The following is a 57,671-nucleotide window of genomic DNA, read 5'->3' as shown; positions in this document are numbered from 1 at the left end:
CGCCGGCCCTGGATGTCGTAGAACTGGAATCCGACGTCGTCGGAGAATACCCCGGTTACGGTGGTGTTCTCGAGGTGGACCGTCATGGTCGCACCCGGCTGCAACGCGGCTCTCGTGTGGGATCCGGTTGTCACGACGAGGCGACCGCCCTTGAGGTCGAAACCGCCCCTTTCACCTTGCATCGGCACACGTCCGTGCCGAGCGTTGCCGATTCGCCAGTCAACGACAGAGTTCCGGTCGACATCCTTGGGGATGCGCTCGATGACCTCGACCTCGAAGAGTGGCGTGTTCCCGTGGTTGGTCAGTTCCGCGAGGAACGAGACGGCGGACACGCCGGTACCGGGTGGCCCGGCCACAGCCTGAACGAAGACGCCGGCGGTCGCCGCATATTGCTGTCGGAGCATCCTGCTCTCGAAGTCGACCGCGTCGCGGTACGCGTTCTCGATCGCCGCGCGATCCTTGTCCGACTGGATCCGGTCCCCGCGTTCGGTGCGTGCGACGTGCACCGCGACCCAGACCGCTGCCAGGGTTCCGGTGGCAGCAAGGAACTCCCAAGCAGCCTGCCAGTCCACGAGCCAGGACCGGATCAACTCGAATGCCTGACGAAGCGCTTCCTCCACAAGGAGCCATCATGACAGGAGCGTCGGTGTCGTTGATTTTCGGCGAGAATGTCCAAGACGCGACCCCAGCCCAGCGAGATGGACGCAGATCGGTCGGGTTGCAGGTGTCCCGAGTGGAGGGGCGATCGCGAGAATCGTGCCGACCGACAGGAACGTCGTCCAGAAGGCTGCGTCGCGCGCCAGCAGTTCGCCCTGGCGACAGCGGGACCGGTGATGTGCACCTTCTGACCCGTGGCAGTGCGAGCACCACGACGCCGTACTGCTCGCGCCCGCCGGTGCCAGACGCATGGAATCCGCAGAGGCTATCCGCGTCTTGAGCCGTAGGCTCCCCGCTATGAATCTCAAGCCAGCTGCTGATGTCCAGACCGCTCCGCTTGCCGCGCTCGGCCTGGTCGGCGGCTACCTGGTGGCTCGCGAGTCCGGCATCCGGCCGCTCGGTGGGGTGTTGCTCGGTGCCTGTGGAGCGTATGCGGGCCGCACCTGGCTGGCCAAGCGCGGCCCGCTGATCACCGTCGTGCTGAGCGCGCTCTACCTCGGGGGTTTCGGCGCCTCACACCCGCTGGCCAAGAGAATCGGTGCCTGGCCGGCTGTGCTGGCCGTTTCGGCCGTATCCGCCGGGGCCTCGTACGCGCTCAGCGACGCTCATCGCTCGACGGACTGACCCTCACCTGAGCTGACCCTCGTCAGGAACGAACCCTGGTCGAGCTGACGGTCAGCGGACGGGCGGCCGGAGCGACGATGCCGGCCACGACAACCATCGCCAGCACCGCGACGAAGGCGTGCAGGAGACCGATGTGCTCGCCGAGGAAGGCCAGCGCCGGCGGACCGATCAGGAACGCCGCATAGCCAACAGTCGCGGCTGCGCTGACCCGGGACGCCGCGGTCCGGGGGTCATCGGCGGCAGCCGACATGCCGACCGGTAGTCCGAGTGAGGTGCCAAGACCCCACAATGCGATACCCACCGCAGCGGTCACCGCGCTGGGTCCGAAGATCGTGACCAGCAACCCGACGGCAGCCACCGACGCTGACGTACGCAACGTGGCGACCCGACCGAAGCGGTCGATCAATGCCGCCCCGGTCAGCCGGCCGACGGTCATGGTCACGACGAAGATGCCGAACAGGGCCGCGCCGATGGTCTCACTGACGCCGTAGCCGTCGACCGTGGCGAGGGGCAGCCAGTCCTCGGCCGCTCCTTCGGCGAAGCCCATGCCGAGCACCATCAGGCCGATCAGCAGGGTCCGTGGATCGGCCCAGACCGCAAGTCGCTCGGCGGTGGTCAGCTTCGGCTGTCCCTGGCCTACTCGGCCGATCCCGATCGGCAGCAGCCGTACGGTCGGGATGGCGACAATCGGCACGATCAGCGCGGCCAGGATCAAGTGCAGGCCGACCGGAAGTCCCAGATGTGCGGCAAGCACCCCGAGCGCGGCGCCGGCAAGGGTTCCCAGGCTGTACATCGCATGGAAGGTCGGCATCACGGTGCGTCCGAGTGCACGCTCGTTGGCCGCGCCGGCGACGTTCATCGCCACCTCGCCGCTGCCGAAGCCCAAGCCGAAGAGCACCAGTCCCGCGAACGCGATGGGGGCGGTGCCCAGCATCGTGCCGACGGCGATGACGCTCAGACCAGCGGCCGCGGTGATCAATCCGGTACGGATTACCGGACCGGCACCGAGTCGAGTGATCGCCGGGCCGGCCGAGAGAAGCCCGATGACGGCGCCGCCGGCCATCGCGAAGATCAGCCAGCCCATCGCCGCGGTGGAGGCGTCCAGACTGTCGCGGACGGCCGGCGTGCGGGAGACCCAGGCGGCCAGTGCGAAGCCGCCGGCCGCGAAGAGAGCGAACATGGCGTTCCGCCAGGTGCGGAGGTGCCGGGCATGGGAGCTCAGAGCAGACGTGTCGAGCGGAAGAACAGGAAGATCGATGCGCTCGTGGCGCAGCGCGGACATGATGGAAGAACCTCGTTGCTGAGTGTTGGTGGGGCGTCAGCGTTGACTACTTGTACGATCGTACAGTTTCGTGTACGTATGTACAAGGCTCCACCTGGGGCCGGCTATTCCCGTGATCCGCTGGGGTCGATGCCGATCAGCCGGCTCAGGGCCTGGCGGATCTCGTCGGCGTCGCTCGACTCTCGCGCCAGTCCGCGATAGGTGAAGACGCCCTCGATGAAGGTGTCGACCAGCCGTGCGGTCACCGGATCGAAGAACCGGGCCAGTGCCTGCTGACTGCGGGCGAACCAGGCTTCGACGAAGCACTTGACCGCCGGACGGCGGATCGCGTACGCGTAGAGTTCATAACTCAGCGCCAGATCGCGCGGCTCCTGGAAGTCGTCCAGCATGAAGCCGGTGACCTCGGTGATCGCCTCGGCCACCGTTCGCGCCCGGGCCAGCCGGGTCTCGAACCGTTCGGAGATCTCATCGGCGAAGCGCCCGAAGGCCGCGCCCAGCAGGTCATGCAGATCGGCGAAGTAGTAGGTGGTCGAGCCGAGAGGCACCCCAGCCGCCGCAGCGATCCGGCGATGGGTGGTGCCCGCGACGCCGTACTCGACGATCACCTCGAGGGCCGTGTCGATGAGCAGGTCGCGACGGGATCCGGCTGCCGGAGACATAAGGGTCACGCTAACGCGATCACGGGTAGAGGATCGACGGTGTTGCGGCCGGATCAGCCGCCGAGCTGCGGCAGGAACGCGGCAAGCACGCTGGTGATCAGTGGCGTGAAGACGCTGAGCAGGGTCAGCGGGTTGCGCAGCACGGGCGTGTCGAGATGGAGCAGTACGGTCAGCCGGTCCTTCTCCTTCGTCCAGGTCTCGTCGTGTTCGGGCACATCCGACGGTCGCTGGTCGTCGACCCACTCCGAAGCCGCGCTGCGCCAGGAGGCGATCAGAGGTACGGCGATCGCCAGCCCGACCACCGCGAAAGCCGCCCCGTACAACAGCACGTTGATGGCCGGGAAGTCGGATACGCAGCCTGCCGGCACCGTGTCGGCAGGTGGCTCATAGCCAGGCGCGCACTGCGGGCGCGCGGCGAGGAAGGCGAAGCGCAGCGCGCCGGCGGTCAACACGGCTGCCGCCACTGCGACGGCAAAGGCGCCGAGGCAGGCGACGATGCGTTGCCAGAGCCGGGTCAACTCGCCGAAACCGAGGATCCCAGTGTCTCGTCCCCACGGCCGCAACCGGTAGGGCCGGCAGCGGTCCTGGCACAGCCAGGACAGAGCGACCCACGGAATCGCGGCGACCAGCCCGGTGAACAAAACGGTACGGGTACGGTGCGCGAGCAATGGCACCGGGATGTCGGGATTGCGGCCACCTCCGGTGATGATCATCGTCGCGACCGCGATCACCAGGCCGGTCGGCAAAACCAGGTAGATCGCCAGGCGGTGGCCGGAGACCGGCACCAGTCCGCTGCGTCGAGCGCCGACCAGCGAATACACCCCCGCTGCGAGGCCGAACAGGAAGACGACGATGGCGACGGCAGCGACCGCACGCCAGGTCAGCCAGGCGACTGCGAACGTCTCCCGGTCGGCGTCGCTCAAGGGCGCGCCGAGTCCGGATGCGGTGTCGGCGCCAGCGGACAGGTTCGTCCCCAGATCGAGCAGCACGATGGTGCTGACGAGCAGCACGAGCGTGGCGAGCGAGTACGCCGGCGCCGGTAGCCGTAGCAATCGGGTGCTGACACCGACTCCACCTGCGCGTGACGGGGTTTCCTCCACACGAGGAAGGAGTCTGAGCCGCCGGATGTGATACCGCACCGGTCCGCGGCGGGCGCCGTTCGACACAGCCCAGCGGGACCGCCCTTGCAGGACCACAATGGTCGAGTAGATTCGCGTTCGCTCGCGGTGAGAGCAACGATGTGAGAACGAGAGAGAAGACAACTGATGACGGAACAGGTGACGGGAACCTCGCGGGTCAAGCGCGGGATGGCGGAGATGCTCAAAGGCGGGGTGATCATGGACGTGGTCACCGCCGAGCAGGCCAAGATCGCCGAGGACGCCGGGGCAGTGGCGGTGATGGCGCTTGAGCGGGTCCCGGCTGACATCCGTGCCCAGGGCGGGGTCGCTCGGATGAGCGACCCGGATCTGATCGACGGCATCATCGCCGCCGTGTCGATCCCGGTGATGGCCAAGGCTCGGATCGGGCACTTCGTCGAGGCGCAGGTGCTGCAGTCCTTGGGCGTCGACTACATCGACGAGTCGGAGGTGCTGACCCCGGCCGACTACGCGCATCACATCGACAAGTGGGCGTTCACGGTGCCGTTCGTCTGCGGCGCGACCAACCTCGGTGAGGCGCTGCGCCGGATCACCGAGGGGGCGGCGATGATCCGCTCCAAGGGCGAGGCCGGCACCGGCGACGTCTCCAACGCGACCACCCACATGCGTCAGATCCGCGACGAGATCCGCCGGCTGACCACGCTGCCGGCCGACGAGCTGTACGTGGCCGCCAAGGAGTTGCAGGCCCCGTACGAGCTGGTCCGCGAGGTTGCCACCGCAGGCAAGCTGCCGGTGGTGCTGTTCACTGCCGGCGGCATCGCCACCCCGGCGGACGCGGCGATGATGATGCAGCTGGGCGCCGAGGGCGTCTTTGTCGGGTCCGGCATCTTCAAGTCCGGCAACCCGGCGGAGCGGGCGGCGGCGATCGTCAAGGCGACCACCTTCTACGACGACCCGGATGTGATCGCCAAGGTCTCCCGTGGGCTCGGCGAGGCGATGGTCGGTATCAATGTGGAGGATGTGCCCGAGCCGCACCGGTTGGCCGAGCGCGGCTGGTAGGCGCGAAGGTCCTGGTCAGAGGCAGGATCGATGCGTTCCGGTCTGACCGGTAAGGGCGAGGCGATAGTCGGCACGTGATGCCTCGGTCCGAGCACGTCCGCGACCGCGAAGACGATCTGCTGGTTGTCGGCGGCCTGGTAGAACAGCGACTTAGGTTCTGCGGAACAGCGACTTAGAGCTTGCAGAACAGCGACTTGCGGGGTGTCATAGTGCTGTGACTTCGAACGACATTCTTCCCCGCCATGCACTTCCGTGGGCGAAGGAGCTGGTCGAATCCTTCCCTGTTGTCGTCGTTGAGGGCGCGCGGCAGGTGGGCAAGAGCACGCTCGCCACGATGCTCGTCGAGGGCTCGGAACGCGCAGCGCGCTATCTCACGCTGGACGACGACGTTCTGCGGGCCGCCGCGCAGAACGACCCGCAGGCCTTCGTGAACCAGCTCCCCGACGGGATGCTCGTTATTGACGAGATCCAGCGCGCCCCCGAGTTGCTGCTGCCGATCAAGGCGTCCATTGACCGCCATCGCACCCCGGGCAGGTTCCTGCTCACTGGGTCGGCTGATCTGCTACGGCTCGAGCGGACGCCTGACTCCCTCGCGGGCCGAGCCGTCACACTGCCGCTGCGGACCCTGAGCCAGGGAGAGATCAACGGTCGCCTTGACGACTTCGTGACCCGCTTCGTTGCCGGCGTGGATCCCTTCGACGTCCGCTCGACAGTTTCGCGTGAGGACTACGCGAACCGTCTAGCAGCGGGTGGGTATCCGGAGGTCTTCCGCCGATCACCGCGACTGCGTACGGCCTGGTTCGACGGCTACGTAGACCGCATCGTCCAGCGAGATGCCCGCGATGTCCGACGCCTCGTTGACGGCAACCGCTTAGCAAGTGTCCTCCGTCTGGTCGCGGCGAACCAAGCCGGCGAGCTGGTTCGCGCCCGGCTCTCGCGGGACGCCAATGTCCCCGAGACGACCATGTCCGCTTACCTTGACCTCGTGGAGACGCTCTACCTCGTCGAGAGGATTCGACCGTGGCCAGGAAATCTCACGACTCGCCAGACCGGGAAGGCCAAGGGCATCATCACCGATTCGGCGCTCGCCATGCACCTCTCGGGGGTCACGCCCGCTCGCGCCGCCGCACTCGTCGGCGGTGGCGAACTACTGGGTCATCTGTTGGAGGGTTTCGTGGTCTCCGAGCTGCGCAAGCAGCAGACCTGGAGCGACACCAGGTTCTCTGTCTTCCACTACCGCGAGACGTCGGGTTTGGAGGTGGACGTTCTCCTTGAGCTCGACGACGGTCGGATCCTCGGCCTCGAGGTGAAGGCGAAGCAGACCTACATGCCTGAGCACTTCCGTGGCCTGCGGCGGCTCGCCGATCGACTGGGCGATAGGTTTCTGGGCGGGGTTGTGCTCGGCACCGCGGACCAGGGCGTGCGGTTCGGCGAGAACCTCGTCGGTTTGCCTATCGCCTCTCTATGGGAGCTCTGACTGGATTCGTCGGCGATCTCGTGGTTGCTCGGATGCGGTCAGAGTTACCTGCACGGGAATGCTCATCAGCACTGCGCCGTGGCCTGCGCGGGTGCCGCGGCAGCTATTCTGGCGGCCATGTTCGGCACTTCTCCTGCGGTACGTCGGCTGGCCTGGCACTGGTGACCGCGCGACCAGTCATCGGAGTCCTCGCCCTGCAAGGAGACGTACGTGAGCACGCAGCCATGCTGGTTGCTTGTGGTGCCGAGCCGCGGGCCGTCCGGCGACCCGAGGAGCTGACCGGCCTGGCGGGCATCGTGATCCCGGGCGGGGAGTCGACCACGATCGACAAGCTGTCCCGGATCTTCGAGCTGCGTGACCCGCTGGTCGCCGCGATCCGGGCTGGGCTGCCCGCCTACGGCAGCTGCGCCGGGATGATCATGCTCGCCAACCGGCTGGCGGATGCGCCGCCCGATCAGCAGACCTTCGGCGGCCTGAACGTCACGGTCCGGCGCAATGCCTTCGGCCGGCAGACGGAGTCGTTCGAGGCCGATCTGACCGGCGGCTGGCCGGCGGGCGAGCCTTTCCGGGCAGTCTTCATCCGGGCGCCTGAAGTGGTGGCGTACGGACCCGAGATCGAGGTGCTGGCCACGGTGCCGCGGGCCGACGGCTCCGAGCACGTCGTCGCCGTGCGCCAAGGCAGTCTGCTCGCAACCGCTTTTCATCCCGAGGTCGCCGGCGACGCCCGGATCCATGCCTATTTCGTGGAGTTGGCCTGCAACGTGGCGGCCGCTTGACCGCGGCTGCTAGCTGACAGGTTGGATGAGCCCGGGCAGTCCGGCGATGTCGTCCACGGTGCGAATGCCGAGCGCTCGGACCTGCTCGCTGACATCGACCGGGACCTCGCCACCGGTCTCCTCGTTCAAGACGCCACCCATGAAGATCTGCCCGTCGTAGTCGCGCTCGTGGACGGCATCGGCGATCGCCCGGGCCTGCCGGAGCGCGCCACCGTTGTAGGTCGAGACGATCACCGTGTCCGCGTTCTCGGCCTCGGCGGCGGCGATGACTGCCGCGGGATGCGAGTCACCGGGCAGCAGGATCACCTCAGCGCCAAGGGACATCAAGACTTTGACGAGTACGTCCCGGATCAGGTCGTGGACGTCGAGGCTGGCGACGACGATCCGGACCCCGTCGAGCCGTACGGACGTGTCGCGCATGATCGTGGCGAGCATCGAACGCGAGGTCTGCGCCTTCCACGGCTCGAGGTCGCCGAGACCCTTCGGTGGCCGCAGGTCGATCCGCGCCTCCAGCGTGCGGACGTCCATCCGACGCAGCGCGAGGAGGACATCGTACGCACGCCGGACGTCGACGCCGTCCTCCTCGAGCACGCCGAGCGCCCGTCGGGCCCACTCGTGGGCATACCGAACTCCCTCGTACGCCTGTGCTTCCAGCCGCTCCCAGGCGAAGAGATCTGCGCTCCGGCGGGCTTCACGCTCGATCTCGCGACCCAACTGGTGGACTTCGAGGATGTCGGTGGCATCCGGGATGCGGAGGTTCTCGGTCAACGGGACCGGATTGATGGCGTGGCCGGTCGGCCGTCGTAGCTGGGTGGCGATGTCGACCAGCAGATAGCTGGACAGGACCGCCTCGTTGTGCACCCGGTCCTTGGTGTAGTCCACGGTGTTCCCGTAGATCATCGAACCGACCGCATCCGGCTCGTGCAGCTGAGGCATGGCGAGCGCGATCAATGCCCGGGCGGCCGGCTGTGGAACCAGACCGCCGAAACAGTGGCCGAGCCGGGCGCCGAGCATTCCTTCGATGATGTGCGACTCCAGAGCCGCCCAGCCGAGGTAGTTCGCGTAGTGCTTGAGCTGCATCGCCGGGCCGTCGTCGAGATAGGAGTGCACGACCGCACCGCGATCCCGAGCTGCGGCCATCTGCTGCAGCGCTCCGACGGTCGCGGTGGTCACCTCGACGTCATCGCCGCCACCCGGGATGTCGAAGGTGAAGAACTGGCCGAGGTTGCCGACGGTGGTGACCCCGTGGGCCAGCGCGTGGCGGCAGTTCTCCTCGGATGCCGCCGTACCGATCATGAAGTCGCCCAGGTGCGGCTGGGACAAGGACTGCTCGCCGACCGCCCGCCACTCGTCACTGCTCAGGACGGGTCCGGTCTCCCGTGGGATCGAGTCCCGGCGGGCCTCGGGCAGACTCATCGCCCGGTCGAGACAGAGACCGAACCGATCCAGCACGTGTCCGCTCGCGGCCAGCTCACCGACCACGTGCGCCAGCGCCCGCAGCGTCGCGTCCCAGGTGTTCAGCCCGATGTGGGCGTGATACATGATCTTGCCGGTCGCCACGCATCGACGCTTGTAGTCGTACTCGGAGGCCAGACCCACCGAGCGACAGAACCCAGAAACGCCGATCTCCGTACCCACGGCCACGTCCGTGCCCCGATCAGCCGCCGATGCGGACCTTGGCCTTGTCGTCGGGCAGTTCCACGAAGGTCTGACCGGTGGCCATCTTGAGCGGGGTGCCGTCGGCGAGGGTGAAGCTGAACGGCTCGGCGACGCCGCCCTTCTTCCAGATACCGGTCACGTACTTGCCGCGGTTCGCGTAGTAGAACGTGCCCTTTTTGTTGATGATGTCGTGCAACGGCTCGTCATGCCCACCTCCTCGGAAGATCTTGCCGAAGTGGGAGTTGGCCTTGATCACCAAGACGTTGTCGACCGAGATCCGGGTGCCGTTGGCCATCACGTGCGGACCCCACGGCATGCTCCGCTTGTAGCGCTTGGTCTTGGCGTCGTAGCTGTAGGACATGAAGTAGTCGTCGCCCTTGTACGGCACCTTGATCTTGGTGGCCTTCTTGCCCTTGGTGGTGCTGACTTCGGCAGCCGACGACGCCCAGGGGAAGTATTGCTGCTGTGGGCCCTTGCGGAACCGCTTGGTTTGCTTGCGCAGCACCGCCGGGTGGCAGACCGTCGCTCGGTCGTAGTAGGTCTGGCCCTGGTAGGTGTAGACGCGTGACGGATCGGTCCCGTACGACCCGGTGCCCCGGGTGGCCATGTACGAGAGCATCCCCTCGACGTGCTTGCGGTAGTGCTTGACGTAGTTGATCACCCACCTGGCGGCGCCGGTGTTGCCGATGATGGCGTCCATCGGGCTCAGCAACGGGATGTCCACCGGCCGGATCGAGCGCACCGGCATCACGGTCTCCGCGTCCTTGGAGTGATAGACCGGGACCAGCCGGGTGCCGCTGTGCCCCTGGGCGTCCAGGTAGCCCTCCAACTCGACGAACACGATGTCGGCCTTGTCGATGCCTTGCTGCGGATGCTCGTACTTGTTGTCGGGCACCTTGACCGCGACCGCGGCATGGTGAGCCTTCTCGGGGTCTTTCAGCAGCACCCCGGTCAGCGGCCAGCGTGGCCTGGTGTCGACCTTGGGCGTGGGGGTCGGCGTCGGCGTCGGGGTGCTCGGTGCCGGCGAAGGCGGCGGTGGTGGTTCGGTCGCGGCGGGGGCCTTGCGATGGTTGGCCAATCCGAAGCTCAGTGCGCCGATGCCGGCCACACCGGCACCGCCCAGTCCCAGCAGCGCCGTACGCCGGCTGATCTTCGCCATGAACCCCTCCATCCGGCCGTCGGTCGGCCGTCTCTCGACTTGCGGTCATCGTAGGGCCGTCCACAAGGAACCGCTGGTACGCAGCGCCAAAGCACGCCGCCGATCTCGTGAGAGGCTGCGGAAATGGCTGATTCCACGCAGGCGCCTTGCTGGCCGTCTTCGTCGCCGATCTCGTGGCTCATATCGCCGTCCACCCGCAACTGCCGGACCGAGCCGAGTTGGCTCACATGGTGTCCGTCTCGACCCGGGCGCTCGGGGTGATCGTCCTCCCGCTGATCTTCGTCGCGTTGTCCGCCCTGGGCGTCTGGGACGTGCCTCGGGCACTTCGCGCTTCGACGATCGCGCTGATCGTGTCGCTGATCGCCATCGGCTACCTCGCCGCCAGACGGGTCCCGCTTCGGCTGGGCCAGCGTTTGATCGTCCTCTTCGCCGAGTTCACCCTCGGCATCGCGGTCGTGTTGCTCGAAGTATTGGCTCACCACGGCTGACGGTACGTCCGCAAGTGCAGCGTTGCTGTGGCAGACTAGGCGGCGCTGTTGCAGTTCTTGAGCCGTGGCCCGTGCTACGCCCCTGGGAAGTTGCGTGGGCGTTGGCTAGTCCGTCGTCCGACAGCGGGAGCCTCGCGAAGGTCGGAGTCTCCAGACGGAAGGTGAACAAACATGGCGCAGGGAACTGTGAAGTGGTTCAACGGCGAGAAGGGCTACGGCTTCATCGCAGTCGACGGTGGCGGTGCTGACGTCTTCGTGCATTACAGCGCGATCGACGGCAGCGGCTACCGCAGCCTCGATGAGGGTCAGCGGGTCGAGTTCGAGACCACGCAGGGTCCCAAGGGTCCGCAGGCCGATCGGGTTCGCGCGATCTGAGCTGAGCCGTTCGACCCGACAGGGTCTACGACACCTCGAGCGCCGGTCTGCGGACCGGCGCTCGAGGCGTCTCCGGGCTCTGGCTTTCTCTGGGCTCGGAGTGGGTGCCGAGACCTGGCGTCAGCCGGCTTGCTGGGTCTGAGCGGCCGCAGCGGCGGCACCGATGATGCCGGCGTTGTTGATGTTGGTGGCGAGCACGATCGGCGTGCGTGGCTTGAGATAGTGCAGCCAGAGTTCTGGGTTCTTGGTGATCCCGCCGCCGAGCACGAACAGCTTCGGCCAGACCAGCCCCTCGAGATACTTCAAGTAGTGCTCCGCGTGGCCGGCCCATTCCTCCCAGGTGTGGTTGTTGCGCTTGCGGGCGGAGGCTGCCGCGTACGTCTCGGCGTCGAGTCCGTCGAGCTCGAGATGGCCGAACTCGGAGTTCGGCACCAGTTGGCCGTCGCTGATCATCGCGGTGCCGATACCAGTGCCGAGAGTGACCAGCAGCACCACACCTGAGACACCCTTTGCCGCGCCGAACCGCGCCTCGGCCAGGCCGGCCGCATCGGCGTCGTTGAGGAAGACGCTCGGCCCCGACAGTCGGGATCCGACCAGCTCCGCGAGTGAGGCACCGATCCAATCCGGATGCAGGTTGGCCGCCGTGTGCACGACGCCGTCGAGGACGACACCGGGAAACGCCACGCCGACCGGACCAGCGAAGTCGAAGTGCGCCGCGACGGCTACGACGGTGTCGGCAACCGCGGCCGGCAGCGCCGGACGCGGGGTGTCAAGCCGGAACCGGTCGCTGACCAACGCTCCGGTCTCGAGATCGACCAAGGCTCCCTTGATGCCGGTGCCACCGATATCGATGCCCAGCGCAATATTCGCAGTCTCGTTCACTGTGTCCCTTCCGTGAAACCTCGTCGGTGAAGTCTGGTGCGGGCGAGGGGAATCCCGCCCGGAGGGGAGGCTAAACCACCCAGGAGAATGAATGGAGTGTGGTGGCGCCTCGCGAGAATCCGAGCCGCTTCGGCGGATCGGCGCCCGAGGCTCCCTCCGGTGACAGCACGTTCACCCTGCCGCAGGTCCGCAGGTGCCCCGCTGCGCTTCGCGCAGGAACGCACCCGCTCAGGCAAGACAGGTCGCCCGGCGCCACCACACTTCAGCCGTGCCGGGGAGAAAGTCAGCCTGACCGGGAGTGTCAGGCTGACGGGGAGTGTCAGGCTGATGGGGAGTGTCAGGCTGACCGGGGGAGTCGGGCTGGTTGGGGGTGGTCATGCGCATCGACCCGGATGAGGGGATCGCCCGCGGGCTCGCCTGGGCACTGCTCGCCGCAGCCGAGTGGGACAAGGCGGCGCTGACCAGCGCGCTTGGCCACGCACTCGGTCGCCGGCATCGCTGGATCCCGAAGGTGGTCACCGAGGTGTTGGCGGCCTATCCGCGGGCCCCGATCGATCGGCCTCACGAGCTGACCGGATTCCTGCGGACCGGAACCTCGTTGGTCCACTCTCTCGCCCGAGCCCGCCGACAGGGTCGCGCCGTCCGGCTCCAGCACATTCCGATGGTCACCGGGACGATGGGGCTGCGCCACTGGCCGGTGCCTGAGATCGACGATCTGGGCGGACTCGCCCTGCTCCTGGAACTGCCTTTGGAGCAGTTGATCTGGGCAGCTGACACCCAGGGCCGGCAACGCGCGACGCGGTCTGGACCGCTGCACCTCTACCGGCACACCTGGCGGCCGAGACCCGGGGCAGCGCCCCGGCTGCTCGAATCCCCGACTCCGTTGCTGCGAGCGGTGCTGCGCCGGGTGCTCGATCGCATCCTGGTGTGGGTGCCGGTACATCCGGCAGCGCACGGATTCGTACCCGGTCGCAGCGCGCCCAGCAATGCCCGGGCACATGTTGGCGCGGACGTCGTCATCTGCCTCGACCTGCGTACCTTCTTCACCTCCATCACCGCCGCCCGAGTCAACGGGCTGTTTCGCGTGATGGGCTATCCCGAACCGGTGGCCTGGACGCTCGCGGCCTTGTGCACCCATCAGACTCCGGCCCACGTCCTGGCGGCGATGCCGGCAGGTGGTGACAGCACAGTGCGGCACCGGCAACGTGCTGAATTGCGAGTTCGGCACCTGCCGCAAGGTTCGCCCACCTCGCCGGCGCTGGCGAATCTGGCAGCTCACGGATTGGACCGCCGGCTCGCTGGGCTGGCCGACAGGCTCGGACTCACCTACACCCGCTATGCCGACGACCTGACCTTCTCGGGCAGTTTGGGGAACGGGATCGGCGTACCTCGGCTGGTCGGTGTCATCGGCGAGATCGTCCGCAACGAAGGTTTCGTGCTCAACACCAGCAAGACTCGGGTTCGACACACCGGTGAGCGGCACGAGATCACCGGTCTGGTCACCAACCAGCAGCTGTCGGTGCCGCGGGCGTACCACGACCAACTGCGAGCGGTGCTGCATGACGCGGTCATGCACGGCCCGGCAGTCGCCAACCGAGCTGGACTGCCGAACTTTCGTGACCACCTGGCCGGTCGCGTCGGCTGGGTTGAGTCGGTGAATCCGGTGCGCGGGCGCCGGCTCCGCGCCCAGTTCGACGCCATCGCCTGGCCCGACTGACGAATCCCAATCGATGAGAACTCCGTCTCGGCGGCTGACGGAAACCGTTAGACCTCACCGACGGGACTTGAAGTTCGAGAATCTGCCACACAGGCGGCGGATCCGGCGGGTAAATCGCGTGAGGAAGATGGTGTGTGGCAGATTATCGAAATCTGCACCCGGCTGGCACTGACGCTGTAGCGGCCTTCTTGGGCACCACTAGGATCGAGCCCCGTGAGTCGACCCCGTCCGCTGTCCGGTTTCCCCGAATACACCCCTGAGCAACGCATCATCGAGCAGTACGTGCTGGATCGGCTGCGGGAGACCTTCGAATTGCACGGGTTCGCGTCGATCGAGACCCGGGCGGTCGAGCCGCTGGACCGGCTGGCCAAGCAGGGTGAGATCGACAAGGAGGTCTACGTCGTCCAGCGGCTCCACGCTGCCGAGGACGCCAAGGCCGAACTCGGATTGCACTTCGATCTGACGGTACCGTTCGCACGGTATGTGTTGGAGAACGCCCACCAGCTGCAGTTCCCGTTCCGGCGCTATCAGATCCAGAAGGTCTGGCGCGGGGAGCGACCGCAGGAGGGCCGGTTCCGCGAGTTCACCCAGGCCGACATCGACATCGTCGACAACACCACCCTGGCCGCACACCACGACGTGGAACTGCCGCTGGTCACGTTGCAGGCGCTCGAGCGGTTGCATACGGACCTGGGGCTGCCACCAGTCCTGATGCGGGTCAACAACCGGCGGCTGGCTCAGGGTTTCTATGCCGGGCTTGGCATCACCGACACCGCCGCTGTGCTGCGGCAGGTCGACAAGCTGGACAAGATCGGCCCCGACAAGGTCATCGAGCTGCTGATCGAGCAAGGACTTTCCGATGCCCAGGCCCAGGCGTGCGTCGGCCTTGCGGATATCTCCACAGCCGATGCCTCCTTTGTCGACCAGGTTCGGGCCCTCGGCGTCACAGACCCAGAGCTGGACGAAGGCCTGGCGCTGCTGGCCGCCGTGGTCGAGACAGCCCACCGGCACGTGCCGGGCCGGCTGGTCGCCGACCTCAAGATCGCCCGCGGCCTGGACTACTACACCGGCACTGTGTACGAGACCGAACTGGTCGGCTTCGAGAAGTGGGGCTCGGTGTCCTCCGGCGGCCGGTACGACTCCCTGGCTTCCGACGGAAAGACCACCTACCCGGGCGTCGGGCTCTCGATCGGGGTCACCCGGCTGCTCGCCCCGCTGTTCTCCCGTGGTCTGCTGACCGCCTCACGGCCGGTGCCCACGGTGGTGCTGATCGCAGTGGACAACGAGGAGTCCCGTGACGACGCGATCGCAGTGGCCGAGCGGCTGCGCTCCCGCGGCATCGCAACGGAGGTCGCGCCGAAGGCGGACAAGTACGGCAAGCAGATCCGTTACGCCGACCGCCGTCGGATCCCGTACGTGTGGTTTGGCGTCCCACCGCACAGCGAGGTGAAGGACATCCGCACCGGCGAGCAACTGCCGGTCGATCCGGGGCGTTGGGAGCCCGAGGGCGTCGACTTGAAGCCGACGGTGCGTGGGCCGGCCTGACGAGCGCCAGGCGTGACAGACGGGAGGCTCAGTTGCGCTGATACGGCGTGTCGCGCGCGTGGCAGCGTTTGAGCCGCGGGTTTGTCACTCCGGCGCGCCGCGCTGGCGGGTGTCACAGCCGAACTGGCAGGCTCATGCCGTGACGATGCCGCGGACCGGGCACACGGTGCTCGCCGAAGCTGACAGCGCGGCCTTCGGCTCCTTGCGCCGGTGGCCGAGCTCCCGCAAGGAGCGATATGCCCTTGGCAAGTCGCTGCGCAAGAAGGTTCCCCGATCCTCGCTCGGGCACTGGGAGGTGCGCAGCGACCGGCCCGATCCGGTAGCCCTGATCCAGCAGTCCCATCAGGGTCGGCTCGATTGGCTGATCCCGATCCGGGTGGCGCGGATGGTCGGCTCGCCGTACGGGTTCCTGCGCGGCAGCGCGGTGGTGATGGCCGAGGACGTGGCCAAGTTGCCGGCCACCGGCATCACACCGGTGATCTGCGGCGACGCTCACCTGGGCAACTTCGGTTTCTACGCCTCGCCCGAGGGCGAGTTGGTGATCGACCTCAACGACTTCGACGAGGCTCACCCGGGCAGCTGGGAGTGGGACCTGCGGCGCCTGGTCGCGAGCATCTGGGTGGCGGGCCGGGAAAACGGCAGCAGTGAGCGCCAATGCGCCGACTCGGTCGCCTCCTGTGTGCGGGCGTACCGGGACGAGGTTCGCTATCTCGCCGACCAGCCGCTGCTGATGCGCTCCTACAACCGGCTGGACGTGGAGCGGCTGCGGGAGACCGCGACCGAGAAGTCATTGCGTGCCGAGATAGCTCGATCCGCGAGACGCGCCCGGCAGCGGACCTCTGACCGGGCGCTGCCACGATTCACCCGCGAGCACGCCGGGCTGCGGCAGATCGTCGAGGAGCCGCCGTTGATCACCCACATCATGCGCTCGGAGGAAGAGGCGATCGGGATCGCCTTGGACGACTATCTGGGCACCCTCGCCACCCACTGGCAGCGGGTGGTCGGCGGCTACACGATCGTCGACATCGCCCACAAGGTGGTCGGCGTCGGGAGCGTCGGCCTACGCGCGTACGTGGTGCTGTTGCAGGGCAGCAGTCCCGACGACATGGTGTTCCTGCAACTGAAACAGGCTCGCCGGTCGGTGCTGGCGCCGTATGTGCACGGCGAGTCCGCCTGGCACGCCCACCAGGGCCAGCGCGTGGTGGAGTATCAGCAGGCGCTGCAGACCGTCAGCGACCCGCTGCTCGGTTGGACCACGGTGGGGGAGCATCAGTACTACGTCCGCCAGTTCCGCAACATGAAGGGCACCATCGCACTCGATGCCATCGACGCGGCCGCGCTCACCGACTATGCCGGCATAGTCGGTCATCTGCTCGCCAAGGGCCACGCCCGGACCAGCGGTGCGTCGATGATCGCCGGCTACTTCGGCAAGGGAGACGACATCGAACGGGCGATGTGCCGGTTTGCTGCCGCGTACGCCGACCAGACCGAGGCCGACCATGCCGCGTTCGTAGCCGCCGTCAAAGCGGGTCGGCTGCCGATCGAGCCGGGCGCGCTGGACAGCCGCGGATCGGCATTTCGTCCCTGAGCCGGCGGGAGCCCGTAGGATCGACCAGCCGTACGCGACCGCGTATCGGCAGCGTCCGAGGAGGAATCGTTCCGTGATCCGCACCCACGGCGCCGGCACCCTGCGTGCCGCCGACGCCGGTCAGTCCGTTGTCCTTGCCGGCTGGGTAGCCCGCCGCCGAGATCACGGTGGGGTGGCGTTCGTGGATCTGCGGGACGCCACAGGTGTCGCTCAGGTGGTGATCCGCGACGAGATCCTGGCGGCCGGGGGCGCGCACGACCTGCGCAACGAGTACTGCATCGCGGTCAACGGCGTGGTCGAGCTGCGGCCCGAGGGCAACGCCAACCCGGACCTGCCGACCGGTGAGATCGAGGTCGCGGCCACCTCGATCGAGGTGCTGAACCCCTCCGCGCCGCTGCCGTTCCAGATCGACGAGCGGGTCACGGTCGGCGAGGAAGCCCGGCTGAAGTATCGCTATCTGGACCTGCGTCGACCCGCCCCCGCCGCGGCGATCCGGCTGCGCAGCAAGGTCAACCAGGCGGCTCGTTCGGTGCTGCTTGACCGGGACTTCATCGAGATCGAGACGCCGACGCTGACTCGGTCCACGCCTGAGGGTGCGCGTGATTTCCTGGTGCCGGCCCGGCTGAAGCCGGGCAGCTGGTATGCGCTGCCGCAGAGCCCGCAGCTGTTCAAGCAGCTGCTGATGGTGGCGGGGATGGAGCGCTACTTCCAGATCGCCCGCTGCTACCGCGACGAGGACTTCCGCGCCGACCGGCAGCCGGAGTTCACCCAGCTCGACATCGAGATGAGCTTCGTCGACCAGGACGACATCATCGAGCTCGGCGAGGCGTTGGCCACCGCCATCTGGGCGCTGATCGGCTATCAGGTGACGACCCCGTTCTCGCGGATCACCTATGCCGACGCGATGGAGCGCTATGGCACCGACAAGCCGGACCTGCGGTTCGAGACCGAGATCACCGACCTGACCGGCTTCTTTGCCGAGACGCAGTTCCGGGTGTTCCAGGCCGACTATGTGGGAGCGGTCGTGATGCCTGGTGGTGCCTCGCAACCGCGGCGGACCTTCGACGCGTGGCAGGAGTTCGCCAAGCAACGCGGGCACCGAGGTCTGGCGTATGTCACGTACGCCGAGGACGGCACCCTCGGCGGCCCGGTGGCCAAGAACATCTCCGAGACCGAGCGCGCTGGGCTCGCCGCCGCCGTCAGCGCCCAGCCCGGCGACTGCGTGTTCTTCGCCGCCGGGGCACGGCGGGGAGCTCAGGCGCTGCTGGGCGCGACCCGGCTGGAGATCGGTCGCCGCTGCGGGCTGATCGACCAGAGCCAGTGGTCGTTCGTCTGGGTGGTCGACGCGCCACTGTTCGAGCCGGCCAGCGAGGCGGTCGCCGCCGGTGACGTGGCGGTCGGCTCGGGTGCCTGGACCGCGGTGCACCATGCGTTCACCTCACCGAAGCCGGAGTCGCTGGACACCTTCGACACCGATCCGGGCTCGGCCTTGGCGTACGCGTACGACCTGGTCTGCAACGGCAACGAGATCGGCGGGGGCTCGATCCGTATCCACCGCCGCGACATCCAGGAGCGGGTGTTCGCGGTGATGGGGCTGTCCGCGGAGGAGGCGCAGAGCAAGTTCGGCTTCCTGCTGGACGCCTTCCAGTTCGGGGCGCCGCCGCACGGTGGCATCGCCTTCGGCTGGGACCGGATCTGTGCGCTGCTCTCGGGCAGCGACTCGATCCGCGACGTGATCGCGTTCCCGAAGTCGGGCGGTGGCGTGGACCCGCTGACCGACGCACCGGCCCCGATCACTGCCGCGCAGCGCAAGGAGGCCGGTGTGGACGCCAAACCGGCGTCCTGACTTTGGTGCCTTGAGGTGCCAGTGCAGTTCGGGCAGACTCGGGGATCGGACTCCAGGCGTCTCCAGTCCAGTCATCCCGGCCCCTGTCGAATACCTCCGGAATCGCCTCGGCTGACCAGATCTTCGTCGACTGACCGGCGCTCGACTATCGTTCGGGTATGTCGGACCTGGTCGCGGAGCATAGAACTCGGTCATCGGACTGGCGGTCGCGACCGGTGACCTGGCTGGTCGGGACCGGGTTCGCGCTCGCCGTGCTGTCCCTCGTCGGGGTGGGCCTGCTTGTCGTGCGGGCCGATCGAGCGGGTCAGCCGGCCTTCGCCTTCCTGCAGTGGAATCTCTTCCTCGCCTGGATTCCGTTCGTGCTCGCGACCTGTCTTGCGGCTGTGCATCATCGGCGCGGTCCCCGCCCGCTGCTGTGGGCGCTCGGTGGAGCTTGGCTGCTGTTCCTGCCCAATGCGCCGTACATCCTCACCGACTTCATCCATCTCGGACGTCGGGACGGCGCGCCGTTGTGGTTCGATGCCGCGCTGATCGGCACCTTCGCCGCCACCGGGCTGATCCTCGGGTTGGCCTCGCTGCTGATCGTGCATCACGTCGTGGAGGCGCGGTCCGGGCGCGTGGTCGGCTGGGTCGTGGCGGTGGGATCCCTGGTGCTCAGCGCACTCGGCGTCTATCTGGGGCGCTTTCCCCGCTTCAACTCCTGGGACGTGATCACCGATCCGAACGGACTGATCGCGGTGGTGCTGGAGCGGCTCGCCGATCCGCTCGGCAACCCGTTCCTACTGCGGTTCGGCCTGTTGATGTCGGTCCTGCTGCTCGGCTGCTATCTGGTCGCCTGGGTGCTGGGGCGTGGAATCCTCGGGCCGCTCAACGGCCGCGTCACCCGCTGAGGGATCACACCCGACTTGCGCGGCGCATGAGCAGGCGACGGCCGATCACGTTCGGCAGCACGACCCACAAGCCCGCGGTGATCACCAGTTGCGCCCAGTTGAGGATGGTCATCGGGCCAGGTACGAGGTGCCCGGCCGCCCCCAGTGGGGTAAGCCAGTCCGCGGTGCCACGGGGGGCAAGGAAGCCGAGCAAGACGGTGACACTGATCGGCACGACGATGGTGCTCAGCGCGGCGAGGAAGAGTCGGGGAACCAGCAATCCGGCGGCGCAGCCGACGCCGACCGGGATGAGTTGCACCAGCACACTGCCGATGGCCGTCGGCACCGCGCCGGCCCAGGGATCGGCCAGCGGCTGAGACCCTTGGGCAACCATCACCGCGACGCCGGAGATCACGGCGACATACACGCCCATGACCAGGCCGTAGATGCCGGCAGCGATCCAACGGGTACGCAGCGGCTCGGCCGTCCGCGATCGGTAGTCGCCGTCTCGGTCCCGCAGGTCGAAGGTCAGCACCGCGGCAGCGAACGGCGTCAGCACCGAGACGGTGAGCTGGGCGAACGGCGTCACATCGGCGAAGGTTCGCATCTCAGCGGACAGGAAGAACGCCAGTCCGAACGCGGCACCGGCACCGACCAACACGGTCGCGATCACCAACGCGATCCGGGTCTCGCTGGCGAACAGTGCTCGCAGGCCGTCGCCGACGGTGCTTGTGGTCTTCACGTGCAACAGCTTTCTCTAGTCCCGGGAACGTGCTGACGCTATCCCGGTTGCTGACGGAAAACGGCCTGTCGCACCCCGAGTCGGGCGCGACACGCCGGGGTCTTGCCAATGAGAGTCAAATTCCCATCACGAAGAAATGTCGTGGTCGTGCATGAGCCTATGCTGGCCCCGCCATGAGTGAGGATCTGTTCGGTGGGCTGGTCGGCGCACCTGCGACACAGCCGACGACGGGCGGCAGCTTGGCCGACGCGCGCCGCGGAGATGACGCCGAGGACGATCTGAGCGGCCTGCCACTGGCGGTCCGGATGCGGCCGCGCACCCTGGACGAGATCGTCGGGCAGCAACATCTGCTGGCCCCCGGCTCGCCGCTCCGCAGGCTGGCTGCCGGGGAGCCGATGTCGGTGTTCCTGTGGGGACCACCGGGCGTCGGCAAGACCACCATCGCCGCGGTCGTCTCCCGCCAGACCGACTCCAAGTTCGTCGAGATCTCTGCGGTCACCGCTGGCGTGAAGGAGGTCCGGGCGGTCCTCGACCAGTCCCGACGCGACCTGCGGGTCGGCCGGCAGACCGTGCTGTTCGTCGACGAGGTGCACCGCTTCTCCAAGACCCAGCAGGACGTGCTGCTGCCGGCGGTGGAGAACCGGCTGGTCACCTTGATCGCGGCGACCACGGAGAACCCGAGCTTCTCGGTCATCTCGCCGCTGCTGTCCCGCTCGCTGCTGCTCACCCTCAAGCCGCTCACCGACGACGACATCTCCCGGCTGCTCGATCGTGCCCTGGTCGACCGGCGCGGTCTGCGCGACGCGTTCACTCTGACTGACCAGGCCAGGGCGACCATCCTGCGGCTGGCCGGCGGCGATGCCCGGCGCGCGCTCACCTATCTGGAGGAGTCGGCGGCGGGTGCGGCGGCCGTGGACTCCGCCGAGATCACCACCGACATCGTGGAGCAGGCCGTCGACAAGGCGGCCATCCGCTATGACCGCGACGGCGACCAGCACTACGACGTGATCAGCGCCTTCATCAAGTCCATCCGCGGCTCCGACGTGCAGGCTTCCCTGCACTATCTGGCCCGGATGATCGCGGCGGGGGAGGATCCACGCTTCATCGCCCGCCGGCTGGTGATCCTGGCCAGCGAGGACATCGGGCTGGCCGATCCGACCGCCCTGCTGACGGCGGTCGCCGCCGCTGATGCGGTCGCGTTCATCGGGATGCCGGAGGGCCGGATCAACCTCGCTCAGGCGGTGATCGCGCTGGCGTTGGCACCCAAGTCGAATGCGGTGATCACCGCGATCGACGCCGCCCTGTCCGATGTGCATGCCGGGAAGATCGGACTCGTGCCGCCGCATCTGCGGGACGCGCACTATTCCGGCGCGAAGGCGTACGGCCACGGCAAGGGCTACCAGTACGCGCACGACCATCCGCATGGCATCGCTCGGCAGACGTATCTGCCGGAGGAGCTGGCGGAGGCCCGCTACTACCAGCCCACCGACCACGGTGGCGAGGCTGCGCTGGCGACCCGGCTGGCACGAATAGAGCAACTGCTCGGGCGGGGCAAGGGGTAGGGTTCTCTATCGGTCCGCACTCTGGTCCGCTCCCGCACGCAAAGGAATCTCCCCATGACCCTTGGAGGCATCGCCGGCCTGATCGCCGCCATCGCCTTCGTCGCGCTGGTGGGGATGCTGGCCATCCCGTTGTGGAAGCTGGGCCGGGTGCTGGAGGAGCTCCGGTCCCAGGTCCATGATCTCGGCGAGGAGTCGGTCCCGATCCTGACCGAGCTGCAGGACACCGTGCGCACCACCAACAGCGAGATCGGCCGGATCGGCGAGGTGACCGAGGAGGTCGCCACGCTGAGCAAGAACGCGGCGTCGGTGTCGGAGAACGCGGCGCAGGTCAGCAGCCTGGTCACCCACGCGGTCGGCACGCCGATCATCAAGGTGCGTGCGCTGGCGTACGGGATCAAGGCAGGCTTCAGCGGTCGGAACGGCAGTTCTGCCGAGCTGGAGCAGAGGAAGGGCTGAGCATTGTTCGGACGCGTTTTCTGGTTCGCCGTGGGGGCTGGGGTCACGATCTATGTGGTGGTCAAGGCCCGCGACTACATCGCCCGGCACAGTCCCGAGGCACTGGTGGAGAAGGTGCAACACACGGTCGTCGACGCCGGCGGAGAGGCCAAGGCCTTCGTGGCCCGGGTCCGAGCTGCCACGGCCGAGCGTGAGGCGGAACTCCGCGAGACGCTCGGCCTGACCCAGTAGCCCACCGACCGGTTCACCCTCGACTCCGACCCGGGTCGAGATCAGCTTTGAGGACACACATGCAAACCGCCGAGATCCGGCGCCGCTTCCTGGATTTCTTCTCCGCGCGCGGCCATGAGGTGGTGCCGTCGGCGCCGCTGCTCTACAACGACCCAACCCTGCTGTTCGTCAACGCCGGCATGGTCCCGTTCAAGCCCTACTTCACCGGGGCCGAGCCGGCGCCGTACGCCCGTGCCACCAGCGTGCAGAAATGCGTCCGCACCCTCGACATCGAGGAGGTCGGCAAGACCACCCGGCACGGCACGTTCTTCCAGATGAACGGCAACTTCTCCTTCGGCGACTACTTCAAGGCCGAGGCGATCAAGTACGCCTGGGATCTGGTCACCACCTCGCAGGTCGCCGGCGGCCTCGGCTTCGATCCGGAGAAGGTCTGGGTCACCGTGCTGCACTCCGACGACGAGGCGGCGGCGCTGTGGTCCAACATCGCCGGACTGCCGGACTATCGGATCCAGCGGCGCGGGCTGAAGGACAACTACTGGCATATGGGCATTCCCGGCCCGGGTGGTCCGTGCAGCGAGATCTATATCGACCGCGGCTCGGAGTACGGGCCGGACGGCGGGCCGATCGTCGACGAGGACCGGTTCCTGGAGATCTGGAACCTCGTCTTCATGCAGGAGGAGCTGTCGGCGGTCCGCGCCAAGGAGGACTTCGATGTGGTCGGGCCGCTGCCGCGACCGAACATCGACACCGGCATGGGTCTGGAGCGGGTGGCGTACCTGCTGCAGGGCGTGGACAACCTGTACGAGATCGACGAGGTCTATCCGGTCATCGCCCGTGCTGCGGAACTGGCCGGTAATCGGTACGGCGCGAACCACGACGACGACGTACGGCTTCGGGTGGTGGCCGATCACGTCCGGTCGAGTCTGATGCTGATCGGTGACGGGGTGACCCCCGGCAACGAGGCGCGCGGCTACGTGCTGCGCCGGCTGCTGCGCCGGGTGGTCCGCTCGATGCGGCTGCTCGGGGTGGACGCACCGAGTTTCGCGGAGTTGTTCCCGGTCAGCAAGGACGCGATGAAGGGCTCCTACCCGGAACTCGAGACCGACTTCGCGCGGATCTCCGATATCGCGTATGCGGAGGAGGAGGCGTTCCGCGGCACCCTCAGCCAGGGCACCCACCTGTTCGACCTGGCGGTCACCGACGCGCGGTCGCACCACCAGTCCACCCTCTCCGGCGACCGCGCTTTCCAGTTGCACGACACCTACGGCTTCCCGATCGAGCTCACCCTGGAGATGGCGGGCGAGCAGGGTCTGGAGGTCGACGAGGCGGGGTTCCGGCGGCTGATGCAGGAGCAGCGGGACCGGGCCAAGGCCGACGCGCGCGCCAAGAAGGGGAGCGGCGTCAACACCGAGGTGTACGCGCGGCTCCGGGCTGCCGGCGAGACCCCGTTCACGGGGTTCGACACTCTCACCCAGGAGAGCGCGGTCCGCGGCATCGTTGCCGACGGCGAGCTGACCGAGGTCGCGCTGCCGGGCGACCAGGTCGAGATCGTGCTGACCGAGACCCCGTTCTATGCCGAGTCGGGCGGTCAGTCCGGCGACCACGGCGAGATCGTCACCGCCGACGGCCTGCGGCTGCAGGTCTTCGACGTGCAGCGACCGGTCAAGGGTCTGGTGGTGCACAAGGTGAAGATCGGCGAGGGCGAGTTGCGGACCGGCCAGACCGTGCAGGCCATCGTCGATTCCGACTGGCGGCTGGGTGCCTGCCAGGCGCACTCGGCGACCCACGTCATTCACGAGGCGCTGCACGAGATCCTCGGCCCGACCGCGCTGCAGGCGGGCTCGTTCAACCGGCCGGGTTATATGCGGCTCGACTTCCGCTGGAACCATGCCGTCAGCGACGACCAGCGGGCTCGGATCGAACAGTTGTGCAACGAGGCGATTCGGGCCGATCTCGGCGTCTCGGCGACGCTGATGCCGCTCGCCGAGGCGCGGTCCTCCGGCGCGATCGGCCTGTTCGGCGAGGTGTACGGCGAGATCGTCCGGGTCGTCGACATGGGCGAGGGTTGGTCTCGTGAGCTGTGCGCCGGCACCCACGTCGCACAGTCGGCTCAGGTAGGGCTGCTGGCCTTGAACGCGGAGTCGAGCGTCGGCTCGGGCATCCGCCGGGTCGAAGCGTTCGTCGGCATGGAGGCATTCCAGCATCTGGCGAAGGAACGGTCGCTGGTGATGGGTCTGGCCGACACCTTGAAGGTGCAGCCCGATCAGGTCGCCGACCGAGTCTCGCGGATGGTCGCGCAGCTGAAGGACGCCGAGCGGGAGATCGCGGCGCTGAAGTCGAAGAACCTGCTGGCCGGGGTCGATGCGATCGTCGCGACCTCCCACGACATGTGGGGGATCGGCTACATCAAGCACCGGGCCGACGGTGTGACCGGCAACGATCTGCGCAACCTGGTGCAGGAGGTCCGCAACCGGGTGGCGAGCACGGCGTCGGTGATCGCCGTGATCGGTGGCACGAAGGAGAAGCCTGCGGTGGTCATCGCCACCACGGAGGGCGCGCGGCATCGTGGCGCCAAGGCGGGCGAGCTGGTCAGGATCGCGGCACAGGCGCTGGGTGGACGTGGCGGCGGGAAGGATGACCTGGCGCAGGGCGGCGGCACGAATGCCGCCGGCATCGACCAGGCGTTCACCGACGTCGAGTACGCCATCGGCGCCATCGCCACGCAATAACTATGGTCGCGCTGCGCACATGACACGAGGTGACTTGTGACCGGGTTCCGGCCGGGGGCGCGGCTCGCTTTGGACTGGGGACAGGCCAGGATCGGGGTCGCGGCGTGCGATCCGGCGGGCACGCTCGCGTACCCGGTGGAGGCGGTGCCGGCCGGCGCGGGGGCGGTCTCCCGGATCGTGGGCCTGGTCGCCGAGTACGAGCCGATCGAGATCGTGGTCGGGCTGCCGCGGTCGCTCTCCGGTGGTGAGGGACCGGCTGCGGCTACCGTCCGTACTCAGGTCAGCGAGCTCGTTGCCGCCGTACGACCGCTGCCGGTGCGGCTGTTCGACGAGCGGCTGACCACCGTGACGGCCGCCCAGCGGCTGCGGGAGAGCGGTCGATCGGCCAAGAAGCAGCGGAGTCGGATCGATGCCGCGGCCGCCGCCGGGATCTTGGAACACGCGCTGGACAGCGAACGTCACCGAGGTATTCCACCAGGCGAGTTACTATCGGGCGCGGACGCGCCCGACTGGCAGGGGCACTGAGTCGAGCACCGAGGAGTACGCCGCGTGACATCCATGCTGGACCCGGATCTCAAGCCGAGCCCGGCCCGCGAGTTCGTGCACAAGGGGAAGGGCTGCCTAGCCGTTCTCATCGCGGTTGCCGTGCTGGCCTTCGGCGGCTACTTCGTCTACGACCGAGCCAGCGGCTTCCTCGCGAGCTGGGGCGAGGTCGCCGACTACCCCGGTCCGGGCAAGGATCAGATCACCGTCACCATTCCCGAGGGCGCCACGGTCAACCAGATCGGCGGCATCCTGGTCGACAACAAGGTGATCCAGTCCGCCGCAGCCTGGGACCAGGCGGTCAAGACCGAAGAGCGCTCGACCAGCATCCAGCCGGGCAAGTACTTGATGCAGACCGAGATGTCGGCGATCGACGCCCTCACCCTGCTCATCAACCCGGGGGAGTCCCGGATCCGGTCCCAGTTCACGGTGCCGGAGGGGCTGCGGCTGACCGCCCAAGTCGACACGCTGGTCAAGACCACCAAGATCAAGCGAGCGTCGTACGAGAAGGCGCTCGCCAATCCGAAGAAGCTGGGCCTGCCGTCGTACGCGAAGAACAAGCCCGAGGGTTTCCTGTTCCCCGACACCTATGAGCTCACCGAGCAGGCGACCGCGGCCTCGGTGCTGAAGCAGATGTCCGGGCGTTTCAAGGATGTCGCCAAGGAGGTCAAGCTCACCAGCCAGGCGAAGAAGCTGAAACGTTCGCCCCGGGATCTGGTGATCGTGGCCTCCATCTTGGAGGCGGAGGTGCGCGGTGAGGGCGACCGGGCGAAGGCGGCCCGAGTCATCTACAACCGCCTCGACAAGGGCGAGCCGCTCGGCTTGGACTCGACGGTCATCTATGCCGAGAACCTGAAGACCAACACCACCACGCCGAAAGATCGGGCGAGCAACTCGCCGTACAACACCTACAAGGTGAAGGGCCTGCCGCCGGGGCCGATCAACGCGCCCGGCAAGGCGGCCTTGGAGTCGGCAGCGAACCCGGCCGATGGCGACTGGATGTACTGGGTCACGGTGAACTACGACACCGGCGAGACCAAATTCGCCAAGACGCTGGCCGAGCACAACAAATACGTGAAGGAGTTCCAGGCGTGGTGCCAGGCGAAGCAGGGCCGTTGTGACAGTTGACGGTGTCCCAGCGGGAGCACAGCGACGCTGCGCGGTTGCCGGCTCGCCGATCGCCCATTCGCTCTCGCCGGCTCTGCATCACGCGGCGTACGCGCATCTCGGACTTGACTGGGAGTACGGGCGGCATGAGCTGGTGGCCGATCAGCTTGCCGGATTCGTGGCCGGCTGTGACCCCAGCTGGCGTGGATTGTCGATGACCATGCCGTTGAAGGAGGCTGCGCTCGAGCTCGGTGAGGTGGACGAGATCGCCCGACTCGCGATGGCCGCCAACACGCTGGTGTTCGAGGACGACGGGGCGCGACGGGTCTACAACACAGACGTCGGCGGACTGGTGAACGCGTTGACCGCGGCCGGTCTGCACGGCGTGCAGAGCGCAGTGATCCTGGGCACCGGAGCGACGGCACGGTCGACCGTCGTATCGCTCGCTCGGCTCGGGGTCCGCCGGATCACCGTGGTGGCCCGCACCCCGGCCAAGGCCCTGCCGCTGATCTCGTTGGCCGATTACTTGGGGGTGCAGCTGACCGTGCAGCCCTGGACAGATCCGGCGGTGGCCAGCGATCTGCTGATCTCGACCGCGGCCGCAGGCGCCGTCGACGACCGGGCTCCGGAGTGGGTCGCCGTCAATGCCGCGGTGTTCGACGTGATCTATGACCCGTGGCCTACCGTGCTCGCCCAGGCGGGTGCCGCGCAGGATCGGATCGTGCTGAGCGGGCTGGATCTGCTGGTGCATCAAGCTGTCCTGCAGGTCGAGCTGATGACCGGCTCCACCGTCCCCGCCGAGGTGCTGTACGACGCAGGCCGCACCGCCCTCGCTGCCAACTCCCCGGCCTGACTCCCGCCTAACCCCGGGATCTGCTCGATCTTGTGGGATCTGCTCGATCTGCAGATAGAGCGAAGCCGACAAACCCGAGCAGATCCGTGGGTGGGGTGGACGGTTGCGGCGGGCTGAGCGCGTGCGTGGAAAACTGGCCCGCATGCTCAGATGGCTGACGGCAGGTGAGTCGCACGGTCCGGCGCTGGTCGCGATCCTGGAGGGATTGCCCGCGCACGTACAGGTGACCAGCGGCGACATTGCAGACGCGCTTGCGCGCCGTCGGCTCGGTTTCGGACGCGGTGCGCGGATGAAGTTCGAGGCAGATCAGGTGACCATCCTCGGCGGCGTACGCCATGGGGAGACGCAGGGTGGACCAGTAGCCATCCAGGTCGGGAACACCGAGTGGCCCAAGTGGGAGACCGTGATGTCGGCCGATCCGGTGGATCCGGCGCTGCTCGAGGGCCGAGCCCGCAACGCTCCGCTCACCCGGCCGCGTCCGGGGCACGCTGATCTGGCGGGCATGCAGAAGTACGACTTCGACGAGGCTCGGCCGATCCTGGAGCGGGCCAGCGCGCGGGAGACCGCGGCTCGGGTTGCGCTCGGCCGGGTCGCCACCGGCTTCCTGCAGCAGGCGTACGGGGTCACGCTGCTCAGCCACGTCGTCGAACTCGGCTCGGTCGCCGCCCCGGCCGGCGGGGTGCTGCCGAGGTTGGACGACCTGGCGATCATCGACGGGGATCCGCTGCGTTGCTTCGACCGGGATGTCTCCGCGCAGATGTACGCCGAGGTCGAGGCCGCCCAGTCCGAGGGCGACACCCTCGGCGGGGTGGTCGAGGTCGTGGTCTGGGGACTGCCGCCCGGACTCGGCTCGCACGTGCACTGGGACCGTCGGCTGGACGCGCGGCTGGCCGGGGCGCTGATGGGCATCCAGGCGATCAAGGGAGTCGAGGTCGGCGACGGCTTCGAGTTGGCCCGCACCAGGGGCAGCCTGGCGCATGACGAGATCGTGCACGGCGACGACGGCATCGAACGGGCGTCGCACCGCGCCGGAGGCACCGAGGGCGGCATGAGCACCGGGGCAGTGCTGCGGGTCCGGGCGGCGATGAAGCCGATCGCGACCGTGCCTCGGGCGTTGCGCACCATCGACACGGCCACCGGCGAGGCGGCCGTGGCGCACCATCAGCGCTCCGACGTCTGCGCCGTCCCGGCGGCGGGTGTGGTGGCCGAGGCGATGGTCGCCCTGGTGCTGGCCGACGCCGCGATCGAGAAGTTCGGTGGCGACTCGGTGGCCGAGACCCGCCGCAACTTCGAGGCTTACCTGGCCGACGTCGCCGCCCGCGGCCTGCAGGTGGGGCGTTGACCGACACCGCGCGCGCAATCGAAGATCAGGCGATCGTGCTGGTGGGCGCATCCGGCTCCGGTACGTCGACGGTCGGCCGGCTGTTGGCGGCCGAGTTGGGCCGCGAGCACCTCGATGTGGACGCCGTGATCGCCCAGCGCGCCGGAAAGTCGGTCCCGGACATCTTCATCGACGATGGTGAGGCCGCCTTCCGGGCCATCGAGGAGAGCACCACGATCGAGTTGCTCGAGCGCCCCGCGGTCCTGTCCCTCGGCAGCGGGGCAGTGCTCTCGGAATCGGTTCGCGCGGCACTGCGGGGACGGCAGGTGTTCTGGCTGCAGGTGTCCGCGGGGACGGCCGCCGAACGGGTCGGGCTGACTGCCGCGCGACCCGTGGGCTTCGGGAATGTCCGAGGCCGGCTGATCCAACTCCTGAACCTGCGCGCCCCGCTCTACGCGGAGGTCGCCACCAGCTCGGTCGCCACTGATGACCACACTGCGGACGAGGTCGTCGGCAGGATCTTGGAAAGGCTGGGCGGATGAGTCGGGATCAGGTTGTCGAGGTCGCGGCCGAACGCCCGTACCAGGTCATCATCGGCCACCGACTGCACGACCGGATCCCTGGTTTGGTGGGCGAGGACGCGCGCCGGGCCGCCGTGCTGCACCCGCCGACCATGATCGAGGCGGCAGAGCGGATCGTGCACGCCTTGGACGTGTCCGGGATCGAACCGGTGCGCATCGACGTCCCCGACGGCGAGGCGGCCAAGACCGCCCAGGTTGCGGCGCGCTGCTGGTCGGTGCTCGGCACCGCCGGATTCACCCGGTCCGACGCGATCGTCGGCTTGGGTGGCGGGGCGACCACCGACCTGGCCGGCTTCGTCGCGGCGACCTGGCTGCGCGGCGTGCGGTATGTCGCCGTGCCGACCTCCCTGCTCGCCATGGTCGACGCGGCCGTCGGTGGCAAGACCGGTATCAACACTCCTGAGGGCAAGAACCTGGTCGGCGCCTTCCACGAGCCCGCCGGGGTCCTGTGTGACCTCGACACGCTGACCAGCCTGCCGCTGCCCGAACTGCGGTCCGGTCTGGCCGAGGTGGTCAAGTGTGGATTCATCGCCGATCCCGAGATCCTCTCGCTGATCGAAGCCGACCCGGCGGTGGCGCCGGACCCGGCCGGCGAGGTCATCGCGGAGCTGGTCCGCCGAGCTGTCCAGGTGAAGGCCGGCGTCGTCTCAGCCGATCTGCGTGAGGCTACTTCGGTGGGCACCAGGATCGGTCGGGAGGCACTCAACTATGGGCACACCTTCGGACATGCCATCGAACAGCACGAGCGCTATCGCTGGCGCCACGGCGAGGCCATCAGCACGGGGATGGTCTTCGTCGCCGAGCTGGCCCGACACGCCGGCCTGATCGACGACGCCCTGGCTGAGCGGCACCGCTCCATCCTGGCGTCTCTGCAACTGCCGACGAGCTACCGAGCAGGCACCTTCGAGGCACTCCGAGCGTTGATGGCAGTGGACAAGAAGTCGCGGGGCACGACCTTGAGGTTCGTCGTGCTCCATGGACTGGCTCGTCCGGCGATCCTGGCCGGGCCGGCCCCGGAACTGCTGGAGGCGGCCTACGCAGACATCTGCTGAGCCGGCATGAGCGAGCCGTCATGAGCGAGCTCGCATGAACTGGCGGCTGGTGACAGAGTTCTTCGCCTCGCTCGGGTATGGCGTGCTCTCCTCGATCGTGCCGGTGTTCAACTCCGAGGTCTATCTGCTCGCGACCCAGGCGCTCGGGGTCACCGCGGAGGTGACGGCGGCCATCGGTGCAGCCGTCGGCCAGACGATCGGCAAGGTGGTGCTGCTGTTCGTACTCCGGCACGGGACGAAGCTGCCATTCCTGCAACGCCAGCTGGAGCGAAGCCGGGAGCGGGCAGCCAGGAAGGCGCACGGGAAGCATCCCGGGCGGATCCGGCTGGCCTACCAGCGTTGGTCCAACCGGCTGCTGGAACTCATCGGGCATAGTCGCTGGGGACCGCTGATCGTCTTCTTGTCGTCGGCCACCGGGCTGCCACCCCTGCTGGCCGTGCAGTTCATCGTGCCGGCTACCAAGATGCCGACCTGGGTCTATACGGTGACGGTGCTGGTCGGCCGTTCGGTGCTGTTCTTGGCGATCGCCTTCGGCGCCAGCGCGATCGTCGCGCACCTGTGGCCCTGAGCGACTAGACTCTTGCGCTGGCCTGGTCAGGCCGCACGGACGAGAGCAAATGCGAAGGGCACGACGTGGCGTCGACGAATGATCTGAAGAACGGGATGGTGCTGGACCTGGACGGCCAGCTGTGGTCGGTGGTCTGGTTCCAGCACCACAAGCCGGGCAAGGGCAACACTGTCGTGCGGACCAAGCTCAAGCACGTGCTCTCGGGCAAGGTCGTCGACAAGACCTTCAACTCCGACACCAAGGTCGACACCGCCAACGTGGACCGCCGCGAGATGCAGTACCTCTACCACGACGGTTCCGGCTTCGTCTTCATGGATGTCACCACCTACGACCAGCTGAGCATCGCCGACGAGACCGTGGGCGACGCGAAGAACTACCTCCTCGAGGGGCAGACCGCAACGGTCGCGCTGCACGAGGAGAACCCGCTCTACCTCGATCTCCCGGCCTCCGTGGAGCTGGAGGTCACCTACACCGAGCCCGGGCTGCAGGGCGATCGGAGCACCGGTGGCACCAAGCCCGCCACCGTGGAGACCGGACTGCAGATCCAGGTCCCGCTGTTCCTGACCACCGGCGAGAAGGTCAAGGTCGACACCCGCACCGGCGAGTACCTCGGCCGCGTCGGCGCCTGATGACCGCGCGCACGACCCCCCCGGGCGGGGCGGCGGGAAAAGTCAAGAACGGCGGGACGGCGGGAAAAGTCAAGAACGGCGGGGCGGCGGGAAAGATGAAGAACGGCGGGGCGGCGGGAGGAGTCAGAAACAGCAGCACCCAGACCAAGGCCCGCAAGCGAGCTCTCGACGTCTTGTTCGAGGCTGAGCTACGCGAGACGGACCCGTTGGTCACGCTGGCCGAGCGCGCCGCCGACGCCGAGCCACCGGTTCGGGACTACACCCGGGAGCTGGTGCGCGGAGTGAACTCACACCAGGACACGATCGACGGGCGGATCGCCGAGGCGCTGGCTGCCGGTTGGTCGCTGGCACGGCTGCCGCGCGTCGACCGCAATCTGATGCGGATCGCGGTCTATGAGATCGACCACACCACCGTGCCGGACGCGGTAGCGGTCTCCGAGGCGGTCGGTCTGGTGGCGCAGCTGTCGACCGATGACTCACCGGCATTCCTCAACGGTGTGCTCGGCACGGTCGTCGCCACCAAATCATCGAGCTGAGCCCCAGGCGGGAGCCCCACTGACGATCAGGGCTTCGGGGCGATCAGGACTCCGGGCGATCAGGACTTCGGGCTCTCGGTCCGCAAGGTCACCGTCATCCGCAGGGGCACCTCGCGAATGAAGATCGTCGCGAGCAGCGAGACGACTGCGGCACCCGCGGCGATCAGGAAGATCAGTCCGGTGGCATCGCCGTAGGCGGCCCGAACGACCTGCAGCACCGGGCCGGGCAGCTTCGACAGGTCCAGATCACCAAGCCCACCGGCTTGGCCTCCATCGATGCCGAGTGCTGCCAGCCCCTGCACGATCAGGGTCTCCACCCGGTCGGCCAGCATCGCGCCGAGCACGGCGACTCCGAGGGCGCCGCCGAGCGAGCGGAAGAACGCGACGCTGGCCGACGTGGCGCCGATGTCACGGATGTCGACGGTGTTCTGCACGGCGAGCACCAGATTCTGCATCATGGCGCCGACCCCCAGGCCCATCAGTGACATGGCGATGCCGAGCAGCCACAACGGGGTGGCGTGGTCGATCGTGCCCAGCAGCACCAGTCCGGCGACCAGCACCGCGGCTCCGCTGACCAGGAACACCTTCCAACGGCCGGTCCGGCTGACGATCTGGCCGATCACGGTCGAGGAGAGCAGCATGAACGCCATCAGCGGGATGGTCAGCAGACCTGCGTGAGTGGGGCTGTAACCGCGGGCGAACTGGAAGTACTGGCCCAGAAAGGTCGTCCCGCCGAACAACGCGATGCCGACAGCGACGCTGGCCACGATCGCCAAGATCGCGGTGCGGTGCGCCAGCAGCCGCAATGGGACCAGTGGTTCCGGGGCTCTCAGCTCCCAGACGACCGTCAGCACGACGAGCACCGCGGTGGCGCCGAGGAGGGCTGCAGTCTGCCAGCTCCACCAGGCATAGTCGGCACCGGCGAAGGTCACCCACAGCATCGGCAGGCTGGTCGCTGCGGCCAGCAGGATGGCGCCGAGGTAGTCGATCCGGGGCTGACGGCGGATGTCGGGAACTCGCAAGGTGCGCTGGATCACGATCAGGGCGACCACCGCCAGCGGAACGCAGACGAAGAAGGTGGAGCGCCAGCCGAGGGCGGTGTCGACCAGCAGCCCGCCCAGGAGTGGTCCGGAGACCGTGCTGACCGCCATCACCGAACCCATGTAGCCGGCGTACCGGCCCCGCTCACGCGGCGCGATGATCGAGCCCATGATCGCCTGGACCAAGGCGGTGAGTCCGCCCATGCCCAGGCCCTGCACGACGCGCATCGCGAGCAGGAACGGCACGTTGGGTGCCAGGCCGGCCGCCACCGAGCCGGCGACGAAGATCACGATCGAGATCTGCACCAGCAGCTTTTTGTCGAACAGGTCGGCCAGCTTGCCCCAGATCGGGGTGGACACGGTGGTGGCCAGCAACGCCGCGGTGATCACCCAGGTGTACTGGCGCTGAGTGCCGTGCAGCTCTCCGATGATCGTCGGCAGTGCGACCGCCACGATGGTGGAGGACAGCAGGGCGGTGAAGAGGGCGGCCAGCAGGCCGGTCATGGCCTCGAGGATCTGGCGATGCGTCATGGCCCCGGGCTCAGCGGACCGAGCGGGATCGACAGTGGCAGTCACGTATGTCTCCTACGCAAGCAGCAGGGATCGACGGCAGCCTCTTTGCTTGCGTCATACAAACATTAGAGCAATGCAATGCATAGCGCAACTAAATATGGGTGATCGTTGTCACGTGTTCCGGTGATCGGCGAGGGAAGGTGTTCCGGGGCTGATAGTCTCGTTTGCGGTCAAACCCTGCCCTTTAAGACCTGTCCCGTGAGGCAGGAAAGGACGGTCATGCACTCAGTGGGCTCTCCCGTGCCATCGAACAGCCGACAAGTCTCTCCAGCGATTCTTGTTCTCGAAGACGGGAGGACGTTCCGTGGCCACGCTTTCGGCGCGATCGGCGAGACCTTCGGCGAGGCGGTGTTCGCCACCGCCATGTCGGGCTACCAGGAGACGCTCACCGATCCCAGCTACGCCCGCCAGGTGGTGGTCGCGACCGCACCACACATCGGCAACACCGGCTGGAACGACGAGGACGACGAGTCGGGCCGGATCTGGGTCGCCGGTTACGTGATCCGCGACGCCGCCCGGATCCCGTCCAACTGGCGCTCCCGCCGCAGCCTGGCCGACGAACTCGCCGCGCAGGGGATCGTCGGGATGTGCGACGTCGACACTCGCGCGTTGACCCGCCACCTGAGGGAGCGCGGCGCGATGCGGGTCGGGGTGTCCAGCGTCGAGACCGATCCCGATGCGCTGCTGGCCCGGGTGCTCGAGCAGCCACCGATGCTCGGCGCCCACCTGGCGGACGAGGTCACCACCGTCGACCCGTACGTGATTGAGGCCAGGGGCGACAAGCGGCTGACCGTGGTCGCTGTCGATCTCGGCATCAAGTCGATGACGCCGTACCGGATGGCAGAACGGGGGATCGAGACGCACGTGCTGCCCGCCACGGCAACCTACGACGACATCGCCGCCCGCAACCCGGACGGCGTGTTCTTCTCCAACGGCCCGGGTGACCCTGAGGCCGCCCACGGCCCGGTCGAGGTGTTGCGCGAGGTGTTGGCCAACGATCTGCCCTACTTCGGCATCTGCTTCGGCAACCAGCTGTTCGGTCGCGCGCTCGGGTTCGGCACCTACAAGCTGACGTACGGGCATCGCGGCATCAATCAGCCGGTGATGGACCTGACCACCCGCCGGGTCGAAATCACCGCGCACAACCACGGCTTCGCCGTGGACGCTCCGCTCGGCAAGCCGACCGACACGCCGTACGGGATCGCCACCGTCTCCCACGTCGGACTCAACGACGACGTGGTCGAGGGTCTGGAGCTGCGCGAGCCGGACGGCCGGCTGAAGGCGTTCTCGGTGCAATACCACCCAGAGGCCGCCGCTGGCCCGCACGACGCCAGCTACCTGTTCGACCGCTTCGTCGAGCTGATGTCACAACGAACGAGCCACGGCGAAGGAGGGGAGGCCTGATGCCGAAGCGGACCGACATCGAGTCCATCCTGGTGATCGGCTCGGGCCCGATCGTGATCGGCCAGGCCTGTGAGTTCGACTATTCCGGCACCCAGGCCTGCCGGGTGCTGCGGGCCGAGGGGTTCCGGGTGATCCTGGTCAACTCCAACCCGGCGACGATCATGACCGATCCGGAGTTTGCCGACGCCACCTACATCGAGCCGATCACCCCCGAGTTCGTCGAGCAGGTGATCGCCAAGGAGCGCCCGGACGCGCTGCTGGCCACCCTGGGCGGCCAGACCGCGCTCAATGCCGCGGTCGCCCTGCACGAGAACGGGATCCTGGAGAAATACGGCGTCGAGCTGATCGGCGCCTCGATCGAGGCCATCCAGCGCGGCGAGAACCGCGAGCAGTTCAAGGCGATCGTGGAGGGCCTGGAGCTGTCGGAGGATCCGACCACACCCGACGTCGGGGTGGCTCGCAGCATCATCTGCCACTCGATGGACGACGTGCTGGCCGCGGCCGACGAGCTCGGCTATCCACTCGTCGTCCGTCCCAGCTTCACCATGGGCGGCGTCGGCTCCGGCTTCGCCCACGACGAGGACGGGCTACGGCGGATCGCCGGAGCGGGTCTCGCGGCGAGCCCGACCACCGAGGTGCTGATCGAGGAGTCGATCCTCGGCTGGAAGGAGTACGAACTCGAGGTGATGCGCGACCGCGCGGACAATGTGGTCATCGTCTGCTCGATCGAGAACTTCGACCCGATGGGGGTGCACACCGGCGACTCGATCACCGTCGCGCCGGCGATGACGCTGACCGATCGCGAATACCAGCGGATGCGCGACGTCGCCATCGGCATCATCCGCGCCGTCGGGGTGGACACCGGTGGCTGCAACATCCAGTTCGCGATCGATCCAGCAAACGGGCGGATGATCGTGATCGAGATGAACCCGCGCGTCTCCCGCAGCTCCGCGCTGGCGTCCAAGGCGACCGGCTTTCCGATCGCCAAGATCGCCGCCAAGGTGGCGATCGGCTACACATTGGACGAGATCCCCAACGACATCACCCAAGAGACACCGGCCAGCTTCGAGCCGACGCTGGACTACGTGATCGTCAAGGTGCCGCGGTTCGCGTTCGAGAAGTTCCCCACTGCCGAAGACACCTTGACCACGCACATGAAGAGCGTGGGCGAGGCGATGGGCATCGGCCGCAACTTCACCGAGGCGCTGGGCAAGGCGCTGCGCAGCCTGGAGGATCCCAAGGCTCCGTTCGAGTGGACCGGCCCAGTGTCGCCGGCCGACGTCGAGGGACTGCTGGCCCGGGCCAGCAGACCGCATGACGGTCGACTACAGGTCGTCCTGCAGGCGCTGCGCGCCGGGGCCACCCCCGCACAGGTGCACGAGGCGACGAAGATCGACCCGTGGTTCGTCGACCAGCTGGTGCTGCTCACCGAGATCGCCGAACAGATCAGGGGGGCCGCGGAGCTGACCCCGATGCTGATCCGCACCGCCAAGCGGCACGGCTTCTCCGACGCTCAGCTCGCGGCCCTGCGCAATCTGCGCGAGGACGTGGTTCGCGGTGTCCGACATGCCCTGGGGATCCGGCCGGTGTACAAGACCGTCGACACCTGCGCCGCGGAGTTCGCCGCCAAGACGCCGTACCACTACAGCTCCTACGACGACGAGACCGAGGTCGAGCCGCGGACCCGGCCGGCGGTGCTGATCCTGGGCAGCGGGCCGAACCGGATCGGGCAGGGGATCGAGTTCGACTACTCCTGCGTTCATGCGGCGATGGCCTTGTCGACTGCTCCGGACAACAACGGCGCGGGCTACGAGACGATCATGGTCAACTGCAACCCCGAGACCGTCTCGACCGACTACGACACCGCCGACCGGCTCTATTTCGAGCCGCTGACGCTGGAGGACGTGCTCGAGATCTATCACGCCGAGCTGGCCGCCGGGCCGGTGGCCGGGGTCATCGTGCAGCTCGGCGGTCAGACCCCGCTGCGGTTGGCGCAGGCGCTCAAGGACGCGGGAGTGCCGATCGTCGGCACCAGCCCCGAGGCGATCCACCTGGCCGAGGAACGGGGTGCGTTCGGCCAGGTGCTTCGGGAGGCGAATCTGCCGGCGCCCAAGCACGGTCTGGCGCGCTCCTTCGTCGAGGCCCGAGAGATCGCGCTGCAGATCGGCTACCCGGTGCTGGTACGGCCGTCGTACGTCCTCGGCGGTCGCGGCATGGAGATCGTCTACGACGAGGCCACGCTGGCCTCCTACATCGACCGGGCCACCCAGGTGTCGCCGGAGCATCCGGTGCTGGTCGACCAGTTCCTCGACGACACCGTGGAGATCGACGTCGACGCCCTCTACGACGGCTCCGAGCTCTATCTGGGCGGGGTGATGGAGCACATCGAAGAGGCCGGGATCCACTCCGGCGACTCCGCCTGCGCCCTGCCGCCGATCACGCTCGGCGCCGAGGTGATCGACCGGATCCGGCACTCCACCCGGGCCATTGCCGACGGGGTGGGCGTCCGGGGCCTGATCAACATCCAGTTCGCGCTCGCCGGAGACACCCTGTACGTGCTGGAGGCCAATCCGCGCGCCTCCCGTACGGTTCCGTTCGTGTCGAAGGCGACCGCCACACCACTGGCCAAGGCGGCCTCCCGGCTGATGCTGGGCGCCGGCATCGCCGAGTTGCGCATGGAAGGGCTGCTGCGGCGTACCGGGGACGGCGCCACCGAGACCCACACCGGACCGATCGCGGTCAAGGAGGCGGTGATGCCCTTCAACCGGTTCCGTACCGTCGAGGGGATCTCGGTCGACACGGTGCTCGGCCCGGAGATGAAGTCCACCGGAGAGGTGATGGGACTCGACGTCGGCTTCGGCACGGCGTTCGCCAAGAGCCAGGTAGCAGCCTTCGGGCCGCTGCCCAGCCGGGGGACGGTGTTCGTCTCGGTCGCCAACCGGGACAAGCGGTTCGTGATCTTCCCGGTGAAGCGACTGGCCGACCTGGGCTTCGAGATCCTTGCGACGACGGGCACCGCCTCGATGCTGCGTCGGCACGGGATGAAGGTCCGCACGGTGCGCAAGCACAGTGCCGGACCGGGTCCGGATGGCGAGAAGACGATCGTGCAGGCGATCCTGGACGGCGAGGTCGATCTGATCTTCAACACCCCGCACGGGCTCAGTCCGGACGGTCGACCCCGCTTCGACGGGTACGAGATCCGCACCGCCGCCGTGCTGCGCAACGTCCCCTGCATGACGACCGTGCAAGGACTGGCGGCCGCGGTGCAGGGCATCGAGGCGATCCGCTCGGGCCACGTCAGGGTCCGATCGCTGCAGTCCTGGACCACCGACCTCGACACCGATCTGACCGCTCCTGATCTGACTCAGCCGGGCAACTGAACCGTGCTCTACTCCCGACTCGTCCGCCCGGTGCTGTTCCGGGCGTACGGCGGCGATGCCGAGCGGGTGCACGAGCAGACCCTGCGGGCGCTGGCGGCGATGGGCCGGCTGACCCCGCTGCGGGCCGGTCTGCGTGCCGGGCTGGCTCGGCAGCAGCAAGGCGTCACCGTGGCGGGCATCGACTTTGCCTCACCGGTGGGGGTGGCCGCCGGCCTCGACAAGAACGGCCTCGCGGTCCGGGCCTGGTCGGCGCTCGGCTTCGGGTTCGCCGAGTTGGGCACGGTGACCGCTCAGGCCCAGCCGGGCAACGACCGGCCGCGACTTTTCCGGCTGCCGAACAGCCGGGCGATCATCAATCGGATGGGCTTCAACAACGACGGCGCCCAGGCCCTCGCGCAGCGTCTCGACGGGCTCGGCGTACGTCGCGGGAACGGCCGGGTCGGCATCCCGTTGGGGATCTCGATCGGCAAGACCAAGGTCACTCCGCTGGAGTCCGCGACCGCGGACTATCTGGCCTCGCTGCGGCTGCTCGCCCCGTACGCCGATTATGTCGCGGTGAACGTGTCCAGCCCGAACACGCCCGGGCTGCGCGCCTTGCAGGACGCGGACAGTCTTGCCGAGTTGCTGGGCGCGCTGACCGCCGAGGCCCGGGTGCTGGCCGGGCCGAGCGATACGCCGGACGCGGATCGAATCCCGGTGCCGGTGTTCGTGAAACTGGCCCCCGACCTCACCAACGAGGCGTTGGAGGAGGCCGTCGAGGTGGTGGAGGGCTCCGGCGCCGCAGGCCTGATCGCCACCAACACCACCCTGTCGCGGGCCGGGATCGATCCGACCGATGCCGCACGCGCCGCCGAGGCCGGGGGCCTGTCCGGGGCACCGTTGACCAGCCGAGCGCGCGAGGTCGTCGGCTTCCTGGCAGCGCGCACGGAGCTGCCGATCATCGGCGTCGGCGGGGTGCTGACCCCGGACGACGGTCTGGCGCTGCTGGACGCCGGGGCACGGCTGATCCAGGTCTATACCGGCTTCATCTATGGCGGGCCCGGGCTGGTCACCGGCCTCAATGCCCGCTTCGCCGCACACGAGCCAACTCGGCTGGAAAGGGGTCCACTGTGACCGGTTATGGAGAACGTCTGGCCAGCCTGGTGGCCGAGCGAGGGCCGCTGTGCGCCGGGATCGACCCGCACCCGTCGCTGTTGAGCGCGTGGGGCCTGCCGGTCGACGCGTCCGGCCTGGAACGGTGCGCCCGGACCATGGTGGCCGCGCTCGGCGATCTGGTGCCGGTGTTCAAACCGCAGTCGGCGTTCTTCGAGCTGCACGGCGCGGCCGGCATCGCCGTCCTGGAGCGGGTGCTCGCCGACCTGCGCGACGCCGGTGCGCTGTCCCTGCTGGACGTCAAGCGTGGCGACATCGGCTCGACCATGGATGCGTACGCAGCCGCCTATCTGGCCGACGGCGCACCGCTGGCCGCGGACGCGATCACCGTCAGCCCCTACCTGGGCTTCGGATCACTGTCCGGGACCATCGAACTGGCCGAGGCCTCCGACCGCGGGGTGTACGTGCTGGCGCTCACCTCCAACCCGGAAGGGCGCCAGGTCCAGCATGCCCGGGCGGCCTCGGGCCTGCTGGTCGCGGAGGAGATCGTCGACGCTGCCGCGTCGGCCAACGCCGGGAAGGAGTACGGCAACGTCGGACTCGTCGTCGGCGCCACCATCGGCCGGACCGGAGTGGATCTGTCGCAGGTGCACGGCTCGTTGCTCTCCCCGGGCATCGGCGCCCAGGGCGCGGGCGCCAGGGACCTGGCCGAGGTCTTCGGCGACGCCCTGCGCTATGTGCTGCCCGCGGCAAGCCGCGAGCTGATGGCTGCCGGCCCGGACCCGGCCGCGATCCGGGCGAAGGCCGAACAGATGCTGACCCAGATGATGACGACAGTGCCGGTGGGGTAAGTTCACTGGTTCAACCACGGATTCGCAGCTGCACCCGTGGCTACCCTGCTGGCTGGCTTTTCGAAGGACCTAGTGTGACGATTCCCCCGCTGAGTGACGAGCAGCGGCAGCAGGCCCGGTATGCGGCCACGGAGGCCCGGCGGCGGCGCGCAGCCGTGAAGCAGGCCCTGCGGACCGGTGAGCTGACCCTGGCCGAGGTGCTCGCCACAGCCGAGACCGACGACGTGATCGCGCACGCCAAGGTCGTCGACATCCTCAAGGCGCTCCCGCGAGTCGGCGCGGTGCGTGCCGATCGGGCGATGGACAAATTCGACATCGCCCCGAACCGGCGGTTGCGGGGCCTCGGCCGTCACCAGGCCGCGGCCTTGGTGGCCGAGTTCGCGCCGCGGACCAAGTGAGTCGCGACCGCAGACGACACCCTGGCCTCACCGTGGTGTCCGGCCCGACTGCCGTCGGCAAGGGCACCGTGGTCGCCGAGTTGCGGCGTCAGCATCCCGAGGTGTTCGTCTCGGTCTCGGTGACGACCCGGCCGCCGCGCCCCGGCGAGATCGACGGAGTGCACTACCTGTTCATCTCCGAGGCCGAGTTCGACCGGCTGGTGGCCGACGACGACCTGCTGGAGTGGGCGGTCGTGCACGGCCGGCATCGCTACGGCACGCCGCGCGGACCGGTGACGGCTGCCATTGCCGCGGGCCACGAGGCGGTGCTGGAGATCGACCTGCAAGGTGCGAGGCAGGTCCGGGAGCGCTGGCCGGAGGCGCATCTGGTGTTCTTGGCCCCGCCGTCGTGGGCGGAACTGGTCCGCCGGTTGGTGGACCGGGGGACCGAGACCGCCGAAGAGCGGGAGCGACGGCTGCGGACCGCCACCGAGGAACTGGCCGCCGAATCGGAGTTCGACACCACGATCGTCAATCACGACGTCACCGGTGCGGTGGCGGAGTTGGTAGTATTACTGGGTCTGTAGTTCGTACGGACGGCTGCGCCGTGCCCACCAAGGGCCGGCAGCGCATTGTGCACAATCGGAATCGAAGGTTTGCTCTTGTCTGGAAACGTGGTTGCCGAGGGGATCACCAACCCCCCGATCGACGAGCTTCTCACCCACTCCGACTCCAAGTACCGGCTGGTGCTGTTCGCCGCCAAGCGGGCTCGTCAGATCAACGCGTACTACTCCCAGCTCGGCGAGGGCCTGCTCGATCACGTCGGCCCGCTGGTGGAGACCGGCGTGCAGGAGAAGCCGTTGTCCATCGCGCTGCGTGAGGTGAACGCCGGAGTACTGACCTGCATCGAGGGTGACGCCGACGAGGCCGCGGCGGCCGAGGTGGACACCACGTCGTACGACAACCCGGCCTGATCCTCAGCCAGAGCCCGCGCAACCAGATGAGTCGCGTCGTCCTCGGCGTCGCCGGCGGCATCGCTGCCTACAAGGCTTGCGAGCTGCTGCGGCGGCTGCAGGCCGAGGGACATGACGTCACCGTCATCCCAACTGCGGCGGCGCTGGAGTTCGTGGGCCTTGGTACCTGGGCGGCCCTGTCCGGCAAGCCGGTGCACACCTCGGTCTTCGACGACGTGCATCAGGTGCCGCACGTCCGGCTCGGCCAACAGGCCGATCTGGTCTTCGTCGCCCCGGCGACCGCGGACCTGCTGGCCCGCGCTGCGACCGGCCGTGCTGATGATCTGCTCACCTCCACGCTGTTGACCGCGCACTGCCCGGTGGTCTTCGCGCCGGCCATGCACACCGAGATGTGGCTGCATCCGGCGACCCAGGCCAATGTCGCGACCTTGCGGTCGCGAGGCTGTCTGGTCATCGACCCGGACAACGGCCGACTCACCGGGCCGGACTCTGGACCGGGTCGATTGCCGGATCCGGCCGAGCTGGAGGCCGTCGCCGAGGCAGTCCTGATCGATCCCTCGATCGTCGGCCGGGGTGCCGAGCGGGATCTGGCCGGTCTGCGGGTGGTGGTCAGTGCCGGCGGAACCCGGGAGCACCTCGACCCGGTCCGCTTCCTCGGCAATCGCTCCTCGGGTTTGATGGGCTGGGCGCTCGCGCGAGCGGCCACGCTCCGAGGTGCGCAGGTGGACTTGGTGGCCGCCAACGTCACACTGCCCGCGCCACCGGGCGTCACGGTGCACCGAGTGGTCTCCACGGCGGACCTGGCGGCGGCGATGACCGAGCAGGCGGCAGCCGCGGACCTGGTCGTGATGGCGGCGGCGCCTGCTGACTTCACGCCGAGCGCCCGGAGCGATACCAAGATCAAGAAGGACGGAGACGGTGGTCTCCGCCTGGATCTCGTCCAGACCACCGATGTGCTCGCGAGCCTGGTCCGCGCCCGGACCGATCCGGCTCAGGTGCTGATCGGCTTCGCAGCCGAGACGCCCACCGCTGACAGCTCGCTGCTGGACCTGGGGCGGGCGAAGCTGGCTCGCAAGGGGTGTGACGTCCTGGTGCTGAACGAGGTGGGGGAGCACAAGGCGTTCGGTCGCCCGGACAACGAGATCGTGCTGCTGACCGGTGCAGGTGCCGACGGGCCCTGGGCGGGCAGCAAGGACTATCTGGCGCACCTCATTTGGGACTGTGCCCTAGGGCAACGCTCCCGCAGGTAAGGTTGCCCTGAGCCGGTGTCGCACCGGCGGCCAGATACCCGAGTGTTTTTGAGGGGCACAACCATGGCAGCACGTCTTTTCACCTCCGAGTCGGTGACCGAGGGCCACCCGGACAAGATCGCCGATCAGATCAGCGACTCCGTCCTGGACGAGCTGCTGCGGCAGGATCCGAGCAGCCGGGTCGCGGTCGAGACCTTGGTGACCACCGGCTTGGTCGTGGTCGCCGGTGAGGTGACCACCGAGGCATACGCCGAGATCCCCTCGATCGTGCGCCGGCGGATTCTCGACATCGGCTACGACTCGTCCACCAAGGGCTTCGACGGGGCGTCCTGCGGTGTCTCGGTCGCGATCGGCCAGCAGTCGCCGGACATCGCCCAGGGCGTGGACGAGGCGTTCGAGACCCGGACCGGGGAATCGAGCGACGAGCGGGACCACCAGGGTGCCGGCGACCAAGGCCTGATGTTCGGCTATGCCTGCACCGAGACCGACTCCTTGATGCCGCTCCCGATCGACCTCGCCCACCGACTGGCCGAGCAGCTCGCGGCGGTGCGCAAGGAGGGTGTCATCCCCTATCTGCGGCCGGACGGCAAGACCCAGGTCACGATCGAGTACGACGGAGAGCGTCCGGCGCGGCTGGACACCGTCGTGTTGTCCACCCAGCACGCCGCCGACATCGATCTGGACACCCTGCTCACGCCGGACATCTGCAAGCACGTGGTGCAGCCGGTTCTCGACCGCTTCGACATCGACGCCCGCGGCCACCAACTGCTGGTGAATCCGACCGGCCGGTTCGAGATCGGCGGGCCGATGGGCGACGCTGGGCTGACCGGCCGCAAGATCATCGTCGACACCTACGGCGGGATGGCCCGGCACGGTGGCGGCGCGTTCTCCGGCAAGGACCCGTCCAAGGTGGACCGCTCTGCGGCGTACGCGATGCGCTGGGTCGCCAAGAATGTGGTCGCCGCCGGTTTGGCGCGTCGCTGCGAGGTGCAGGTCGCGTACGCGATCGGGAAGGCCCATCCGGTGGGCTTCTATGTGGAGTGCTTCGGCAGTGAGCAGGTGCCCGTCAGCCAGATCCAGGACGCGGTGCTGTCGGTCTTCGACTTGCGACCGGCCGCGATCATCGCCGATCTGGACCTGAAGCGGCCGATCTACGCCCAGACCGCGGCGTACGGGCATTTCGGCCGTGAGCTGCCGGAGATCACCTGGGAGAAGACCGACCGGGCATCGGCCTTGGCGGCTGCGGTTCGCGGCTGAGCAAATCGGCCGCAATCACTATTCGACGCGGTCGGTGCGCTGCCGACCCTGGAACACCCGGCGAGACACCCGGTCGAGACCGGCTACCTTCCGGGCGACGAAACCCCCGACGGACGCTCCGGCCGCCAAGCCCAGACCGGTGCCCACCGCACTCAGCAGGTCGGCCAGACCAGTGCCTCCGACACCGAGAGAGATCAACGAGTCGACACCGCGGAAGACCGCCAGGCCGGGCAGCAGCATCACGATCGCTGCTGTCGTCACGGCTTGTTCCGGGACTCGAAGCAGCCGCTGCGCGACGTAGCCGAGCACCCCGGCAAGGACGGCCGGGCCGGCAACAGCGAAGCCGACCGGCAACTCGAGCAGCATGATCGGCAGATATGCCAGGTAGACAACGGGAGTGACGACAGCTGCCACCAGCACAGTCCTGGGGCTGGCACGGGCCGAGAGTGAGAAGCCCACACCGGCAAGCAGCGCGGCGAGTGCACTGAAGCCGACCGCGGTGAATGTCGTGACCTGGGTCGAAATGGTCAGCGGAAGCCCTGCCAGCGAAGCGACGGTGAGGATCAGGCCGATGCCGACGGCGATCCCCATGGTGACCACGACGACCTCCAGTCCTCGTGCTGAGGCAGTGACGTAATAGCCGTCCAAAGCGTCTTGGGCGGCGCCGACGACGGTCATTCCCGCCAGCAGCACCACGATCCCCGAAACGACGACGAGCGAGGGTGTGTCAACCCAGTCGGCCATCCCCTGGGACTGAAGCCAGGCGACCCCGAGAGCGAGCAAGGTGGGGATGGCTGCGCTGATCACCTGGACGAAGAACGTGGGAAAGCCTGCTCTGCCGAGAGCTCCCGCGGCTCCGGCGACCACGGCCGCCGAGATGGCGGCCAGCACCATGGTCGCCAGACTGCCGCCGAGGGAGATGACGATGCCGACAGCCAGCAACGAGCCACCCATTACTCCGACCCAATCGTGATAGGGCTGAGGCGCGCGCAGCACCCCGACCAGCTCCTCGCGGGCCTGATCGACTGATGGCCGCCTCTCGGCGGGCGCTCGGGTGACTCGGTCCACCAGCTGCTGGACATTCTGCAGCCGCGAATGATCCATGCCGCGCTGCCGGATGACGCGCAGGACGGTCAACGGGTCCTCGTTGAGACCCCGGTGCACCGAGACCGTGATCGAGGTGAAGGTGATGTCGACGTGAGCCGAGGTCACTCCGTAGGCGGTCAGCAGCCGCAGCGTGGACGCGGTCACATCCGCGGCGGACGCGCCCATGACCAGCAGTGCCTCGCCGACTCGAAGAGCGAGGTCGATCGCCGTCCGAGCGTGCCGCTGGCTGACCTGATCGTCCTGCCCGGGCAGCGCAAATGTCAGGGTCTCCGGATCGGTGTTCCGCACCGCGGAGGCAGCGAGGTCGCGCAGGGCTTTGACCGGCAGAATCAGGCCGTCGGGATCGGGTGAAGACTTGCTCACCAGACGAGGCTACGGCCTGACACTGACACAGAACAGCTACCGCACCTGGTCGCTCTGGGTCCTCGGATCAGCGGTGGATCTGGGCCCTCGGATCAGCGGTGGATCGCGGTACGCAGCGATCGGGCGAGCACCGAGCCGACCAGCAGGCCGAGGGCGATCGCTGCGACCAGTTCGACGACCCCGAAGCCGGCCGATGGCGAGCCGGTCGGGCCGAAGGCCAGCTCGGTCACCGAGAGCAGACCGAGGCTGCCGGGCACCAGCATCCAGAACGCCGGCAGGAAGAGCACCAGCCGCGGCAGCTGCGGGCGCAGCAACTCGACGACAGTGGCCGCAAAGCTGGCTGCCAGGCCGCCGAGGAAGCCGCCGAGGGCCGCTCCGGAGACCTGCTGGCCGAGCAGCTGGGCACCGAAGGCGGTGACCACCACCAGCAGCACCCAGGGCACATATGCCATCCGGACGCTTTCGGTCAGGCACACTCCGACACAGACCAACAGCAGCCCCAGCGGCGTCGCCCACCAGCCGAGCTCATCCACCCTGATGTTGCTCAGCGCCGACTCTGGCGCCTGCCAGGCAGCGGCCGCCGCCAGGATGCCCAGGGCGAAGAGCAACAACTGGACCACACCGTGACCGACCCGAGACACGCCGGCCACCATCGCGCCGGCGGCGATCTCGGACAGTCCGGTCACCAGGGTCGCGCCGGGCAGCAGGATGGCCAGCGGTGGCAGCAGCGTACGAAGTGCTCCCTCCAGCAGCCCGGCGGATGCCGCGCCGAAGACCAGACAGCCGACGGCGAAGGCTGCGACGCTCGGCAGCAGCGTCGCGAGGGCGCGGCTGCGACCGCTCAGCCTACTGAGGCCGAGAACGACCAGTGACCCGATGGCGGTCACGATGATGTTGGCCACCCCAGGTTGCAGGATGAGACCGATCCCGATCGAGGCGACCACCCAGGCCGGGGCTGATAGCCAGTTCGGATATCGCTCGGGGCGGCCCCGCAGCGCGCCGAGGCGGCTCAGCGCTTGGCCGCGGTCGATCTCGTCGTTGAGCAGTTGCTGCCGGATCCAGCGGGCCTCCGCCGACTGATCGAGCCGTAGCGGACCGCTCACGGTCTCGACCGTGGCGGATCTCCCGGGGCCGAGCGCCAAGGTGATGCCGGTCGGCGCCACCGCCGGCTGCACCTGGGGATACCCGAGATGTCGGCCGACGGCCATGAGATCTTCCTCCACCTCGTACGTCGGTTGCCCGGTTGACACCATCGCAGCTGCCAATGTGATGAGCAGCAGGCGGTCCTCACCGGCTTCGGCATGCTCGTACGCCTCCGCACCATCCGTCGCTTTCGACACGCCCGCTATCGCATCACATCCTCAGCGCCCCTCTCATCCCGACTTCGCACATTTCGGTGTGAGTCACAGCGCGCCCTCTCACAGCGCGCCCTCTCATCCGACTTCGCACCAACAGGTGCTACTGCGCACCAGGCGGGCGGGGTGCGGAGTAGCACCAGATTGGTGCGGAGTCGATGCGGGATCTCGGCGGTCGTTGGTGGAGGCGGGTGCAGGCAAGTCCCGTTCGGCCTGCCCGCTCGGCGCACGCAGGTCCTCGCGAGAAGGAGGTTTGGCACCTGATTCGGCCGTGAACAGGTGCCTTGCCTCCTTCTCGATCAGCGATCCCACCGGACAGAGCCAGAAGTCGCCGCTCCCGGCGCTGATCTGTGGTCCCGCGACGCGAGAGGTACGCCGTGCGCGCCTGGTCGACGGCCGTTTGTGGCCCGGCGGCGCGAAACGTACGCCGCACACGCCCGCTCAGCGACCGTCCGTGGCCCGGCGGCGCGAAACGTACGCCGTGCACGCGCAACTGGTGGTCGTCGGTGGCCCCGCGGCGCAAACCGACTCAGCATCCCGTCAGAGCCGCGTACATCTCTGACCCGGCGGCGCCAGCCGGACCGGCGACCGCAGGTCACACCACCCCAATCCCCACTGCGCACCAGCTGATGCAACTTCGCACCCCGCCCACCTGGTGCGCAGTAGCACCAGTTGGTGCGAAGTGGGGATTGTCGGCGCCGGCTGCGATCATCGGCAGGTGCCCGAGACCTCGACTCCGACCCTCCCTGTGGCGCGGGTCGCTGTCGACGTGTCCTTGGCGCACCTGGATCGGCCGTTCGACTATCGGGTGGCGCCGGCCGACGACGACGTGGCCGTGCCCGGAGCCCGGGTGCGGGTGCGGTTCGCTGGCCGACTACGAGACGGGTTCGTGCTGGAGCGGCTGGCAAGCAGCGACAGTGACCGCGAGCTGAGCCCGATCTCCAAGGTGATCTCGCCCGAGCCGGTGCTGACCCCGGAGATCGCGGCGCTGATCCGCACCGTGGCCGATCACTATGCCGGCTGCTTCGCCGACGTCGTGCGGTTGGCGGTGCCGCCCCGGCACGCGGCAACGGAGAAGGCGGACCCGGTCGTCAGGCCTCCGTTGCCGGAGCTGAGCGAGGAGATGGCCAGCGCCTTGCGGTGCTATCCGACGGGGCTCGAGTTGCTGGCTGTGCTGCGGACCGGGAGCCGGCCACGGGCGTACTGGCAGGTGATTCCAGCCGCTGACCACAGCGGGGATTGGGCTGACGGGTTCGCAGCCGCGGCCCGGGCGGTGGCCGATGGCGGACGAAGTGCGGTGCTCGTGGTGCCGGATCAGCGCGACCTCACCCGGCTGCGGGCCGCGTGCACCCGCTGGCTGGGCCGAACGGGGTTCGTGGTGCTGACCTCCGAAGCCGGTCCAGCCGCCCGCTATCGAGCGTTCCTTGCGGCGCTGCGCGGGGACGTACGGGTGGTGATCGGGAACCGGGCTGCGGCGTACGCACCGGTGCGCGATCTGGGGCTGGTGGCGCTGTGGGACGACGGCGACGATCTGCTGGCGGAGCCGCGAGCGCCCTATCCGCATACCCGGACCGTGTTGGCATTGCGTGCTGCCCAGCAGCGCAGCGCCGTCCTGTTCGCGGGCTATGCCCGCAGCTGCGAGACCGAGCAGTGGGCCCAGCAGGGCTGGCTGCGGGTCCTCGGTGCCGATCGGACGCAGACCCGACATACCGCGCCGCGAGTCCGAGTGGCGGTCGACACCGATCGAGCACTGGCTCGTGATCCCGCGGCCCGGAGCGCCAGGCTGCCGCACGAGGTGTTCGAGCTGATCCGGGGGACTCTGCCGCAGGGGCCTGTGCTGGTGCAGGTGCCACGGGCGGGATACCTGGTGGCGCTGGTCTGTCAGGAGTGTCGCGAGCCTGCTCGCTGTGGCCGCTGCCACGGTCCGCTGTGGCTTCAGGGTCCGTCAGGGCACCAGCACGGAGGTGATCTCGCCTGCTCGTGGTGCGGGCTGCTGCACCCTGATTGGGAGTGCACGATCTGCGGCAGCCGATCGCTGCGCGCGCCCGTGGTCGGCTCGGAACGCACGGCTGAAGAGCTCGGCCGGGCCTTCCCCAACACGGTGATCCGACAGTCGAGCGGGCAACATGTGCTTGCCGATGTGCCTGGGACCCCAGCGCTGGTGGTGGCCACACCCGGTGCCGAGCCGAGAGCGGAAGGCGGATATGCCGGGGCGGTGCTGTTGGACACGGCGCTGCTCTTGCTGCGGGCAGATCTACGGGCGTCGGAGGAGGCATTGCGGCGCTGGCTCGCCGTAGTGGCACTGGTACGTCCCGGCGTGGACGGAGGGTCTGTGATCGCGGCGGGCGACAGCTCGGCCCGGGCGCTACAGGCGTTGGTCCGACTCGATCCAGGCGGATTCGCCGCCCGCGAGCTGGCGGAGCGGGCCGAGGCTCATTTTCCGCCGGCCGCGAAGGTGGTCACCGTCGAGGGCGCGACGGCTCCGCTCACCGAGATGCTGGACCTGCTGCGTCCGCCGGAGCCGTACGAGGTCCTCGGGCCGGTTCCGGTCAATGTTTCGGGCGGCGCCGGAGGGCGGAACGGAGCCGAGGCAGATGAGCCGATCGAGCGGCTGACCCTGCGTACGCCGCTGCGGACCGGAGCCGCCTTGGTGACCGCCGTCAAACAGGCCAGCGGAGTGCGCAGCGCGCGCAAGAGCGAGGGCGCCTTGCGGATCCGGGTCGACCCGACGGCGTTGTAGGGACCGAACGGCAGCTGCTCAGCCGGCTCGCGACTACACTCCGGCCGGTGCGCATCGTCTTCGCCGGTACCCCCGAGGTAGCCCTGCCGAGCTTGGAGGCATTGCTGGCGTCCGACCACGAGGTGGTGGCTGTCCTGACTCGGCCGGATGCGCCCAGCGGTCGAGGCAAGCAGCTGGCGCCGAGCCCGGTCGCGGCGCGGGCCGCGGAGCTGGGCATCGAGACTCTCAAGCCGGTCAAGCCAAGCGACCCGGACTTTCTGGCGCGATTCCGGGAGATCGCACCGGACTGCTGCCCGGTGGTGGCGTACGGAGCGCTGCTGCCGCAGAGCCTGCTGGACCTGGTGCCGTACGGCTTCGTGAACCTGCACTTCTCGCTGCTTCCGGCGTGGCGCGGAGCGGCGCCGGTCCAGCATGCCGTGCTGGCGGGGAACGAGGTGACCGGCGCGACCACCTTCCGGATCGTCGCCGCCCTGGACGCCGGGCCGACCTTCCTGCAGATGACCGAGCCGATCGCGCCGACAGACACCTCCGGAGAGTTGCTGGCCCGGCTGTCGGTCAGCGGTGCCGATCTGCTGGTGCGCACTCTCGACGGAATCGCCGACCACACTCTGACCGCCGTCGAGCAGCCGACCGAGGGCATCACCCTCGCGCCCAAGATCACTGTCGATGATGCGCGGATTCACTGGAGCCGGTCCGCGGCGGAGATCGATCGTGTCGTACGGGGCTGCACGCCCGCGCCTGGCGCCTGGACCACCTTCCGCGGGGATCGGTTGAAGATCAACTCCGGCACGCCGATCGACGGTCAGCGTGGCGCGCCGGGGGAACTGACGATCACCAAGCGGTCGGTCACGGTGACTGCCGCCGACGGCACCGGGCTGCTGCTCGGCGAGGTTCAGCCGCCCGGCAAGAAGCCGATGAATGCCGCCGACTGGGCCCGCGGCGTGGCCTTCGTGCCCGGCGAAGCACTCGGCGGCTGAGCAGTGCCCGACCGCCGACATCCCCGACCGCGCCCCCGGTCCAGGTCCCGTCGTAGCCCCGACCCGGCCCGGCGCGCGGCTTTCGACGCGCTGCGCAAGGTGCATGGCGAGGATGCGTACGCCAACCTGGTCCTCCCGCCGCTGCTCGCCCAACGCCAGCTCATCGGTCGGGACGCGGCCTTCGCCACCGAGTTGCTGGCCGGTGCCTGCCGACTGGAGAGAACGTACGACACGATCATCGAGGCGGCGGCTGCCCGGCCGCTCGGCACACTGCAGCCTGCGGTCCGCGACCTGCTGCGGCTGGGCACCCATCAGCTGCTGAACATGCGAGTTCCGTCGCACGCGGCGGTGGCCGCCACGGTCGAGTTGGCGGCCGCGACCGTCGGTGAACGGGTCACCGGCCTGGTCAATGCGGTGCTGCGCAAGATCGCCGGCCAGAGCTACCACCAATGGCTCTCCGCGCTGGCCGCCGGCCTCGAGGAGCCCGACGCGCTTGCCCTGCGCACGGCCCACCCACCGTGGATCGTGGCCGCCTATGCCGACCTGCTGCCCGCCGACGAGTTGGAGCCGGCGTTGCAGGCCAACAACATCTCCGCGCCGGTGACCCTGGTGGTCCGGCCGGGTCTGGCGAGCGTCGGGGAACTGATCGATGTGGGTGCCGAACCGGGCCGCTGGAGTCCGTACGCGGCTCGTTGGTCCGGCAACCCGGCGGAGCTCAGCCAGGTCCGAGACGGCACCGCAGGTGTCCAGGACGAAGGCTCGCAGCTGGCCGCCTGGGGGTTGGCGAGAGCACCACTGACCACGGCACCGACCGGCTGGTGGCTGGATCTGTGCGCCGGACCCGGCGGCAAGGCCGCGTTGCTCGCAGGCCTGGCGGGCGAGCAACCGGCACGGCTGGCGGCGGCCGAACTCGCACCCCATCGGGCCCGCCTGGTAGCGCAGGGAATGCGCGCCTATCCGAGTCCACCGGCCGTGCTGGTGGCCGACGGGATCCGCCCCGCCTGGCGGCCCGCAGCGTTCGACCGGGTGCTGGCCGATGTGCCGTGCAGTGGTCTCGGGGCGCTTCGGCGGCGGCCGGAGTCACGCTGGCGCCGCCAACCCGCCGATGTCGAGGAACTGCATCGGCTGCAGATCCGACTGCTGCAAACGGCGGTGGACTCCGTGGCGCCTGGGGGAGCTGTTGCGTACGTGACCTGTTCGCCGCACCGCCGAGAGACCACCGATGTGGTCGCCGAGGTGATGGCCGAGCGCGCCGATCTCGAGGTGATCCCGGCGGCGACCTTGCTACCCGAGCTCGGTGAGGACGCCTTCACCGGTCCCTTCCTGCAGCTGTGGCCGCATCGGCATGGCACAGACGCGATGTTCGCCGCCTATCTGCGCCGCACCCGGTGACCACGGTGCTGGGCGTGTCGTCCGCACATCGCTGAGCGGCATTGTCGGCGTGTCAAGATAAGCCGTGACTCCCGCATCGTTGCCCTGGATCGAACGTCTGGTCTGTCTTGACACGACAAGTCGGGACTCGAATCTGACGCTGATCGAGGTTGTGGCCGACGAGCTGCGCCGCCATGGGATCGAGCCCTCGATCTTCCCCACCCCGGACGGGCAGAAGGCCAATCTGGTCGCGACGGTCCCGGCCGCCGACGGCACCCGGACCGGCGGGGTGGTGCTCTCCGGCCATACCGACGTCGTACCGGTCGACGGTCAGCCCTGGTCCAGTGACCCGTTCGTCCCCGAGATCCGCGACGGTCGGCTCTACGGCCGCGGCACCGCCGACATGAAGTCCTTCATCGCCGTGGTGATCGATCAGCTCCCGCAGCTGGTCGCCGCCCGGCTGAGCCAGCCGGTCCATATCGCTTTGACCTACGACGAGGAGTTGGGCTGTCTGGGCGGTGATGCGATCGTCCGCGAGATCACCGAGCTCGGGATCGCGCCGCGGCTGTGCTTCGTCGGTGAGCCGACCAGCATGCGGGTGATCCGCGCGCACAAATCGTCGAACGTCATCGACGTCGCCTTCCACGGCGTGGCGGCGCACTCCTCGCTGACGCCGCAGGGCTGCAACGCCATCCACCATGCGGCCACGCTGATCACCTTCATGCACGGCCTCGCCGAGCAATGGCGCGCCGAAGGCCCGTATGACGAGGGCTACCTGGTCCCGTACACCACCGCGGGCGTGAACGTGATCCATGGTGGGATCGCCAGCAATACTGTGCCGTCGCTGTGCCAACTGCAACTGGACTATCGGACCATCGCGGCCGTCGACCCCAAGGACGTGCTCGCGCAGATCCGGGCGAAGGCAGCCGAGATCGAGGTCGCGATGCAGGCCGAGCAACCTTCGGCCAAGGTCGAGGTCAGCGTCGCCGCGGCGGTTCCCGGTCTGGAGAACGGCCCGGACTCGGAGGCTGCGGCGCTCGCGGGCCGGCTTGGCGCGGAAGCGAGCGACGACAAGGTCACCTATGGCACCGAGGCCGGGCAGTTCGCCTCCATCGGGGTGGACACCGTGGTGTGTGGGCCGGGCGACATCGCCCAGGCGCACGCCCCTGACGAATACGTCGAACTCGCTCAGATCGAAGAATGCGAGCGCTTCATCGTCGCCTTGATCAGCCACCTGAGCGAGGACTCGTGATCGCCCGACGTCACTATGGGAGCCGCTGACCACTACCCTCACTGTCGTGCCCAACCGGATCATGCCCAGTCTGCTGTCGGCAGACTTCGCCAACCTGCAGACCTCGATCGAGACCATCCCGAGTGCGGATGCCCTGCATGTGGACGTGATGGACTATCACTTCGTCCCGAACCTGACCATCGGCCTGCCGGTGCTGGAGTCGCTCCGCAAGATCACCGACAAGCTGCTCGATCTCCATCTCATGATCGAAGATCCCGATCGGTGGGCACCCACGTACGCCGAGCAGGGCGCGGAGTCGGTGACCTTTCACGTGGAGGCGGCTCATGCCCCGATCCGGCTGGCGCGGGAGCTGCGGGCCAGGGGAGCGCGGGCCGGGATGGCGCTCAAGCCGGCGACCCCGATCGAGCCGTACGCCGAGCTGCTGCCCGAGCTGGACATGGTGCTGATCATGACGGTCGAGCCCGGTTTCGGCGGCCAGCGCTTTCTCGATCTGTGCCTGCCCAAGATCGAGCGCACGCGGGCGCTGCTTGACGCTACCGGCGGCGACATCTGGCTGCAGGTCGACGGCGGTGTGTCGGTGGAGACCATCGAGCGCTGCGCGGCCGCCGGGGCGGACTCCTTCGTGGCCGGCTCGGCGGTCTTCGGCGCCGACGATCCCGATGCCATGGTCAACGCCCTGCGTCAGATGGCGGACGCAAGTTCATGAGTCCGCTCGCGACGACGACGGGCATTCACCGGCTACGTCGTCACTCTTCGTGAAGCCTGAAAGAACGTCGGCTTCACTCATCGCTCCTCCGCACGCCGGGCCCGTCGTCTTCCCGCTCGCGTCCTAGTCCCCCTAGTTCCCCTGGCGGCGCTTGAGATAGCGCTCGAACTCGGCGGCGATGGCGTCGCCGCTGGCCTCGGGCAGCTCGGCGGCGTCGGTCTGCTCCTCGAGCTGTGACACGTACTCCGCGACCTCGGAGTCGTCGGCGGCCAACTCGTCCACGCCCCGCTCCCAGGCGCGCGCCAACTCTGGCAGCTCCCCGAGATCCAGCGGAACATCGAGCACTCGCTCCAGCTGCGACAAGATGGCCAGCGTCGCCTTCGGGCAGGGTGGATGCGCCACGTAGTGCGGGATCGCCGCCCACACCGACAAAGTCGACAGCCCGGCCTTGGGCAGCAGGTCCGACAGCACCCCCACGATGCCGGTCGGGCCTTCGTAGCTGGACTCGGTGATCCCGTACCTGTCCATCAGCTCCGGGTCGCGGGTCGTACAGGTCACCGGCACCGGCCGAGTGTGCGGCGTGTCGGCCAGCAGCGCACCCAGCAGGATCACCATGGAGGGGTTCGCCGAGCGCAGCGCGGAGGTGAGCAGTGCGCAGAACTGCCGCCACCGCAGGTTCGGCTCGATCCCGTCCACCAGGATCAGGTCCCGGCCGCCGGCGAGTTGCGCGATCTTGATCCGGGTAGTGGGCCAGGTGATCACCCGCTCGCCGTCCTCGGTGATCGAGGTCTCCGGCCGGTTCACCTGGTAGTCGTAGAAGTCGTCGGGGTCGAGCTCGATCACCAGCTCCGCCTGATAGGCGTCGGACAGGTGCTCGATGGCCGCGCTGGCGGCGTTGCCGGCGTCGTTCCAGCCGCTGAACGCGGCCACGACCACCGGATCCCGCAGCTCGCGCAGACTAGCGCTCAACTGTTCGCTCATGCCTGACCCTGCTTGTCGATATCGGACCCTGCTTGCCCATATCTGACACTGTAGACGGCGCCACCGGTCGAGAATCCGGCTTCCACGCCGGGGGTGAGGACTATCCTCGCCAGGTGTCCGACCTGCGTGAGGAGGGGGCAGCCGCCCCGGTCGACCGACCGACGTTCCCGGCCCGCCCCGACGCCACCGATGAGCTCACTGCGCTGATGCGCCGGCGAGTGTTGCTGCTGGACGGCTCGATGGGTGTCTACATCCAGCGCAAGGGTCTGTCCGAGGCGGAATTCCGCGGCGAGCGGTTCGCGGACTGGCCGCAGGATCTGACCGGCAACAACGACCTGCTCTCGATCACCCAGCCAGAGGTGATCCGCTCCATCCACGACTCCTATCTGGAGGCCGGCGCCGACATCATCGAGACGAACACCTTCAGCGCCCAGCGCATCTCGATGGCCGACTACGGGATGGAGGAGCTGAGCTACGAGTTGAACCTCGTCTCGGCGCAACTGGCCCGCGCAGCCTGCGACGCCTATGCGACTCCGGGGCATCCGCGGTTCGTGGCCGGCGCACTCGGCCCGACCAATCGCACCGCGTCGATCTCGCCGGACGTGAATGATCCAGGGGCCCGGAACATCGACTACCAGGAGCTGGTGGAGGCCTATCTGGAGCAGGCCCGCGGGCTGGTCGACGGCGGCAGCGACCTGTTGCTGGTGGAGACCATCTTTGACACCCTGAACGCCAAGGCCGCGATCTTCGCCCTGGAGACGCTCTTCGAGGAGCGCGGGCGCCGCTGGCCGGTGTTCATCTCGGGGACCATCACCGATGCCTCCGGGCGCACCCTGTCCGGTCAGGTCACCGAGGCCTTCTGGAACAGCATCCGGCACGCCCGGCCGCTCGCTGTGGGCTTCAACTGCGCGCTCGGTGCCGCCGACATGCGCCCCTATGTCGCCGAGCTGGCCCGGGTCGCGGACTGCTTCACCTTCTGCTACCCGAACGCGGGCCTGCCGAACGCCTTCGGCGAGTACGACGAGACCCCCGAACAGATGGGTGCCGTCGTCGGCGCCTTCGCACACGACAAGCTGATCAATGTGGCGGGCGGCTGCTGTGGCACCACCCCGGAGCACATCGCCGAACTCGAACGGCAGGTGGCCGGGCTGGCGCCCCGCGAGCCGATCGAGGTCGCACCGGCGCTGCGCCTGTCCGGGCTGGAACCGGTGAACATCACCGATCAGTCGCTCTTCGTGAATGTGGGGGAGCGGACCAACATCACCGGGTCGGCGCGCTTTCGCAAGCTGATCAAGGCCGGTGACTATCCGACCGCGCTGGCCGTGGCCCGGCAGCAGGTCGAGGTGGGCGCGCAGGTCATCGACGTCAACATGGACGAGGGGATGATCGACGGCATCGCCGCGATGGATCGCTTCACCAAGCTGATCGCCTCCGAGCCGGACATCTGTCGGGTCCCGATGATGATCGACTCCTCCAAGTGGGAGGTGATCGAGGCCGGGTTGCGTTGCGTACAGGGCAAGCCGATCGTCAATTCGATCTCGATGAAGGAGGGGGTGGAGTCCTTCGTCGAACATGCGCGGCTGTGCCGCAAGTACGGCGCGGCGATCGTGGTGATGGCCTTCGACGAGGACGGCCAGGCGGACAACCTGGAACGTCGCAAGCAGATCTGCGAGCGTGCCTACCGGATCCTGATCGACGAGGTGGGCTTCCCGGCCGAGGACATCATCTTCGACCCGAACATCTTCGCCGTCGCGACCGGGATCGAGGAGCACGCGAACTACGGCGTCGACTTCATCGAGGCGACTCGCTGGATCAAGCAGAACCTGCCGGGCGCGCTGGTCTCCGGCGGTGTCTCGAACGTGTCCTTCAGCTTCCGCGGCAACAACCCGGTGCGGGAGGCGATCCATTCGGTCTTCCTCTACCACGCGATCGCCGCGGGCATGGACATGGGA

Annotated in this window: 51 protein-coding genes (2 of these 51 running past the window's edge); 39 read left to right on the top strand and 12 right to left on the bottom strand. The window is 68.3% G+C overall.

Annotated elements, in window-relative coordinates:
* Nucleotides 1-620, bottom strand: the 5' portion of a protein-coding gene (locus tag MLP_RS12965; RefSeq protein ID WP_013863556.1) for a hypothetical protein. It extends 85 nt beyond the left edge of the window; the window shows 620 of its 705 coding nt (coding positions 1-620); its start codon is at nucleotides 618-620; the stop codon falls past the left edge of the window.
* A 334-nt stretch (nucleotides 621-954) separates the two neighbouring features.
* Between MLP_RS12965 and MLP_RS12960 the strand changes: the two genes are divergently transcribed.
* Nucleotides 955-1,281 (top strand): hypothetical protein, encoded by a 327-nt coding sequence (locus tag MLP_RS12960; RefSeq protein WP_013863555.1) that lies wholly within the window; start codon nucleotides 955-957, stop codon nucleotides 1,279-1,281.
* Nucleotides 1,282-1,303: 22 nt separating this feature from the next.
* On the opposite strand, the gene MLP_RS12955 is transcribed toward MLP_RS12960, so the two are convergent.
* The 3 genes from MLP_RS12955 to MLP_RS12945 form a co-directional block, all read right to left on the bottom strand.
* Nucleotides 1,304-2,563 (bottom strand): MFS transporter, encoded by a 1,260-nt coding sequence (locus MLP_RS12955; RefSeq protein ID WP_013863554.1) that lies wholly within the window; start codon nucleotides 2,561-2,563, stop codon nucleotides 1,304-1,306.
* Between the two features lie 104 nt (nucleotides 2,564-2,667).
* Entirely contained in the window at nucleotides 2,668-3,222 is a 555-nt protein-coding gene (locus tag MLP_RS12950) for a TetR/AcrR family transcriptional regulator (RefSeq protein ID WP_013863553.1), read from the bottom strand.
* Between the two features lie 53 nt (nucleotides 3,223-3,275).
* Nucleotides 3,276-4,322 (bottom strand): hypothetical protein, encoded by a 1,047-nt coding sequence (locus MLP_RS12945; protein ID WP_013863552.1) that lies wholly within the window; start codon nucleotides 4,320-4,322, stop codon nucleotides 3,276-3,278.
* 165 nt (nucleotides 4,323-4,487) lie between these two features.
* On the opposite strand from MLP_RS12945, the gene pdxS reads away from it, so the two are divergent.
* The 3 genes from pdxS to pdxT all read left to right on the top strand — a co-directional run bounded on the left by pdxS (nucleotide 4,488) and on the right by pdxT (nucleotide 7,631).
* Entirely contained in the window at nucleotides 4,488-5,378 is an 891-nt protein-coding gene (pdxS, locus tag MLP_RS12940; RefSeq protein ID WP_013863551.1) for a pyridoxal 5'-phosphate synthase lyase subunit PdxS, read from the top strand.
* A gap of 214 nt (nucleotides 5,379-5,592) precedes the next feature.
* Nucleotides 5,593-6,855 (top strand): ATP-binding protein, encoded by a 1,263-nt coding sequence (locus MLP_RS12935; protein ID WP_013863550.1) that lies wholly within the window; start codon nucleotides 5,593-5,595, stop codon nucleotides 6,853-6,855.
* A gap of 161 nt (nucleotides 6,856-7,016) precedes the next feature.
* Nucleotides 7,017-7,631 carry a pyridoxal 5'-phosphate synthase glutaminase subunit PdxT gene (gene pdxT / locus MLP_RS12930; protein WP_013863549.1) on the top strand — a complete coding sequence of 205 codons (615 nt, stop codon included), beginning with the start codon at nucleotides 7,017-7,019 and terminating at the stop codon, nucleotides 7,629-7,631.
* 9 nt (nucleotides 7,632-7,640) lie between these two features.
* Here the strand turns inward: pdxT and MLP_RS26370 are convergent, their stop codons facing one another.
* Both MLP_RS26370 and MLP_RS26365 read right to left on the bottom strand, forming a co-directional pair.
* Nucleotides 7,641-9,269, bottom strand: coding sequence for a cobalamin-dependent protein (locus MLP_RS26370; RefSeq protein ID WP_172641566.1), 1,629 nt, complete (start codon nucleotides 9,267-9,269; stop codon nucleotides 7,641-7,643).
* Between the two features lie 19 nt (nucleotides 9,270-9,288).
* Nucleotides 9,289-10,449 (bottom strand): DUF3048 domain-containing protein, encoded by a 1,161-nt coding sequence (locus MLP_RS26365; RefSeq protein WP_172641565.1) that lies wholly within the window; start codon nucleotides 10,447-10,449, stop codon nucleotides 9,289-9,291.
* Between the two features lie 146 nt (nucleotides 10,450-10,595).
* Here MLP_RS26365 and MLP_RS12915 point away from each other — a divergent pair, with 146 nt between their 5' ends.
* Together MLP_RS12915 and MLP_RS12910 are read left to right on the top strand one after the other, a co-directional pair.
* A complete protein-coding gene (locus tag MLP_RS12915; RefSeq protein ID WP_013863546.1) occupies nucleotides 10,596-10,937 on the top strand; it encodes a hypothetical protein in 342 nt (113 codons plus the stop codon).
* A gap of 171 nt (nucleotides 10,938-11,108) precedes the next feature.
* Nucleotides 11,109-11,312: a cold-shock protein gene (locus MLP_RS12910; protein ID WP_013863545.1), complete on the top strand. Its 204-nt coding sequence runs from the start codon at nucleotides 11,109-11,111 to the stop codon at nucleotides 11,310-11,312.
* A gap of 120 nt (nucleotides 11,313-11,432) precedes the next feature.
* On the opposite strand, the gene ppgK is transcribed toward MLP_RS12910, so the two are convergent.
* Entirely contained in the window at nucleotides 11,433-12,194 is a 762-nt protein-coding gene (ppgK, locus tag MLP_RS12905; protein ID WP_013863544.1) for a polyphosphate--glucose phosphotransferase, read from the bottom strand.
* 376 nt (nucleotides 12,195-12,570) lie between these two features.
* Here ppgK and MLP_RS12900 point away from each other — a divergent pair, with 376 nt between their 5' ends.
* From MLP_RS12900 to MLP_RS12880, 5 genes are all read left to right on the top strand, one after another.
* Nucleotides 12,571-13,911, top strand: coding sequence for a reverse transcriptase family protein (locus MLP_RS12900; protein ID WP_049804539.1), 1,341 nt, complete (start codon nucleotides 12,571-12,573; stop codon nucleotides 13,909-13,911).
* A gap of 213 nt (nucleotides 13,912-14,124) precedes the next feature.
* A complete protein-coding gene (hisS, locus tag MLP_RS12895) occupies nucleotides 14,125-15,456 on the top strand; it encodes a histidine--tRNA ligase (RefSeq protein ID WP_013863542.1) in 1,332 nt (443 codons plus the stop codon).
* A 145-nt stretch (nucleotides 15,457-15,601) separates the two neighbouring features.
* Complete coding sequence (locus tag MLP_RS12890; protein ID WP_041792237.1) at nucleotides 15,602-17,044, top strand: DUF2252 domain-containing protein; 1,443 nt, start codon at nucleotides 15,602-15,604, stop codon at nucleotides 17,042-17,044.
* A gap of 73 nt (nucleotides 17,045-17,117) precedes the next feature.
* Nucleotides 17,118-18,890 carry an aspartate--tRNA ligase gene (gene aspS / locus MLP_RS12885; RefSeq protein WP_013863540.1) on the top strand — a complete coding sequence of 591 codons (1,773 nt, stop codon included), beginning with the start codon at nucleotides 17,118-17,120 and terminating at the stop codon, nucleotides 18,888-18,890.
* 158 nt (nucleotides 18,891-19,048) lie between these two features.
* Entirely contained in the window at nucleotides 19,049-19,780 is a 732-nt protein-coding gene (locus MLP_RS12880; RefSeq protein WP_013863539.1) for a DUF1361 domain-containing protein, read from the top strand.
* A gap of 4 nt (nucleotides 19,781-19,784) precedes the next feature.
* Here MLP_RS12880 and MLP_RS12875 read toward each other — a convergent pair whose 3' ends face one another.
* A complete protein-coding gene (locus tag MLP_RS12875; protein WP_013863538.1) occupies nucleotides 19,785-20,501 on the bottom strand; it encodes a hypothetical protein in 717 nt (238 codons plus the stop codon).
* A 173-nt stretch (nucleotides 20,502-20,674) separates the two neighbouring features.
* Here MLP_RS12875 and MLP_RS12870 point away from each other — a divergent pair, with 173 nt between their 5' ends.
* The 13 genes from MLP_RS12870 to nusB all read left to right on the top strand — a co-directional run bounded on the left by MLP_RS12870 (nucleotide 20,675) and on the right by nusB (nucleotide 32,669).
* The gene (locus MLP_RS12870; RefSeq protein WP_013863537.1) at nucleotides 20,675-22,063 is read left to right on the top strand and encodes a replication-associated recombination protein A; all 1,389 of its coding nucleotides are present in this window, start codon (nucleotides 20,675-20,677) and stop codon (nucleotides 22,061-22,063) included.
* A gap of 54 nt (nucleotides 22,064-22,117) precedes the next feature.
* Nucleotides 22,118-22,519 carry a DUF948 domain-containing protein gene (locus tag MLP_RS12865; protein WP_013863536.1) on the top strand — a complete coding sequence of 134 codons (402 nt, stop codon included), beginning with the start codon at nucleotides 22,118-22,120 and terminating at the stop codon, nucleotides 22,517-22,519.
* Nucleotides 22,520-22,522: 3 nt separating this feature from the next.
* Nucleotides 22,523-22,750: a DUF6167 family protein gene (locus MLP_RS12860; RefSeq protein WP_049804538.1), complete on the top strand. Its 228-nt coding sequence runs from the start codon at nucleotides 22,523-22,525 to the stop codon at nucleotides 22,748-22,750.
* Between the two features lie 59 nt (nucleotides 22,751-22,809).
* A complete protein-coding gene (gene alaS / locus MLP_RS12855; RefSeq protein ID WP_013863534.1) occupies nucleotides 22,810-25,479 on the top strand; it encodes an alanine--tRNA ligase in 2,670 nt (889 codons plus the stop codon).
* Between the two features lie 36 nt (nucleotides 25,480-25,515).
* Nucleotides 25,516-26,004, top strand: a complete 489-nt coding sequence (ruvX, locus tag MLP_RS12850; protein ID WP_013863533.1) for a Holliday junction resolvase RuvX — start codon at nucleotides 25,516-25,518, stop codon at nucleotides 26,002-26,004.
* Nucleotides 26,005-26,037: 33 nt separating this feature from the next.
* On the top strand, nucleotides 26,038-27,150 hold the full coding sequence (gene mltG, locus MLP_RS12845) for an endolytic transglycosylase MltG (RefSeq protein WP_041790025.1): 1,113 nt from the start codon (nucleotides 26,038-26,040) through the stop codon (nucleotides 27,148-27,150).
* Nucleotides 27,140-27,982, top strand: coding sequence for a shikimate dehydrogenase (locus tag MLP_RS12840; RefSeq protein WP_013863531.1), 843 nt, complete (start codon nucleotides 27,140-27,142; stop codon nucleotides 27,980-27,982). Before mltG ends, MLP_RS12840 begins: the two co-directional genes overlap by 11 nt.
* A 142-nt stretch (nucleotides 27,983-28,124) precedes the next feature.
* On the top strand, nucleotides 28,125-29,324 hold the full coding sequence (gene aroC / locus MLP_RS12835; RefSeq protein ID WP_013863529.1) for a chorismate synthase: 1,200 nt from the start codon (nucleotides 28,125-28,127) through the stop codon (nucleotides 29,322-29,324).
* Complete coding sequence (locus MLP_RS12830; protein ID WP_013863528.1) at nucleotides 29,321-29,845, top strand: shikimate kinase; 525 nt, start codon at nucleotides 29,321-29,323, stop codon at nucleotides 29,843-29,845. The genes aroC and MLP_RS12830 overlap by 4 nt, the downstream gene beginning before the upstream one ends.
* The gene (gene aroB / locus MLP_RS12825) at nucleotides 29,842-30,936 is read left to right on the top strand and encodes a 3-dehydroquinate synthase (RefSeq protein ID WP_013863527.1); all 1,095 of its coding nucleotides are present in this window, start codon (nucleotides 29,842-29,844) and stop codon (nucleotides 30,934-30,936) included. The genes MLP_RS12830 and aroB overlap by 4 nt, the downstream gene beginning before the upstream one ends.
* 34 nt (nucleotides 30,937-30,970) lie before the next feature.
* Complete coding sequence (locus MLP_RS12820) at nucleotides 30,971-31,504, top strand: hypothetical protein (protein ID WP_013863526.1); 534 nt, start codon at nucleotides 30,971-30,973, stop codon at nucleotides 31,502-31,504.
* A gap of 65 nt (nucleotides 31,505-31,569) precedes the next feature.
* Nucleotides 31,570-32,133, top strand: coding sequence for an elongation factor P (gene efp / locus MLP_RS12815; RefSeq protein ID WP_013863525.1), 564 nt, complete (start codon nucleotides 31,570-31,572; stop codon nucleotides 32,131-32,133).
* Nucleotides 32,133-32,669 carry a transcription antitermination factor NusB gene (nusB, locus tag MLP_RS12810; RefSeq protein ID WP_013863524.1) on the top strand — a complete coding sequence of 179 codons (537 nt, stop codon included), beginning with the start codon at nucleotides 32,133-32,135 and terminating at the stop codon, nucleotides 32,667-32,669. Before efp ends, nusB begins: the two co-directional genes overlap by 1 nt.
* Before the next feature lie 59 nt (nucleotides 32,670-32,728).
* Here the strand turns inward: nusB and MLP_RS12805 are convergent, their stop codons facing one another.
* A complete protein-coding gene (locus tag MLP_RS12805) occupies nucleotides 32,729-34,285 on the bottom strand; it encodes an MFS transporter (RefSeq protein WP_231851302.1) in 1,557 nt (518 codons plus the stop codon).
* Nucleotides 34,286-34,501: 216 nt separating this feature from the next.
* Between MLP_RS12805 and carA the strand changes: the two genes are divergently transcribed.
* From carA to metK, 9 genes are all read left to right on the top strand, one after another.
* The gene (gene carA, locus MLP_RS12800; protein ID WP_013863522.1) at nucleotides 34,502-35,686 is read left to right on the top strand and encodes a glutamine-hydrolyzing carbamoyl-phosphate synthase small subunit; all 1,185 of its coding nucleotides are present in this window, start codon (nucleotides 34,502-34,504) and stop codon (nucleotides 35,684-35,686) included.
* On the top strand, nucleotides 35,686-39,066 hold the full coding sequence (gene carB, locus MLP_RS12795) for a carbamoyl-phosphate synthase large subunit (RefSeq protein ID WP_013863521.1): 3,381 nt from the start codon (nucleotides 35,686-35,688) through the stop codon (nucleotides 39,064-39,066). The genes carA and carB overlap by 1 nt, the downstream gene beginning before the upstream one ends.
* Nucleotides 39,067-39,069: 3 nt before the next feature.
* On the top strand, nucleotides 39,070-40,179 hold the full coding sequence (locus MLP_RS12790) for a quinone-dependent dihydroorotate dehydrogenase (RefSeq protein ID WP_013863520.1): 1,110 nt from the start codon (nucleotides 39,070-39,072) through the stop codon (nucleotides 40,177-40,179).
* A complete protein-coding gene (pyrF, locus tag MLP_RS12785; RefSeq protein ID WP_013863519.1) occupies nucleotides 40,176-41,009 on the top strand; it encodes an orotidine-5'-phosphate decarboxylase in 834 nt (277 codons plus the stop codon). The genes MLP_RS12790 and pyrF overlap by 4 nt, the downstream gene beginning before the upstream one ends.
* A 74-nt stretch (nucleotides 41,010-41,083) precedes the next feature.
* On the top strand, nucleotides 41,084-41,407 hold the full coding sequence (mihF, locus tag MLP_RS28325; protein ID WP_013863518.1) for an integration host factor, actinobacterial type: 324 nt from the start codon (nucleotides 41,084-41,086) through the stop codon (nucleotides 41,405-41,407).
* Nucleotides 41,404-41,973, top strand: coding sequence for a guanylate kinase (gene gmk / locus MLP_RS28320; protein WP_013863517.1), 570 nt, complete (start codon nucleotides 41,404-41,406; stop codon nucleotides 41,971-41,973). The genes mihF and gmk overlap by 4 nt, the downstream gene beginning before the upstream one ends.
* A 75-nt stretch (nucleotides 41,974-42,048) precedes the next feature.
* A complete protein-coding gene (gene rpoZ, locus MLP_RS12770; protein WP_013863516.1) occupies nucleotides 42,049-42,360 on the top strand; it encodes a DNA-directed RNA polymerase subunit omega in 312 nt (103 codons plus the stop codon).
* 26 nt (nucleotides 42,361-42,386) lie between these two features.
* Nucleotides 42,387-43,610: a bifunctional phosphopantothenoylcysteine decarboxylase/phosphopantothenate--cysteine ligase CoaBC gene (gene coaBC / locus MLP_RS12765; protein ID WP_013863515.1), complete on the top strand. Its 1,224-nt coding sequence runs from the start codon at nucleotides 42,387-42,389 to the stop codon at nucleotides 43,608-43,610.
* A gap of 63 nt (nucleotides 43,611-43,673) precedes the next feature.
* Complete coding sequence (gene metK, locus MLP_RS12760) at nucleotides 43,674-44,867, top strand: methionine adenosyltransferase (protein ID WP_013863514.1); 1,194 nt, start codon at nucleotides 43,674-43,676, stop codon at nucleotides 44,865-44,867.
* 18 nt (nucleotides 44,868-44,885) lie between these two features.
* On the opposite strand, the gene MLP_RS12755 is transcribed toward metK, so the two are convergent.
* Both MLP_RS12755 and MLP_RS12750 read right to left on the bottom strand, forming a co-directional pair.
* A complete protein-coding gene (locus MLP_RS12755) occupies nucleotides 44,886-46,337 on the bottom strand; it encodes a threonine/serine exporter family protein (RefSeq protein ID WP_013863513.1) in 1,452 nt (483 codons plus the stop codon).
* A 92-nt stretch (nucleotides 46,338-46,429) separates the two neighbouring features.
* Nucleotides 46,430-47,677 carry a threonine/serine exporter family protein gene (locus MLP_RS12750; protein ID WP_013863512.1) on the bottom strand — a complete coding sequence of 416 codons (1,248 nt, stop codon included), beginning with the start codon at nucleotides 47,675-47,677 and terminating at the stop codon, nucleotides 46,430-46,432.
* 733 nt (nucleotides 47,678-48,410) lie between these two features.
* Here MLP_RS12750 and MLP_RS12745 point away from each other — a divergent pair.
* From MLP_RS12745 to rpe, 5 genes are all read left to right on the top strand, one after another.
* Complete coding sequence (locus MLP_RS12745) at nucleotides 48,411-50,432, top strand: primosomal protein N' (RefSeq protein WP_156821143.1); 2,022 nt, start codon at nucleotides 48,411-48,413, stop codon at nucleotides 50,430-50,432.
* A gap of 47 nt (nucleotides 50,433-50,479) precedes the next feature.
* Nucleotides 50,480-51,409: a methionyl-tRNA formyltransferase gene (fmt, locus tag MLP_RS12740; protein WP_013863510.1), complete on the top strand. Its 930-nt coding sequence runs from the start codon at nucleotides 50,480-50,482 to the stop codon at nucleotides 51,407-51,409.
* A gap of 3 nt (nucleotides 51,410-51,412) precedes the next feature.
* Nucleotides 51,413-52,801 carry an RsmB/NOP family class I SAM-dependent RNA methyltransferase gene (locus tag MLP_RS12735; RefSeq protein WP_013863509.1) on the top strand — a complete coding sequence of 463 codons (1,389 nt, stop codon included), beginning with the start codon at nucleotides 51,413-51,415 and terminating at the stop codon, nucleotides 52,799-52,801.
* Between the two features lie 64 nt (nucleotides 52,802-52,865).
* Complete coding sequence (gene argE, locus MLP_RS12730) at nucleotides 52,866-54,032, top strand: acetylornithine deacetylase (RefSeq protein ID WP_013863508.1); 1,167 nt, start codon at nucleotides 52,866-52,868, stop codon at nucleotides 54,030-54,032.
* 46 nt (nucleotides 54,033-54,078) lie between these two features.
* A complete protein-coding gene (rpe, locus tag MLP_RS12725) occupies nucleotides 54,079-54,738 on the top strand; it encodes a ribulose-phosphate 3-epimerase (RefSeq protein WP_013863507.1) in 660 nt (219 codons plus the stop codon).
* Nucleotides 54,739-54,870: 132 nt separating this feature from the next.
* Here the strand turns inward: rpe and MLP_RS12720 are convergent, their stop codons facing one another.
* Nucleotides 54,871-55,719 carry a PAC2 family protein gene (locus MLP_RS12720; protein WP_013863506.1) on the bottom strand — a complete coding sequence of 283 codons (849 nt, stop codon included), beginning with the start codon at nucleotides 55,717-55,719 and terminating at the stop codon, nucleotides 54,871-54,873.
* 113 nt (nucleotides 55,720-55,832) lie between these two features.
* On the opposite strand from MLP_RS12720, the gene metH reads away from it, so the two are divergent.
* Nucleotides 55,833-57,671, top strand: partial view of a methionine synthase gene (metH, locus tag MLP_RS12715; protein WP_013863505.1) — the 5' end (the start) only. 2,010 nt of this gene lie beyond the right edge of the window; only the first 1,839 of its 3,849 coding nucleotides appear in the window; the start codon lies at nucleotides 55,833-55,835; its stop codon lies beyond the right edge, outside the window.

Source organism: Microlunatus phosphovorus NM-1 (genome assembly GCF_000270245.1).
In the GTDB taxonomy this organism is placed as follows: domain Bacteria; phylum Actinomycetota; class Actinomycetes; order Propionibacteriales; family Propionibacteriaceae; genus Microlunatus; species Microlunatus phosphovorus.
This window is presented reverse-complemented; position numbering and strand designations above follow the sequence as displayed.

Coding starts and splice junctions, on each gene's coding strand:
- MLP_RS12960 (WP_013863555.1), top strand. CDS start 955: ATGAATCTCAAGCCAGCTGCTGATGTCCAGACCGCTCCGCTTGCCGCG.
- MLP_RS12955 (WP_013863554.1), bottom strand. CDS start 2,563: ATGTCCGCGCTGCGCCACGAGCGCATCGATCTTCCTGTTCTTCCGCTC.
- MLP_RS12950 (WP_013863553.1), bottom strand. CDS start 3,222: ATGTCTCCGGCAGCCGGATCCCGTCGCGACCTGCTCATCGACACGGCC.
- pdxS (WP_013863551.1), top strand. CDS start 4,488: ATGACGGAACAGGTGACGGGAACCTCGCGGGTCAAGCGCGGGATGGCG.
- MLP_RS26365 (WP_172641565.1), bottom strand. CDS start 10,449: ATGGCGAAGATCAGCCGGCGTACGGCGCTGCTGGGACTGGGCGGTGCC.
- MLP_RS12910 (WP_013863545.1), top strand. CDS start 11,109: ATGGCGCAGGGAACTGTGAAGTGGTTCAACGGCGAGAAGGGCTACGGC.
- MLP_RS12900 (WP_049804539.1), top strand. CDS start 12,571: ATGCGCATCGACCCGGATGAGGGGATCGCCCGCGGGCTCGCCTGGGCA.
- MLP_RS12890 (WP_041792237.1), top strand. CDS start 15,602: ATGCCGCGGACCGGGCACACGGTGCTCGCCGAAGCTGACAGCGCGGCC.
- MLP_RS12880 (WP_013863539.1), top strand. CDS start 19,049: ATGTCGGACCTGGTCGCGGAGCATAGAACTCGGTCATCGGACTGGCGG.
- MLP_RS12870 (WP_013863537.1), top strand. CDS start 20,675: ATGAGTGAGGATCTGTTCGGTGGGCTGGTCGGCGCACCTGCGACACAG.
- MLP_RS12865 (WP_013863536.1), top strand. CDS start 22,118: ATGACCCTTGGAGGCATCGCCGGCCTGATCGCCGCCATCGCCTTCGTC.
- alaS (WP_013863534.1), top strand. CDS start 22,810: ATGCAAACCGCCGAGATCCGGCGCCGCTTCCTGGATTTCTTCTCCGCG.
- mltG (WP_041790025.1), top strand. CDS start 26,038: ATGCTGGACCCGGATCTCAAGCCGAGCCCGGCCCGCGAGTTCGTGCAC.
- aroC (WP_013863529.1), top strand. CDS start 28,125: ATGCTCAGATGGCTGACGGCAGGTGAGTCGCACGGTCCGGCGCTGGTC.
- aroB (WP_013863527.1), top strand. CDS start 29,842: ATGAGTCGGGATCAGGTTGTCGAGGTCGCGGCCGAACGCCCGTACCAG.
- MLP_RS12820 (WP_013863526.1), top strand. CDS start 30,971: ATGAACTGGCGGCTGGTGACAGAGTTCTTCGCCTCGCTCGGGTATGGC.
- nusB (WP_013863524.1), top strand. CDS start 32,133: ATGACCGCGCGCACGACCCCCCCGGGCGGGGCGGCGGGAAAAGTCAAG.
- carA (WP_013863522.1), top strand. CDS start 34,502: ATGCACTCAGTGGGCTCTCCCGTGCCATCGAACAGCCGACAAGTCTCT.
- carB (WP_013863521.1), top strand. CDS start 35,686: ATGCCGAAGCGGACCGACATCGAGTCCATCCTGGTGATCGGCTCGGGC.
- coaBC (WP_013863515.1), top strand. CDS start 42,387: ATGAGTCGCGTCGTCCTCGGCGTCGCCGGCGGCATCGCTGCCTACAAG.
- metK (WP_013863514.1), top strand. CDS start 43,674: ATGGCAGCACGTCTTTTCACCTCCGAGTCGGTGACCGAGGGCCACCCG.
- MLP_RS12720 (WP_013863506.1), bottom strand. CDS start 55,719: ATGAGCGAACAGTTGAGCGCTAGTCTGCGCGAGCTGCGGGATCCGGTG.